Source organism: Caulobacter endophyticus, assembly GCF_003116815.1.
GTDB lineage: Bacteria > Pseudomonadota > Alphaproteobacteria > Caulobacterales > Caulobacteraceae > Caulobacter > Caulobacter endophyticus.
Window position 1 is genome coordinate 1 of sequence record NZ_QDKQ01000003.1, and the last position, 47,583, is coordinate 47,583.

Annotated in this window: 45 protein-coding genes and 1 riboswitch; of the genes, 23 read left to right on the forward strand and 22 right to left on the reverse strand. The window is 69.4% G+C overall.

Translation table 11 applies throughout. The features are described 5' to 3' along the window. Positions 1-106: hypothetical protein (locus tag DDF67_RS25850; protein ID WP_233247488.1), on the reverse strand; the 106-nt coding region annotated here is incomplete at its 3' end. A gap of 139 nt (positions 107-245) precedes the next feature. Beyond that, positions 246-452 carry a hypothetical protein gene (locus DDF67_RS00015; protein WP_058346819.1) on the reverse strand — a complete coding sequence of 69 codons (207 nt, stop codon included), beginning with the start codon at positions 450-452 and terminating at the stop codon, positions 246-248. A gap of 226 nt (positions 453-678) precedes the next feature. On the opposite strand from DDF67_RS00015, the gene DDF67_RS00020 reads away from it, so the two are divergent. Then, complete coding sequence (locus DDF67_RS00020) at positions 679-3,678, forward strand: TonB-dependent receptor domain-containing protein (RefSeq protein WP_109098935.1); 3,000 nt, start codon at positions 679-681, stop codon at positions 3,676-3,678. 124 nt (positions 3,679-3,802) lie between these two features. Here DDF67_RS00020 and DDF67_RS00025 read toward each other — a convergent pair whose 3' ends face one another. Beyond that, positions 3,803-4,069 carry a FecR/PupR family sigma factor regulator gene (locus tag DDF67_RS00025; protein WP_158277959.1) on the reverse strand — a complete coding sequence of 89 codons (267 nt, stop codon included), beginning with the start codon at positions 4,067-4,069 and terminating at the stop codon, positions 3,803-3,805. Positions 4,070-4,277: 208 nt separating this feature from the next. On the opposite strand from DDF67_RS00025, the gene DDF67_RS25400 reads away from it, so the two are divergent. Beyond that, positions 4,278-4,640 carry a CZB domain-containing protein gene (locus tag DDF67_RS25400; protein ID WP_158277960.1) on the forward strand — a complete coding sequence of 121 codons (363 nt, stop codon included), beginning with the start codon at positions 4,278-4,280 and terminating at the stop codon, positions 4,638-4,640. A gap of 3 nt (positions 4,641-4,643) precedes the next feature. Here DDF67_RS25400 and DDF67_RS00035 read toward each other — a convergent pair whose 3' ends face one another. The 8 genes from DDF67_RS00035 to DDF67_RS26205 form a co-directional block, all read right to left on the reverse strand. Then, positions 4,644-6,077 carry an efflux transporter outer membrane subunit gene (locus tag DDF67_RS00035; protein WP_109098938.1) on the reverse strand — a complete coding sequence of 478 codons (1,434 nt, stop codon included), beginning with the start codon at positions 6,075-6,077 and terminating at the stop codon, positions 4,644-4,646. Continuing rightward, positions 6,074-9,274, reverse strand: a complete 3,201-nt coding sequence (locus tag DDF67_RS00040; RefSeq protein ID WP_109098939.1) for an efflux RND transporter permease subunit — start codon at positions 9,272-9,274, stop codon at positions 6,074-6,076. The genes DDF67_RS00035 and DDF67_RS00040 overlap by 4 nt, the downstream gene beginning before the upstream one ends. Beyond that, positions 9,271-12,399, reverse strand: coding sequence for a multidrug efflux RND transporter permease subunit (locus DDF67_RS00045; protein WP_109098940.1), 3,129 nt, complete (start codon positions 12,397-12,399; stop codon positions 9,271-9,273). Before DDF67_RS00045 ends, DDF67_RS00040 begins: the two co-directional genes overlap by 4 nt. Before the next feature lie 15 nt (positions 12,400-12,414). Continuing rightward, on the reverse strand, positions 12,415-13,719 hold the full coding sequence (locus DDF67_RS00050; RefSeq protein ID WP_109098941.1) for an efflux RND transporter periplasmic adaptor subunit: 1,305 nt from the start codon (positions 13,717-13,719) through the stop codon (positions 12,415-12,417). Between the two features lie 139 nt (positions 13,720-13,858). Continuing rightward, a complete protein-coding gene (locus DDF67_RS00055; RefSeq protein ID WP_109098942.1) occupies positions 13,859-14,095 on the reverse strand; it encodes a BA14K family protein in 237 nt (78 codons plus the stop codon). 231 nt (positions 14,096-14,326) lie between these two features. Beyond that, complete coding sequence (locus DDF67_RS00060) at positions 14,327-15,088, reverse strand: pseudouridine synthase (RefSeq protein WP_109098943.1); 762 nt, start codon at positions 15,086-15,088, stop codon at positions 14,327-14,329. A gap of 4 nt (positions 15,089-15,092) precedes the next feature. After that, positions 15,093-16,136: a lysine-2,3-aminomutase-like protein gene (locus DDF67_RS00065; RefSeq protein ID WP_408608557.1), complete on the reverse strand. Its 1,044-nt coding sequence runs from the start codon at positions 16,134-16,136 to the stop codon at positions 15,093-15,095. Positions 16,137-16,196: 60 nt separating this feature from the next. Further along, positions 16,197-16,322 (reverse strand): hypothetical protein, encoded by a 126-nt coding sequence (locus DDF67_RS26205; RefSeq protein ID WP_269845422.1) that lies wholly within the window; start codon positions 16,320-16,322, stop codon positions 16,197-16,199. A 128-nt stretch (positions 16,323-16,450) separates the two neighbouring features. Between DDF67_RS26205 and DDF67_RS00070 the strand changes: the two genes are divergently transcribed. Beyond that, positions 16,451-17,329: a LysR substrate-binding domain-containing protein gene (locus DDF67_RS00070; RefSeq protein ID WP_109098944.1), complete on the forward strand. Its 879-nt coding sequence runs from the start codon at positions 16,451-16,453 to the stop codon at positions 17,327-17,329. Between the two features lie 4 nt (positions 17,330-17,333). Here DDF67_RS00070 and DDF67_RS00075 read toward each other — a convergent pair whose 3' ends face one another. Both DDF67_RS00075 and epmA read right to left on the reverse strand, forming a co-directional pair. After that, positions 17,334-17,777 (reverse strand): VOC family protein, encoded by a 444-nt coding sequence (locus tag DDF67_RS00075; protein ID WP_109098945.1) that lies wholly within the window; start codon positions 17,775-17,777, stop codon positions 17,334-17,336. Between the two features lie 89 nt (positions 17,778-17,866). Further along, a complete protein-coding gene (gene epmA, locus DDF67_RS00080) occupies positions 17,867-18,961 on the reverse strand; it encodes an EF-P lysine aminoacylase EpmA (RefSeq protein WP_109098946.1) in 1,095 nt (364 codons plus the stop codon). A 94-nt stretch (positions 18,962-19,055) separates the two neighbouring features. On the opposite strand from epmA, the gene efp reads away from it, so the two are divergent. Next, entirely contained in the window at positions 19,056-19,622 is a 567-nt protein-coding gene (gene efp / locus DDF67_RS00085) for an elongation factor P (protein ID WP_109098947.1), read from the forward strand. A gap of 69 nt (positions 19,623-19,691) precedes the next feature. Here the strand turns inward: efp and DDF67_RS00090 are convergent, their stop codons facing one another. Next, a complete protein-coding gene (locus DDF67_RS00090) occupies positions 19,692-21,155 on the reverse strand; it encodes a catalase (protein ID WP_109098948.1) in 1,464 nt (487 codons plus the stop codon). A 197-nt stretch (positions 21,156-21,352) separates the two neighbouring features. Between DDF67_RS00090 and DDF67_RS00095 the strand changes: the two genes are divergently transcribed. Together DDF67_RS00095 and DDF67_RS00100 are read left to right on the forward strand one after the other, a co-directional pair. Further along, positions 21,353-21,760 (forward strand): MerC domain-containing protein, encoded by a 408-nt coding sequence (locus tag DDF67_RS00095; RefSeq protein WP_109098949.1) that lies wholly within the window; start codon positions 21,353-21,355, stop codon positions 21,758-21,760. Between the two features lie 66 nt (positions 21,761-21,826). Continuing rightward, complete coding sequence (locus DDF67_RS00100; RefSeq protein WP_109098950.1) at positions 21,827-22,255, forward strand: DUF6491 family protein; 429 nt, start codon at positions 21,827-21,829, stop codon at positions 22,253-22,255. A 15-nt stretch (positions 22,256-22,270) separates the two neighbouring features. Here DDF67_RS00100 and DDF67_RS00105 read toward each other — a convergent pair whose 3' ends face one another. Both DDF67_RS00105 and DDF67_RS00110 read right to left on the reverse strand, forming a co-directional pair. Next, the gene (locus DDF67_RS00105; RefSeq protein ID WP_233247486.1) at positions 22,271-24,109 is read right to left on the reverse strand and encodes a glycoside hydrolase family 9 protein; all 1,839 of its coding nucleotides are present in this window, start codon (positions 24,107-24,109) and stop codon (positions 22,271-22,273) included. A 136-nt stretch (positions 24,110-24,245) separates the two neighbouring features. Continuing rightward, positions 24,246-24,824: a hypothetical protein gene (locus DDF67_RS00110; protein ID WP_109098952.1), complete on the reverse strand. Its 579-nt coding sequence runs from the start codon at positions 24,822-24,824 to the stop codon at positions 24,246-24,248. A 449-nt stretch (positions 24,825-25,273) separates the two neighbouring features. Between DDF67_RS00110 and DDF67_RS00115 the strand changes: the two genes are divergently transcribed. Continuing rightward, positions 25,274-26,773 carry a DUF885 domain-containing protein gene (locus tag DDF67_RS00115; RefSeq protein ID WP_109098953.1) on the forward strand — a complete coding sequence of 500 codons (1,500 nt, stop codon included), beginning with the start codon at positions 25,274-25,276 and terminating at the stop codon, positions 26,771-26,773. A gap of 135 nt (positions 26,774-26,908) precedes the next feature. Here DDF67_RS00115 and DDF67_RS00120 read toward each other — a convergent pair whose 3' ends face one another. Beyond that, complete coding sequence (locus DDF67_RS00120) at positions 26,909-28,546, reverse strand: pectate lyase (RefSeq protein WP_109098954.1); 1,638 nt, start codon at positions 28,544-28,546, stop codon at positions 26,909-26,911. 501 nt (positions 28,547-29,047) lie between these two features. Here DDF67_RS00120 and DDF67_RS00125 point away from each other — a divergent pair. The 3 genes from DDF67_RS00125 (at position 29,048) to DDF67_RS00130 (ending at position 31,441) form a co-directional block, all read left to right on the forward strand. Next, positions 29,048-29,227 (forward strand): hypothetical protein, encoded by a 180-nt coding sequence (locus DDF67_RS00125; protein ID WP_058349518.1) that lies wholly within the window; start codon positions 29,048-29,050, stop codon positions 29,225-29,227. A 53-nt stretch (positions 29,228-29,280) separates the two neighbouring features. Continuing rightward, positions 29,281-29,433, forward strand: a complete 153-nt coding sequence (locus tag DDF67_RS25405) for a hypothetical protein (RefSeq protein WP_158277961.1) — start codon at positions 29,281-29,283, stop codon at positions 29,431-29,433. Between the two features lie 61 nt (positions 29,434-29,494). Further along, the gene (locus tag DDF67_RS00130) at positions 29,495-31,441 is read left to right on the forward strand and encodes a transglycosylase domain-containing protein (RefSeq protein ID WP_233247487.1); all 1,947 of its coding nucleotides are present in this window, start codon (positions 29,495-29,497) and stop codon (positions 31,439-31,441) included. Between the two features lie 261 nt (positions 31,442-31,702). Here the strand turns inward: DDF67_RS00130 and cuyB are convergent, their stop codons facing one another. Both cuyB and cuyA read right to left on the reverse strand, forming a co-directional pair. Continuing rightward, positions 31,703-32,365 (reverse strand): cysteate racemase, encoded by a 663-nt coding sequence (cuyB, locus tag DDF67_RS00135; RefSeq protein WP_109098955.1) that lies wholly within the window; start codon positions 32,363-32,365, stop codon positions 31,703-31,705. Between the two features lie 47 nt (positions 32,366-32,412). Next, positions 32,413-33,414 carry a D-cysteate sulfo-lyase gene (gene cuyA, locus DDF67_RS00140; protein ID WP_109098956.1) on the reverse strand — a complete coding sequence of 334 codons (1,002 nt, stop codon included), beginning with the start codon at positions 33,412-33,414 and terminating at the stop codon, positions 32,413-32,415. Positions 33,415-33,630: 216 nt separating this feature from the next. On the opposite strand from cuyA, the gene DDF67_RS00145 reads away from it, so the two are divergent. The 10 genes from DDF67_RS00145 to DDF67_RS00185 all read left to right on the forward strand — a co-directional run bounded on the left by DDF67_RS00145 (position 33,631) and on the right by DDF67_RS00185 (position 41,099). After that, positions 33,631-34,248 carry a tetratricopeptide repeat protein gene (locus DDF67_RS00145; RefSeq protein WP_332888307.1) on the forward strand — a complete coding sequence of 206 codons (618 nt, stop codon included), beginning with the start codon at positions 33,631-33,633 and terminating at the stop codon, positions 34,246-34,248. A 43-nt stretch (positions 34,249-34,291) separates the two neighbouring features. Beyond that, a complete protein-coding gene (locus DDF67_RS00150; RefSeq protein WP_109098957.1) occupies positions 34,292-34,681 on the forward strand; it encodes a hypothetical protein in 390 nt (129 codons plus the stop codon). 14 nt (positions 34,682-34,695) lie between these two features. Continuing rightward, entirely contained in the window at positions 34,696-35,544 is an 849-nt protein-coding gene (gene ypfJ, locus DDF67_RS00155; protein ID WP_109098958.1) for a KPN_02809 family neutral zinc metallopeptidase, read from the forward strand. A 47-nt stretch (positions 35,545-35,591) separates the two neighbouring features. Then, positions 35,592-35,697, forward strand: a riboswitch (TPP riboswitch). 74 nt (positions 35,698-35,771) lie between these two features. Next, positions 35,772-37,610, forward strand: a complete 1,839-nt coding sequence (gene thiC / locus DDF67_RS00160; RefSeq protein ID WP_109098959.1) for a phosphomethylpyrimidine synthase ThiC — start codon at positions 35,772-35,774, stop codon at positions 37,608-37,610. 83 nt (positions 37,611-37,693) lie between these two features. After that, positions 37,694-38,206: an AAA family ATPase gene (locus DDF67_RS00165; RefSeq protein ID WP_158277962.1), complete on the forward strand. Its 513-nt coding sequence runs from the start codon at positions 37,694-37,696 to the stop codon at positions 38,204-38,206. Further along, complete coding sequence (locus DDF67_RS25410; protein ID WP_154112548.1) at positions 38,203-38,364, forward strand: hypothetical protein; 162 nt, start codon at positions 38,203-38,205, stop codon at positions 38,362-38,364. Before DDF67_RS00165 ends, DDF67_RS25410 begins: the two co-directional genes overlap by 4 nt. 20 nt (positions 38,365-38,384) lie before the next feature. After that, the gene (locus DDF67_RS00170; RefSeq protein WP_109098961.1) at positions 38,385-39,758 is read left to right on the forward strand and encodes a S41 family peptidase; all 1,374 of its coding nucleotides are present in this window, start codon (positions 38,385-38,387) and stop codon (positions 39,756-39,758) included. 80 nt (positions 39,759-39,838) lie between these two features. Then, positions 39,839-40,192, forward strand: coding sequence for a DUF1428 domain-containing protein (locus DDF67_RS00175; RefSeq protein ID WP_109098962.1), 354 nt, complete (start codon positions 39,839-39,841; stop codon positions 40,190-40,192). A gap of 46 nt (positions 40,193-40,238) precedes the next feature. After that, on the forward strand, positions 40,239-40,640 hold the full coding sequence (locus tag DDF67_RS00180) for a hypothetical protein (RefSeq protein WP_109098963.1): 402 nt from the start codon (positions 40,239-40,241) through the stop codon (positions 40,638-40,640). A gap of 69 nt (positions 40,641-40,709) precedes the next feature. Further along, a complete protein-coding gene (locus tag DDF67_RS00185; RefSeq protein WP_109098964.1) occupies positions 40,710-41,099 on the forward strand; it encodes a hypothetical protein in 390 nt (129 codons plus the stop codon). A 291-nt stretch (positions 41,100-41,390) separates the two neighbouring features. Here DDF67_RS00185 and msrB read toward each other — a convergent pair whose 3' ends face one another. After that, positions 41,391-41,870 (reverse strand): peptide-methionine (R)-S-oxide reductase MsrB, encoded by a 480-nt coding sequence (msrB, locus tag DDF67_RS00190; RefSeq protein ID WP_109098965.1) that lies wholly within the window; start codon positions 41,868-41,870, stop codon positions 41,391-41,393. Positions 41,871-41,936: 66 nt separating this feature from the next. Here msrB and DDF67_RS00195 point away from each other — a divergent pair, with 66 nt between their 5' ends. Together DDF67_RS00195 and DDF67_RS00200 are read left to right on the forward strand one after the other, a co-directional pair. After that, positions 41,937-42,257, forward strand: a complete 321-nt coding sequence (locus DDF67_RS00195; protein ID WP_058349561.1) for a heavy metal-binding domain-containing protein — start codon at positions 41,937-41,939, stop codon at positions 42,255-42,257. Further along, positions 42,257-42,835, forward strand: a complete 579-nt coding sequence (locus DDF67_RS00200) for a type 1 glutamine amidotransferase family protein (RefSeq protein WP_109098966.1) — start codon at positions 42,257-42,259, stop codon at positions 42,833-42,835. The genes DDF67_RS00195 and DDF67_RS00200 overlap by 1 nt, the downstream gene beginning before the upstream one ends. 18 nt (positions 42,836-42,853) lie before the next feature. On the opposite strand, the gene DDF67_RS00205 is transcribed toward DDF67_RS00200, so the two are convergent. Together DDF67_RS00205 and DDF67_RS00210 are read right to left on the reverse strand one after the other, a co-directional pair. Beyond that, complete coding sequence (locus DDF67_RS00205) at positions 42,854-43,327, reverse strand: GlcG/HbpS family heme-binding protein (protein WP_109098967.1); 474 nt, start codon at positions 43,325-43,327, stop codon at positions 42,854-42,856. Then, positions 43,324-47,127 carry a LamG-like jellyroll fold domain-containing protein gene (locus DDF67_RS00210; protein WP_109098968.1) on the reverse strand — a complete coding sequence of 1,268 codons (3,804 nt, stop codon included), beginning with the start codon at positions 47,125-47,127 and terminating at the stop codon, positions 43,324-43,326. The genes DDF67_RS00205 and DDF67_RS00210 overlap by 4 nt, the downstream gene beginning before the upstream one ends. Before the next feature lie 288 nt (positions 47,128-47,415). On the opposite strand from DDF67_RS00210, the gene DDF67_RS00215 reads away from it, so the two are divergent. After that, on the forward strand, positions 47,416-47,583 hold a 168-nt coding region (locus tag DDF67_RS00215; protein ID WP_146197916.1), incomplete at its 3' end, for a biotin carboxylase N-terminal domain-containing protein.

Genomic DNA, 47,583 nt, shown 5'->3' on the forward strand with positions numbered 1-47,583 from the left:
CGGCCGACTTGGCCCCTTCGGCGTCCAGGAACTGGTTGCATCCCCAGCCGACGAGGATCCCCAGCACCATCGCGCCGATGATCAGATAGGCGAAGCGTTTGTTCATCGAGCAGCCTTTGCGCACGCGGCGAACGCGGCGGACGCCGCCTGGGCGTCCGTGGAGCGCGTGGATTTTGGGGAAAGGTAAAGACAGCAGGCGCGGCGAGGCCGGCCCGTCGGTGTCGGATGCGCTTGGGAGCGCTAGGTCAGGACGCGGCGGCCTTCTGCAGGCGCTCGTAACGGCTCAGGAGGCGCTCCCAGGTGACGCGCTTGATCGGCTCGCCGCGGCGCAGCTTGGTCCAGGTGGTCTCGCTGATGCCGTAGACGTTGTTGAGGTGCTCGCGGGTGATGGCGGGCAGGCGGCTCTTCAATCGCTCGAAATGTTCGGCGGGAATCTGGATCACGTCCGGCATGGCGGTCCCGTAGCTCTGTTCAGGAGGCCGACATGAGCGGCCCGCATCTATCAAGACGCAGGCCGTCGGCGTTTCCTCACGTCCGAAAGCAAAAATTTTTCTCCTTACCAATCCGTGACTTGGGTCTACGGCAAAAAGTTGTCTGGAAGGTGTGGGTTCGGAAACAGGCTGCGTCTTGAGGATCGGAAGCGCGAGGGGCGCGACCCAATCCAAAGGGGATGCAAGCATGCGATCGAGGACCTTGAAGCGGATGATGGCCGGCGGCTGCGCGTATGGCGCGCTGATGCTCGGCGTCGCCCACGCCCAGGAGGCCGCCGCTCCCGAAGAGCCGCAGGCCGTAGAGGCCGTCGTCGTCACCGGCTCGCGCATCGCCCGCCAGGACTATGTGGCCAACAGCCCGATCCAGACCGTCGGGGCCGCCGCCATCGAGGCCACCGGCCAGGTGACGGTCGAAAAGGCCCTGTCGCAGATGCCGCAGTTCACCGGCTCGTTCGGCCAGGGCAACACCGGCTCGACCAGCACGGGCCTCAACGGCGGCCAGTCCTACGCCAGCCTTCGCGGCCTTGGCGCCAAGCGCACCCTGATCCTGCTGGACGGCCGCCGCCTGCAGCCGTCCAACCCCGACGGTTCGGTCGACCTCAACATCATCCCCGAAGCCCTGATCGAGAACGTCGAAGTCATCACCGGCGGCGCCTCCACCGCCTACGGCTCGGACGCCACCGCCGGCGTCGTCAACTTCAAGCTCAAGCGCAGCTTCAACGGCCTGACCGCCGACGCCCAGTACGGCATCTCGGAAAAGGGCGACGCGGAGTCGTTCCGCTTCTCGATCACCGGCGGCTCGGACTTCGCCGAGGGCCGCGGCCGGGCGGTGCTGTCGTTCGACTACACCAACCGCGACCGCGCCCTGCAGAGCGCCCGCGACTACTACATCTTCCGCACCTCGGCGCCGGGCCTGTCGACCATCCCGCAGGGCACGGTGCTGTTCGGCGCCAACCTGCCGACCCTGGCCTCGATCAACACGCTGTTCCAGGGCAGCTATGGCACCGCGGCCCTGAGCGGCAACAGCGCCGGCCGCTACACCGGCCAGATCGGCTTCAACACCGACCAGACCCTGTTCTCGACCTCGGGCGTGCCGGTCCTGAACTTCCGCGACCCGCAGACCGACAACGCCTACATCGTCAACGCCAACGCCGCGGGCACCTCCCAGCAGGTCAACTTCGGCTACAACGGCAGCTCGATGCAGGCCGATCTCGACCGCTACGCGGTGTTCGCCAAGGTCGATTACGACCTGACCGACAATCTGAAGTTCTTCTCGCAGTTCACCTTCACCGACTACGTCTCGGTGGGCGTCTCCAACCCGACCCTGGCCTCGAACGTCTATGGCCTGACCGTTCCGGTCTCCAATCCGTTCGTCCCGTCCGACTTCCGTCCGATCCTGGCCTCGCGCCCGACCCCGAACGCCGCCTTCACCTTCTACAAGGCGCTGGATATCCTGGGTCCGCGCATCCAGAAGTACAGCTACGACGTCTTCCAGTTCACCAATGGCCTGTCGGGCGAAACGGGCTTCAAGGACTGGACCTGGGACGGCTATGTCTCGTTCAGCCGCGCCAAGTTCGACAACGAGCAGACCGGCGGCGCCAGCGCCAGCGCCATCTCGCGCCTGCTCAACAGCCCGACCGGCGGCACGGAATACTGCGCCGGCGGCTGGAATCCCTTCGGCAACCTGACCCCGTCGGCCGAGTGCGTGCGCTACATGTCGCGCCGCACCCTGAACCAGAACACCCTCGAGCAGCGCATGGTCGAGGTGAACATGTCCGGTTCGCTGTTCGACCTGCCGGCCGGCACGGTGAAGTTCGCCGCCGGTACGGACTACCGCTCCAACGAATACACCTTCAAGCCCGACGCCCAGCTGAACCAGCCCGACGGCACCAGCGACATCCTCGGCTACAGCGTGCTGCGCGACGCCGCCGGCTCGGTCGACACCTACGAGGTCTACGGCGAACTGCTGGTGCCGGTCCTGAAGGACCTGCCGTTCATCGAGGAGTTCAACCTCGACCTGGGCTATCGCTATTCCGACTACAGCTCGGTGGGCGGGGTGCAGACCTACAAGGCCGACTTCGACTGGAAGATCGTCGAGCCGGTCCGCCTGCGCGGCGGCTACAACCGCGCTATCCGCGCCCCCAGCGTCGGCGAGCTCTACGCGCCGGTCTCGACGGGTTCGGTGGCCATCGGCACGGCGTCGTCGACGACCACCAACGGCGATCCCTGCGACGTGCGCTCGTCCTGGCGGACCGGCGCCAACGCCGCGGCGGTGCGCAGCCTCTGCCTGGCGCAGGGCGTGCCGACCGCGATCATCGACAGCTACCAGCTGGGCACGGCCCAGGTGTTCGCCCTGACTGGCGGCAACCCCGACCTGCAGGAAGAAACTGCCGACACCTACTCGTTCGGCGCCGTCCTGCGCTCGCCGTTCGAGCACCCGCTGCTCAGCCGCCTGACGGCCTCGGTCGACTGGTACGACATCAAGGTGAAGGACGCGATCGGCAGCCTGTCGATCGTCAACGCCTTCCAGTTCTGCTTCAACTCGGGCGGCTCCAACCCGACCTACGACCCCAGCAACTACTACTGCTCGCTGCTGACCCGCAACTCGGCCAGCGGCGTGCCGACCAACCCGGTGCAGCCGCTGCTGAATCTCGGCCAGTTCCAGACCACGGGCGTGGACGTGCAGGTCGACTGGAGCTTCGACTTCGCCGACAGCGCCCTGGACATGATCCCGGGCTCCTTCGCCCTGAACGTGGCCCTGGGCTACACCGACAAGTTCAAGATTCAGAACCTGCCGGGGGCGCCGGTCTACGACTATGTCGGTACGATCGGCACGGGTGTGGAAAGCACCGCCGGCACCGCTCACCCGAAGTGGAAGTCGGTCACCTCGGGCACGTATACCTGGGGTCCGGCGAGCCTGGGCCTGCGCTGGCGCTGGATCGAGGCCATGGAGAACTCGGCCAAGGTCGTCTCCCCCAGCAGTACCTCGCGGGGCGTGAAGGCCTACAACGCCTTCGACCTCAACGGCCGCGTCGAACTGCCCTGGGACACCGCCCTGCGCTTCGGCGTCAACAACCTGTTCGACAAGGCGCCGCCGCAGGTGGGCGACACCGAGGGCAACTACGACCCGCAGAACTACGACGTGCTCGGCCGCTCCTACTATGTGGGCATCCGCAAGCGCTTCTAGTCGAAGCCTGAAGCTAACCCGGGCGCGCTTCTCCCCCTTTGCGCGCCCGGCGCTCGCCGCCCAGTCAGCCCCGGCGGCGGCGAGGAAGGGCGCCGGTCTTGGCGGACCGGCGCCCTTTTCGCGTTCAGTGGATCAGCAGTCCGGCCGCCGCCGCCAGCCCGCCGGCCCCCAGGGCAAGGGCGCCCAGGATCGGCCAGGGCGAGACGGGCGCGGGCGGATCCCAGCTGGTGATCTCGGCGTCGACGGCCCTGAGCGCCTCGAAGGCGTCGCGGCGGCGCGGATGGGCCACCCAGGTCTCGAACTCCTCCCGGTCGCCTTGGCCGGCCTCGGGCGAGCGCAGGCGCTCCAGCCAGGCGGCGGCTTCGCGGACGTCGTCTTCGGTTCGGGTCATGGGCTGCTCCTTGCCCGCGATCATGCCGCCGGTTGTTGCGCCGGTGTTTCGGGGCGGGACGCGTCGCGATATCGACCTGTGTCCCCGACCCTCCGTTCCTAAACAGATGCGCGAGCGGTTTCTTCAAACCGCAACCTTGCCGCAACACTGGCGAAATCGAGAGCCGCCATGCCCCGGCTTCAGCTGGCTAAGCGCGTGGGGCGTGCTCATGGACTTCCTGGAACAGACCCAGTTTCACAACCGCATCTGCGAGGATCTGGAAGCCGCCATGGCGGAGGGGCGCGCCGTCGACGCCGCCGCCGTACGGGCCGAGCGGACCTGCGCCGCCGGCCAGTGGCTGCACGGCGAGGGCCACAAGCGCATGCCCGGCAGCCACCTGCACCTGCACTGCCTGGAGGCCCATCGCGACTTCCACCGCATCGCCGGCCAGGTGGCCGAGCAGATCAACCGCGGCGCGGCGGCCGACGCCCGCCGGGCGATCCGCAACGGCGGGGCGCTGGCCAGCGCCAAGGGTGAATTGGCCGCCGCCTTGCGCAAGCTGCGCGTGGTGATGGAAGCATCGGCGGGGTAGGGGCTACTTGCCCTCCAGCCCCGTCCAGCCGCCGCCGATCGCCTGCACCAGCGCCACGGCCGCCGTCTGGCGCGAGACGCGGGCGGAGGCCAGGTCGCGACGCGCCGACAGGGCCGAGGCCTGGGCGGTGACGACGTCGGTATAGGCCACCTGGCCGGCGCGGTACTGGTTCAGCAGCATCTGCTCGGTCTGGTCGGCGGCTTTGGAGGCGGTCTCCAGCAGGGCGTACTGGCGCTCAAGCACCCGCACCGCCGTCAGCTGGTTCTCGACGTCCTGGAAGGCGGTAAGGGCGGTCTGGCGATAGTTGGCGGCGGCCGCGTCGTAGGCGGCGCGGGACTGGGCGACCTGGGCCTTGCGGGCGCCGGCGTCGAACAGGGTCTGGGCCGCGGCCAGGCCCAGCGACCAGGTGTTGGCCGAGGCCGAGAACAGGTCGCCAAGCACGCTGGCGGTCGAGTTGCCCGAACCGCTGAGCGTGAAGGTCGGGAAGTAGGCGGCGCGGGCCACGCCGATCTGGGCGTTGGCGGCGGCCACGCGGCGCTCGGCGGCGGCGACGTCGGGACGGCGCTCCAGCAGGGTCGAGGGCAGGCCGGTCGGGATCTCCGGCACGCTCGCCGTCCAGTTCGGATCGGCGGCGATGCGGAAGCCGCTGGCCGGCTGGCCGACCAGCACGGCGATGGCGTTCTCGTACGTCGCGCGGGTCTGGGTCAGGCCCTCCAGGCTGGACTGGGCGTTGGCCAGGGTGGTCTGGGCCTGCAGCACGTCCGAGCGCGGGGCGACGCCGGCGTCGTAGCGGTTCTGGGTGATCTTCAGCGCGCGCTGGTAGCCCTCGACGGTGGCCTGGACCAGGGCGATCTCGATGTCGCTCTGGCGCAGGCCCAGGTAGTTGGTCGCCAGTTCACCCTGGGCCGACAGCTGGGCGGCCGCCAGGTCGGCGGCGCTGGCCTGGGCGCTGGCGTTCGCATTGCCGATCGAGGCGCGGATGCGGCCCCAGACGTCGGGCTCCCAGCTGGCGCCGATGCTGGCCGAATAGCGCTTGGTGTCGCCCGAGCTGGTGGCCCCGCCGGCGCCGGGGGCGCTGCTGGTGCCGCCGCCGCCCGAGCGCGTGCCCGAGGCCGACAGGTCGATGCTGGGGAACAGCGAGGCGCGCTGTTCGCGCACCAGGGCCCGGGCCTGACGATAGGCGGCCTCGGCGGCGGCGATGGTCTGGTTGTCCACCTTCACCCGCTCGGCCAGGGCGTTCAGCTGGGGATCGCCCAACAAGGTCCACCAGTCGCCGCGATCCAGGTGATCGGACGGCGTGGCCGTCTTCCAGCCGTCCATGGCCTTCCAGGTCGAAGGCGCGGGCGAGGCCAGCTTTGGCGTCTCGTAGGCCGGCGTCGTCGAGCAGGCGGTCACGAGGGCGACGAGGGGCAGGGCGGTCAGCAGGCGGGCGGTCATCGGGCGAGTTCCGGGGCGGAGGGCATGTGGGTCAGGTCGCGCTCGTCGCGCCGCTTGCCGCGCAGGCGGTCGAGATAGACGTAGACCACGGGGGTGGTGATGAGGGTCAAAAGCTGGCTGGCGATCAGGCCGCCGATGATGGTGACGCCCAGCGGCCGGCGCAGCTCGGCGCCTTCGCCGAAGCCGATGGCCAGGGGCAGGGCGCCCAGGGCCGCGGCCAGGGTGGTCATCAGGATGGGGCGGAAGCGCAGGAGGCTGGCCTCCCGCACGGCCTCGATCGCGCTCAGACCCCGGCCGCGCTGGGCCTCCAGGGCGAAGTCGATGATCAGGATGGCGTTCTTCTTGACGATGCCCAGCAGCAGGAACACCCCGATCAGGGCGATGATCGAGAACTCCATGCCGAACAGCAGCAGGGCCAGCACCGCCCCGACGCCGGCGGCCGGCAGGGTCGACAGCACCGTCACCGGGTGGACATAGCTCTCGTAGAGAATGCCCAGCACGATGTAGATCGCGATGATGGCCGCCGCGATCAGGTAGGGCTGCTGCTTCATCTGCTCGTTGTAGCTGCGGGCGCTGCCCTGGAAGCTGCCGCGCACATTGGTCGGCAGGCCGATGTCGGCCTCGGCCTGGGCGATGGCGGCCTGGGCCTGGGACAGCGACACGCCGTCGGGCAGGTTGAACGACACCGTCGTGGCCAGCTCGCCGTTCTGGTGGTTGACCGAGGTGGGGGTGGCGCTCTGGGCGACGCTGGCGATCGCGGTCAGCGGGGTCATCGGCGTGGCCGTGGTGTTCAGGGCCGAGCCCGTGGAGGCGTCGCGCAGCGACGGGTTCACCGCCGCCCCGCTGGTGCTGGAGGTGGTGGTCGAAGTGCTGCTGGTGGTCGGCACGTAGACGTCGTTCAGCGCCTCGGGGCCCTGGGCGAACTGTTGCTGCCACTCCATGATCACCGAGTACTGGTTGACGTCCTCGTAGATCGTCGCGACCTGGCGCTGGCCGAAGGCGTTGTAGAGCGCGTTGTCCACGGCCCGGGGCGTGACGCCCATGCGCGAGGCGCTGTCGCGGTCGATGGTGACGAAGGTCTCGACGCCGTTCTCCGACTGGTCGCTGTCGACGTCGGTCATGACGTCGGAATGCGCCTTCATCGCCTCGGCCAGCTTGGGCGCCCATTCCTTGAGGGCGTCGCTGGAGTCGCTGGTCAGGGTGTACTGGTAGGTCGAGTTGCTCGACCGCCCGCCCATGCGCAGGTCCTGCACCGGGTTGAGGAAGATCGACACGCCGGTCACCTTCTGCAGCTGCGGCCGCAGCCGGGCGATCACGGCGCTGCCCTTCTCCTTGCGCTCGCTGGCGGGCTTGAGATTGACGAACATGAAGCCGCCGCCGGCCCGGGCGCCGCCGGTGAAGCCTACCACGGTGTCGACGGCGGGGTCCTTGCGGATGATCTCGACCACGGCCCGCAGCTTCTGCTCCATGGTCTGGAACGAGACGCTCTGGTCGGCGCGGATGCCGGCCATCAGCTGGCCGTTGTCCTGCTGGGGGAAGAAGCCCTTGGGCACGGCGATGTAGAGCCACACCGTCATGCCGATGACGGCGACCAGCAGCAGCATGACCAGCGGCTTGGCGTGCAGCGCCCAGTCCAGCGAGCGGGCGTAGATCGCCTGGACCTTGTCGAACATCTTCTCGAAGAAGCGGGCGATGCGGCCTTCCTTGTGGCCCTCGGGGCGGGGCTTGAGCAGGTAGGCGCACATCATCGGCGTGGTCGTCAGGCTGATGACCAGCGAGATCAGCACCGCCGCCGACAGGGTGACGGCGAACTCGCGGAACAGGCGCCCGACCTGGCCGCCCATGAACAGCAGCGGGATGAACACCGCCACCAGCGAGACGCTGATCGACAGCACGGTGAAGCCGACCTCGCGCGCGCCCAGGGTGGCGGCCTTGAAGCGCTCCATGCCCGCCTCGATGTGGCGCTGGGTGTTCTCCAGCACGACGATGGCGTCATCGACGACGAATCCCGTCGCCACCGTGATGGCCATGAGGCTGAGATTGTTGAGCGAGAAGCCCAGCAGGTACATGACGCCAAAGGTGCCCAGCAGCGAGACGATGGTCGCCGCCGCCGGAATGAAGGTCGCCCGGCCGCTGCGCAGGAAGGCGCTGACCACCAGCACCACCAGCACGATCGAGATCAGCAGGGTGACTTCGATCTCGTGCAGCGAGGCGCGGATCGAGTTGGTGCTGTCGCTGGCCACCTGCACGTTGATGTCGCCGGGCAGCTGTTCGCGCAGTTCGGGCAGGGCGGCGCGCACGCTGTCGACGGTCTCGATGATGTTGGCGCCGGGCTGGCGGGTGATCAGGACGATGATCGCCGGCTTGCCGTTGAACAGGCCGATGGTGCGGGTGTCGGCGACGCTGTCGGTGACGCTGGCCACGTCCGACAGCTTGACCCCCGCCTCGCCGCGCCAGGCGACCAGCAGCCCGGCATAGTCGGCCGCCTTTCGACCGCTGCTGGAGGTGTAGATCTGGAAGCGCTTGCCGTCGCCTTCGACCGCGCCCTTGGGGCGATTGGCGTTGGCCGACTGGATGGCCGCGCGCACGTCTTCCAGGCTGACGCCGTACTTGTTGAGCAGGAACGGATTCACCGAGATCCGCACGGCCGGCAGCGAGCCGCCGCCGATCTCGACGTCGCCCACGCCCTTCACCTGCGAGATGCGCTGGGCCACGACATTGGAGACCGCGTCGTAGATCTGGCCGGGCGTCTTAGTGTCGGAGGTCAGGGCCAGGATGATCACCGGCGCGTCCGACGGGTTCATCTTGCGGTAGGTCGGGTTGCTGCGCAGCGTGGCGGGCAGGTCGGCGCGGGCGGCGTTGATGGCCGCCTGCACCTCGCGCGCGGCGCCGTCGATCTTGCGGTTGAGGTCGAACTGCAGCGTCACCCGCGTCGAGCCCGACGAGCTTTGCGAGGTCATCTCGTTGACGCCGGAGATCACGCCCAGGCGCCGTTCCAGCGGGGTTGCGACGCTGGAGGCCATGGTCTCGGGGCTGGCCCCCGACAGGCTGGCCGACACCGAGATGGTCGGATAGTCCACCTGCGGCAGCGGCGAGACCGGCAGCACCAGGAAGGCGAAGACGCCGGCCAGGGCCAGGCCGATGGTCAGCAGGACCGTCGCCACCGGCCGGCGGATGAAGGGCGCCGACAGGTTCATGACGGCAGCCCCGGCAGCGGCTGGTCGACGCGGTCTTCGTCGTTCCGATCCTCGTCCCGGCGCTTCTTGCCCGATGGGGCGATGCGGTCGAAGGCCAGATAGACCACCGGCGTCGTGAACATGGTCAGCAGCTGGCTGACCAGCAGGCCGCCGAAGATGGCGATGCCCAGCGGGCGGCGCAGCTCGGCGCCTTCGCCAAAGCCCAGCATCAGCGGCACGGCGGCGAACAGGGCCGCCAGCGTGGTCATCAGGATCGGGCGGAAGCGCAGTATGGCGGCCTGGAAGATCGCCTCCTCGGGCGACTTGCCCTCGTTGCGCTCGGCCTCGATGGCGAAGTCGATCATCATGATCGCGTTCTTCTTGACGATGCCGATCAGGAGGATGATGCCGATGATCCCGATCACGCCCAGGTCATGGCCGGTCAGCCACAGGGCCAGCAGGGCCCCGACGCCGGCCGAGGGCAGGGTCGACAGGATGGTGAGCGGGTGGATGTAGCTCTCGTAGAGCACGCCCAGCACGATGTAGACGCAGACCACGGCCGCCAGGATCAGCCACAGCTGGTTGCTGAGCGAGTTCTCGTAGGCCCCGGCCGCGCCCAGGAAGGTGTGGGTCACCGACGTGGGCATGTCGATGTCCTTCATCGCCGCGCGGATCTCGTCGACCGCATGGCCCAGCGAGACGCCCGGCGCGGTGTCGAAGCCGATCGTGGTGGCCGGGAACTGGGCCACGTGGGTCACCTGCAGCGGCGACTGCTGCTCCTTGATGGTCGAGAACGCCGCCAGCGGGGCGGGCGAGCCGCCGCCGGTGCGCAGGTTCAGGTTCCCCAGCGAGGCCGGGTCGGTCAGCAGGCCGGGCTTGGCCTCCAGGATCACGCGGTACTGGTTGGTTTCGGTGAAGATCGTCGAGACGATCCGCTGGCCAAAGGCGCTGTAGAGGGCGTCGTCGACGTCCGAGGCGGTGATCGAAAGCCGGGCGGCGGTGTCGCGATCGATGTCGATATAGGCCGCGGCGCCGGTGGCCGAGGCGTCGCTGTAGATGTTGCGCACGGCCTTCACGCTGGCCAGCTTTTCCGACAGCTTGCCGGCCCACTCCTTGACCGTGGCGGTGTCGGCGCCTTCCAGCGACAGGCGGTACTGGGTCGGACCGCTTTCGGCGTCGATGGTCAGGTCCTGGGTCGGCTGGAGATAGAGGGTGACGCCGGGCACGCCGGCCACGCGCTCGCGCAGCCGCTGCATGATCTTCTCCTGCGAGCCCTTGCGGTCGCCCTTCAGGTTGATCTGCATCTGGCCGGTGTGGAGCATGCTGTTGTTGGCCCCGTCGACGCCGATGAACGAGGCCACGCTGGCCACGGCCGGGTCCTCGAGGATGGTCGCGGCCGCCTGCTGCTGCAGGCCGGCCATGCGCTCGTACGACACCGACTGCTCGACCTCGGTGCGGGCCTGCAGCTGGCCGGTGTCCTGGGTCGGGAACAGGCCCTTGGGAATGACCATGTAGAGCACGCCGGTCAGCACCAGGGTGGCGACGGCGACGACCAAGGTGGCGGTCTGGCGGGCCACGACCCAGGCCAGGGCCGTCTCATAGCGGGCCTCGACCTTCTCGAAGAAGGCCTGGGCCTTCTGGCCGATACGGCCTGGCTTGTCCTCCTCGTGGCTCTTCAGCCAGCGGGCCGACAGCATGGGCGTCAGGGTCAGCGAAACCACGGCCGAGATCAGAATGGTGATGGCCAGGCTGACGGCGAACTCGCGGAACAGGCGTCCGACCACGTCGCCCATGAACAGCAGCGGGATCAGCACCGCGATCAGAGAGATGGTCAGCGAGATGATGGTGAAGCCGATCTCGCGCGCGCCCTTCAGCGCCGCCTGCATCGGCTTTTCGCCCTTCTCCATGTGGCGGATGATGTTCTCGATCATCACGATGGCGTCGTCGACGACGAAGCCGGTCGCGATGGTCAGGGCCATCAGGGAGAGGTTGTTGAGCGAGTAGCCCAGCAGGTACATCACCCCGCACGAGCCGATCAGCGAGATCGGCACGGCCAGGCTGGCGATGATCGTCGCCCGCATGGAGTGCAGGAAGAAGAAGATCACCAGCACGACCATCACCACGGCCAGGATCAGCTCCAGCTCCACGTGGTGCACCGAGGCGCGGATGCCGGTGGTGCGGTCGGCCAGCACCTCGACCTTCAGCGTCGCCGGCAGGCCGGCCTGCAGCTCGGGCAGCTTGGCCTTGATGGCGTCTACAGTCTTGATGACATTGGCGCCGGGCTGGCGCTGGACGTTGACGATGATCGCCGGGGTCTTGCCGGCCCATGCGCCCAGGCGGGTGTTCTCGGCGCTCTGCACCACGCTGGCCACGTCGCGGATACGGATCGGGGCCTCGTTCTTGTAGGTGACGATCAGGTTCAGATAGTCGTCGACCGTCAGCAGCTGGTCGTTGGCGTTGATCGTGTAGGTGCGGGTGGGGCCGTCGAAGCTGCCCTTGGCGCTGTTGGCGTTGGAGCTGTCGATGGCGCTCTGCAGCTCGGCCAGCGTCAGGCCGTAAGAGGCCATGGCCTGGGTGTCGGCCTGGATGCGGATGGCCGGCTTCTGGCCGCCGCTGAGGGAGACGAGGCCCACGCCCGAGACCTGGCTGATCTTCTGCGCCAGGCGGGTGTTGACGAGGTTCTGCACCTCGGTCAGCGGCAGGGTGTCGGAGGTTATGGCGAGCGTCAGCACCGGCGCGTCGGCCGGATTGACCTTGGCGTAGACCGGCGGGGCGGGCAGGTCGGCCGGCAGCAGCGAGTTGGCCGCGTTCATCGCCGCCTGCACTTCCTGCTCGGCGACGTCGAGGGTTTCCCCCAGGTTGAACTGCAGGGTGATGACGCTGGCGCCGGCCGTGCTGACCGAGCTCATGCGCGCAAGGCCCGACATCTCTCCCAACTGGCGCTCCAGCGGAGCGGTGACGGTCTGGCTCATCACCTCGGGGCTGGCGCCCGGATAGAGGGTCTGCACCTGGATGGTGGGATAGTCGACCTGCGGCAGGGCCGACAGCGGCAGCAGCCGGAAGCCGACCAGGCCGGCCAGCACGATGGCCGCCATGAACAGGGCCGTGGCGACCGGCCGCTGGATGAAGGGGCGCGAGGGGTTCATCGACCGTACGCCGGCTTACTCGGGACGCCGACGGCGCTCGCCGCCTTCACCGCCTTCGGGACGCTTTCCGCGCTCGCCGCGCTGACCGCCCTGGCGCTGGGCCGCCTGGCCCGGCAGCTGCACCTTGCCGCCCTCGGTCAGGCGGTCGCCGCCTTCCGTGATGACCTTGTCGCCGACGGCGAGGCCCTCCGTGATCGCCACCTGGGTGGTGGTCGACTGGCCGGTCTTGACCTTGGTCTTGGTTACGGTCTGATCGCTCTTCAGCTTCCAGACGAAGGCGCCGTCCGAGCCCTGGCGCACGGCGGTGGCCGGCACGACCACGGCGTCCTTGAGGGTGTCGAGCTGGATGCGGACGTTGACGAACTGGCTGGGGAACAGCTTGCCGCCGGTGTTGGGGAAGCGGGCCTTGCCCTTCACCGTGCCGGTGCCGGTGTCCACGAGGTTGTCCAGCGTCGAGAACGTGCCCTGGTCCAGGGTGTTGGTGCGGGTGCGGTCCAGCACGGTGACCGGCAGGGTCGCGCCGCCGAACACCCGCTGCGAGATGCGCGGCACGTCGTCCTGCGGGACGGTGAATTCCACGTCGATCGGCGACAGGGTGGTGATCACCGCCACCCCGCTGGCGTCGCCCGAGGCGATGTAGTTGCCGACGTCGACGACGCGCAGGCCCACGCGCCCGCTGACCGGGGCTGTGATGCGCGAGAAGCCGACATTCAGGCGGGCCGTGCCGACCGCGGCGCGGTCGCTCATCACCGTGCCTTCCAGCTGCTTGACGGTGGCGGCCTGGGTGTCGACCTCCTGGCGGGCGATGGAGTCCTGCTCCAGCAGGGTCTGGTAGCGCTTGAGGGTCAGGCGGGCGACGGCCAGCTGGGCCTCGTCGCGGGTCAGGTTCCCTTGCGCCTCCATCAGCGCCATCTGGAACGCCCGCTGGTCGATCTGCACCAGGGTCTGGCCGGCCTGGACCATCTGGCCCTCGCGGAACAGCACCTGGGTGATGACGCCCGAGACCTGCGGCTTGACGGTGACGGTCGCGGCCGGGGTCACCGTGCCCAGGGCTTCGATCACCACCGGCAGGTCGGCCTTGGCCGCCGTGGCCACCGCCACGGTGCTGGCCGGACCGCGACGACCGCCGCCGCCGCCCGGGCCGCCAGGACCGCCAGGGCCTCCCGGCCCGCCCATGTCGCCGCCACCGCCGCCGCCGTTCAGCAGGGTCCAGGCCAGGACGCCCACGCCCGCCAGGGCGGCCAGGGCGACGGCGCCGCCGATGATCCGCGCCCGGCGGCTGGGCTTGCGGACGGCGAGGGACGGGCGGGGTTCGGTCATGGACGGCCTCTGGGCGCGGACGGACGGCGGCGAAGATGGTCGAAAAAGCCGTCGTCCCTGGGGGAGCCGGCGGGAAGCTTAGGCGATGCAAGAAAAGTCGGGTCGCCGACCCTGGCGACCCGACGCTCAAGCTAAACTGCTAGAGACGGCATTTGATCCATCGGCCGCCCTGGCCGCGGTACGCGTCGCGCTTGACGTCGTAGGAGCGGTACTTGGCCTTGCAGGCGCGCACGTGGCGGACTTGCTTGCTTTCCTTGCCCGGCTTGGCCTGCTCGTGGCGCGGGGCGGGCGCCTCGTGGCGGTCGTGGCCCTGGGCGAGCACAGGGGTGGACAGGGCGAGGGCGCCGAGGGCGAGCGCGGTGACGACGACTTTCATGTCGATCTCCAGTGTATTGGGATCGACTGGCTAACAACGCTACGTCGCGATGATGTTGCCGCTTTGAAACGGCTTTCGGCGAAGCTGCAACACGTCGTGGCGGGAGTTGGGCAAAGGCCCTGCGTCCTTCGAGGATTCCCTTTGGGTCGCACCTCAGGCTGAGGATCTCGCCGCACTGACTTCCTTATGCTGAGGCGCTCGCGCAGCGGGCCTCGAAGGACGCAACGCGTTCTAGCCCCGGATCAGCGCCTCGCGCTCGGCGGGCGTCAGGGGGCGCCAGCGGCCTTCGGGCAGGTCGCCCAGTTCGATCGGGCCGACGCGATGGCGGAAGAGGTCGATGACGTCCAGTTCGACCAAGTCGCACATCCGGCGGATCTGGCGGTTGCGGCCTTCGGTCAGCACGAAGCGCAGGGTCTCCTGGCCCAGGCGGTCGACGACGGCGCGCTTGAGCTTGCGGCCGTCGAGTTCGAGGCCATGCCGCAGCCAGTCGATCTTCTCGCGGGTCAGTTCGCCGCGAACCCGGACGCGGTACTCCTTCTCCAGCGTCGACTCCGGGCCGATCACCGCCTTGGCCACCACGCCGTCCTCCGAGAGGATCAAGAGGCCGCGGGAGTCCATGTCCAGCCGCCCCACCGGCGCCAGCTTGCTGTCGCGGCCGGGCACGGGGCCGGGCTGGCCGAACTGGGCGGCCTTGGTCAGCAGGCGCACGGCCGGGATCTGCTCGCCCTCGGGCTGGGACGAGACGATGCCGACCGGCTTGTGGATCATCACCGTCATCGCCGCGCCGAGCTGCCTGGTCGCGCCGTCGTTCAGCACCAGGGTCTGGCCGGGCTGGATCTTGCGGCCGGCGTCTTCCACCACCTCGCCGTCGATGGTCACCAGGCCCTGGCCGATCAGGGCCTCGGCCTCGCGCCGCGAGCAGACCCCGCTCTGGGCCAGCCACTTGTTGACGCGCTGAGGCTCGGCCTCGTCGTAGGTGCGGGTCCAGGCCATGGGGTCAGTCGACTTTCGGGGGATAGGCGTGGGTCTGGCCGCGTGGGTCTTCGACCGCGCCGGCGTCCAGGTAGGTGGGGCCGATCGGCACCTTGCCGTGGCCGTCGGGGATGTCGAGCACGTAGGTCGGCTGGCACAGGCCCGAATAGCGGCCACGGATGGCCTTCATCAGCGCCTGGCCTTCCTCGACCGAGGTGCGCAGGTGGCTGGTGCCGGGGGCGAGATCGCCCTGGTGCAGGTAGTAGGGCTTGATCCGCGTCTCGACGAGCGCCCGCATCAGCGCGCCCAGGCTTTCGGGGTCGTCGTTGACGCCCTTTAGCAGCACGGTCTGGCCGATCATCGGCACGCCCGCATCGACCAGTCGCGCGCAGGCGGCGCGGACGGCGGGGGTCAGCTCGCGGGCGTGGTTGGCGTGCAGGGCCACATAGACCGCCTTGGAGCCCCGCTTCAGCGCCGCCACCAGCTCCGGCGTCACCGCCTCGGGATCGACGGACGGGATGCGTGTGTGGAAGCGCACGACCTTGACGTGCTCGATCGCTTCGAGCCGGTCCATCAGGTCGGCGATGCGGCGCGCCGACAGCACGAAGGGATCGCCGCCGGTGACGATCACCTCCCAGATCTGCGGGCGGGCGGCGACATAGGCGAAGGCCGCGTCCAGCTCGTCCGGCGACAGGGTCTTCAGGCCCTCGGGCCCCACCATCTCGCGCCGGAAGCAGAACCGGCAATAGACGGCGCAGGTGTGGGTCGGCTTGAGCAGCACGCGATCGGGATAGCGGTGGACGATCCCTTCGACCGGGCTGTGGGCGAAGTCGCCGATCGGGTCTTCGGACTCGGCGGGCAGGGTGGTCAGCTCGGCGTCGGTGGGCACGAACTGGCGGGCGATCGGGTCGAACGGGTCGGCCTCGTCGATCAGCTGGGTCATGTCGGGCGTGATGGCCACCGCGTACTGGGCGGCCACGCGCTCCAGCGCCGGCAGGCGGTCGGCGGCGACGAGTCCGGCGTCGGCCAGCGCGCTGGCGCTGCGAAGGGTCTTCTTGGCGGCGATCATGATCGCTGCGGGATATGCGCCGAACGGGCGTGGTTGGCAAATGCGGCGGGTGGGCGCGGTTCACCGCGGGCTGTGGATCGGCACGCTGCCGGGCCAGGGCTCGGGGTTGACGGGCGAGGTGGGCGCGCGGTCGAGCGCGGTCATCAGGGCGAGCGCCAGGGCGCCGCCGGCGAGCAGCAGTTTCATCGTCTTGGTCCTGTTAGATGCGGTCGAATGGGAGGGCGGCCGCAGGAAGACGATCCCAAATCCCGGCGTGCTTTACGAACGATGGCTTCTGCGTCAGCTTGTGAGTCTGGCTAACAAGTGAGGCGCCCGTGCGGCTTCCGCCCTTTGGCTCCCTGGTCGCCCTGGAGGCGGCCTATCGTCATCGCGGCTACAGCCGCGCCGCCGACGAACTGAACGTCACCCACGGCGCGGTCAGCCAGCAGATCCGCAAGCTGGAAGAGGAGCTGGGCGCGGTGCTGTTCCGGCGCGAGGGCAACGACATGGTCCCCACGCCCACCGCCCGGCGGCTGGCCGAGCACGTGGCCGAGGCGCTGGCGACCCTGCGGGCGGGCGTGGAGAGCGCCCGCCAGACCCAGGCCGGGCCCCTGGTGGTCAGCGCCACCTCGGCCTTCGCCAGCCGCTGGCTGGTCACGCGCCTGGCCCGCCTGGCGGCCGACACCGGCGAGGCCGACCTTCAGCTGCGCATCGAGGATCGCAAGGCCGACCTGCGCACCGACGGCGTCGACATCGCCCTGCGCTTCGGGCGCGGACCCTGGGAAGGGCTGGAGTCGATCCCGCTGCTGGGCGAGCGGCTGTTCCCGGTCTGCTCGCCAGGCTTTCTCGAGAAGCACCCGATGAGCGGTCCGGCCGATCTCCTGACCGTGCCGCTGCTGCGCCACACCGGCGTGCACTGGGCCGTGTGGTTCCGGGGCATGGGGCTGGAGCCGCCGCAGATGATCACCGGCATCGCCTTCGACGACACCTCGGTGATGCTCGACGCCGCCGCGCAGGGGATCGGCGTCGCTCTGGCCCGCGAAGGTCTGTCCGAACGCGACCTGCGCGACGGCCGGCTGGTGCGGCCCTTCGCCGGCGAGGTCGAGGTCGAGACCGGCCACCACGTCGTCTGGCGCGCCGACGCGCCCCGCCTGTCGCGGATCCTCAAAGTGCGCGACTGGTTGCTGGCCGAGGTGGGCCGCGAGGCGGGGTAGGGGGCTACGCCCCGCCCGGCTTCCAGTCCGCGCCCGGGATCGTGTTGACCATCCACGGAATGCCGAACTGGTCGGTCAGGCTGCCGTAGCCGGGCGACCAGAAGGTGGCCGCGAACGGCATGCCCACCTTGCCGCCTTCGGACAGGGCGTCGAACACCCGCTTGGCCTCGGCCGCGTCTTCGGTATGGAAGGTGACGTCGAAGCCGTTCTTGGGCTTGTCGATGTTGGGGGCGAACTCGGGCGGCATGTCGGCGCCCATCAGCGACTGGTCGCCGACATCGAGCCAGGCGTGCATCAGCCAGTCCTTGTATTTCGGATCGACCGGCATGTCGGCGGGGCCTTCGCCGAACGGAAAGGCCGAGGTGACCTTGCCGCCCAGCACCTTGGCGTAGAACTCGAAGGCCTGGCGGCATTCGCCCTGGAAGCTCAGGCTGGTGACGATCTTCATGGCGGATCTCCCATGTTCCGCGGCTGATATTCGGACCATAGGACGTACGAGCCCGGCCGGAACCGACAATCGGCCGAGAAAAAGATCGCTCAGACCTCAGCCACCGGGACCCACAGCACCTCATCGATGCGCCGAGCGCCCGTGGCCAGAAGCGCCAGCCGGTCGAAGCCCAGCGCCGAGCCCGACGCCGGCGGCATGTGCTCCAGCGCCGCCAGGAAGTCCTCGTCGATGGGATAGCGCTCGCCGTAGACGCGCTGCTTCTCGTCCATCTCGGCCACGAACCGGCGGCGCTGTTCGGCCGCGTCGGTCAGTTCGCCGAAGGCGTTGGCCAGCTCCACCCCGCAGGCATAGAGCTCGAAGCGCTCGGCCACGCGCGGGTCGCCCGGCTTGGGCCGGGCCAGGGCCGCCTCGGCCGTGGGGTACTCGCACAGCACCGTGGCCCGTCCGATCCCGAGGTTGGGCTCGACCTTCTCGACGATCACCCGGCTGAAGACATCGGCCCAGGTGTCGTCGGCCGAGACCCGGATCCCCGTCGCGCTCGCCGAGGCCGCCAGGGCGTCGCGGTCGGTCGCTCCGCCTTCGCCCAGGCTCGCCAGCAGGTCGACGCCGGCGTGGCGCATGAAGGCGTCGGCCACCGTCAGCCGCTCGGGCGCGGCGAAGGGATCGCAGTTCAGGCCCCGGAACGAGAACAGCCTTGTCCCCGCCGTTTCCGCCGCCAGGGCCAGCAGGGCCGCGCAGTCGCCCATCAGGGTCTCGTAGGGCTCGCCGACCCGGTACCACTCCAGCATGGTGAACTCCGGATGGTGCAGCGGCCCGCGCTCCCTGTTCCGCCAGACCTTGCCCAGGCTGAAGATCCGCTGCTCGCCGGCCGCGAGCAGCTTCTTGCAGGCGAATTCAGGCGAGGTGTGCAGGTGCATCTCGGCGCGCTCGCCCGACAGGCCGATCGCCTGGGTCGAGAAGGCGTGCAGGTGCGCCTCGTTGCCGGGCGAGACCTGGAGGCAGGCCGCGTCGATCTCCAGGAAGTCACGGGCCGCGAACCAGCCCCGCACCGCCGCGGTGATCCGGTTGCGGGCCAGCAGGAACGGGCGGCGGTCCTGGTGCTTGCCGCGGCTCCACCAGGGAGAAGGAGAGGGGGACGACACGGGCGGCCTCGATAGGGACGAAACGACGGAAGGGCTGGCGATCTAGCCCCGTTCGCTATAGAGGGGCACACGGATTCATCTGCAATATACGCGCGCGCGGTCTACGCGCCGTCGCCCGATCTTCGAGGACTCTCACGTGAAGGTAGCCGCCAGCTCGCTCCGCAAGGGCGCCGTCGTCGATATGGAAGGCAAGCTCTATGTCGTCCTGACCGTCGATAACATCCACCCGGGCAAGGGCACCCCGGTGACCCAGCTCAACATGCGCCGCATCAGCGACGGCGTTAAGGTGTCGGAACGCTACCGCACCACCGAGCAGGTCGAGCGCGCCTTCGTCGACCAGCGCAACCACACCTTCCTGTATCAGGACGGCGAAGGCTTCCACTTCATGAACCCGGAAACCTACGACCAGCTCGTGGCCACCGAGGAAGTGATCGGCGACGCCGCGCCCTACCTGCAGGAAAACATGACGGTCCAGCTGTCGACCCACAACGACGTGCCGATCGCCATCGAGCTGCCGCGCACCGTGGTCCTCGAGATCGTCGAGACCGAACCGTCAGTGAAGGGTCAGACCGCTTCGTCGTCGTACAAGCCGGCCGTGCTCAGCAACGGCGTCAAGACCACGGTCCCGCCGTACATCACCGTGGGCACCCGCGTGATCATCCTGACGGAAGACAACAGCTATCAGGAACGCGCCAAGGACTGATCGTCCTCGACAGCTTCCGAAAACAGATGATCCCGGCGGCCGCGAGGCCGCCGGGATTTTTCTTGGGCGCTACTCGGCGGCCGCCACCTGCGGCGGGGCCAGGCGCGCCAGGGCCTCGGCCACGCCCGCGCCATAGGCCGGGTCGGCCTTGGTGCAGTTGGCGATGTGGCGCTGCTGGATGTCGAGGCTGGCGCCGCCAAGCGAGCGGGCGGTGTTGTCGAACAGGGCCTGCCTCTGATCGGCGTCCATCAGCCGGAACAGGTCGCCCGGCTGCTGGTAGTGATCGTCGTCGACGCGGTGGTCCCAGTGGGCGGCCGCGCCGTCGAGGGCCAGCGGCGGCTCGGCCATGTGCGGGTGGTCGATCCACTCGCCTCGGCTGTTGGGCCAGTAGGTCGGCGTGGCGCCGAGATTGCCGTCGACCCGCATCGCCCCGTCGCGATGGTAGCTGTGATAGGGGCACTTGGGCGCGTTCACCGGGATGTGGACGTGGTTCACCCCCAGGCGATAGCGCTGGGCGTCGCCGTACGAAAAGAGGCGCGCCTGCAGCATCTTGTCGGGCGAGAAGCCGATGCCCGGCACGATGTTGGCCGGCGTGAAGGCCGCCTGCTCGACCTCGGCGAAAACGTTTTGGGGGTTGCGGTTCAGCTCCAGCACGCCCGCCTCGATCAGCGGGAACTCGCCCTTGGGCCAGACCTTGGTCAGGTCGAAGGGATTGAAGCGGAAGGCCTTGGCTTCCGCGTCGGTCATGATCTGCACATAGAGGGTCCAGCGCGGGAACTCGCCGCGCTCGATGGCCTCGTAGAGGTCGCGCTGGCTGCTCTCGCGGTCCTTGCCGACCAGCACCTCGGCCTCGCGATCCGTCAGGTTCTCGATCGGCTGCTGGCTGCGGAAGTGGAACTTCACCCATACCCGCTCATTGGCCGCGTCGATGAAGCTGAAGGTGTGGCTGCCGAAGCCGTGCATGTGGCGATAGCCGCGCGGCAGGCCCCGCTCGCTCATCACGATCGTCACCTGGTGCAGGGCCTCGGGCAGCAGGGTCCAGAAGTCCCAGTTGTTCTGGGCGCTGCGCATGCCCGTGCGCGGGTCGCGCTTGACCGCGTGGTTGAGGTCGGGGAAGCGCAGCGGGTCGCGGAAGAAGAACACCGGGGTGTTGTTGCCCACCAGGTCCCAGTTGCCTTCCTCGGTGTAGAACTTCACCGCGAAGCCGCGGATGTCGCGCTCGGCGTCCGCCGCCCCGCGCTCGCCGGCCACGGTCGAGAAGCGCAGGAACACCGGCGTTTCCTTGCCGACCTCCGAAAACAGCCTGGCCTTGGTGAAGCGGGTGATGTCGCCGGTGACGGTGAAGGTCCCGTAGGCGCCCGAGCCCTTGGCGTGCATGCGCCGCTCGGGGATCACCTCGCGGTCGAAATGGGCCAGCTTCTCCAGCAGCCAGATGTCCTGCAGCAGGGCCGGACCGCGCGGGCCGGCGGTCTCGATATTGACGTTGTCATGGACGGGCGCGCCGTTGGCGCGGGTGAAACGGGCGTCCGACATGGCGGTCTCCGGCGGTGTTGCGTGGCGGGAGTCTCGCCGATGGCGCCGGTTTCGGGCTTGAACGATCGCGTCGTTCAGAAGGTGCAAGCGGGAGGCGGCGTAACGCCGCTACCGACAAAATTCGCCGACCCGCCCTTGACCTGGTGTTATGTAATAACATTTAAGTCGCCTCGACCGTTCGCATCCGGAGTACCTTCATGGCCCGCCACAACCACCTGCAACGGGGTCTAGACGGCGCTGCGATCGGCCTTTCGGGCCTTTGCCTGGTGCACTGCCTGGCCCTGCCGGCCATGGCCGCCCTGCTGCCGCTGGCCGCCAACCTGTCGCACGCCGAGTGGCTGCACCCGCTGTTCCTGGCCATGGCCGCGCCGATCTCGGTCTTCGCCCTGGCGCGCTCGGGCAACTGGAAGCGCCCTGGCATGGTGGCTCTGGCGGCGGTCGGCCTTTCGCTGATGGCGGCCGGCGCCTTCGTGCCGATGAACGACTGGGCCGAAGCCGCCCTGACCAGCCTGGGCGGCCTGGCCCTGGCCGGCGTCCATCTGCTCAACGCCCGCATCTGCTCGTGCGCCGAACAGTCGAAACTGGAGCCGGCCCCGCAGGCTTGAACACCCTTTCGGGACGGTCGTGGCTGAGCTATCGTCTCAACCGACAAGACAGCGCGAGGTCCGCCCATGAAGTCCGCGTCTCTCATCGCTTTGGCCGCACTGGCGCTCGGCGCCGCGCCCGCCTTGGCCGACAACGGCCAGGTCTTCGACTACGCCGCCCAACAGCGCGCCTATTCCAGCGTGCTGCCGCGCGACAACGCCCGTCAGTGCTTCAATGGCGCGTTCATCGCCGGCGCCGACCGCTCGGGCGACAAGACGGTCTACGTACAGTCCGCCCAGGGCATCTACCGGTTGCGCCTGGCCAGCGATTGCGAAGGCCTGAACGCCGCCGAGAAGATCAATGTCCGCTCGAGCGGCAGCGACATCGTCTGCCCGGGCGAGGTCGCCGACGTCGTCGCCAAGACGGCTGCAGGCCCGCAGCATTGCCGCGTGGCCGAGGTGCGTCGTCTGAGCGCCGACGAAGTCACCGCCCTGTCGACGGCGAGCCGGCGCTAGTACGCCGCCCGATCCCTAGGTCCCCTCGTCGAGGAACGCCGCCACCCAGAAGAACGGTGCGTTCCAGTTGATGGCGACCTCGTTCTGGGTGAAGGCGTCGATGCTGTCGGTCCAGCAGGTCTGGGCCGCGCACTTGCCTTCCATCGCCTTGGCCACTTCGTCGCTGAAGGCGGTGTTGTTGGGCCCGCCCGAGATCACGCCGGGCGGCGGGGCAGGGTACTTGCCCTTGCCCACCCAGAAGCGGTGGTGCGGATGCTTCATCGGCCGCGCGCCCCAGCCGGTGACGTAGGACTGGTCCAGGGGATTGCGGCCCAGCACGTAGTCCATGGCGTCGGCCGCAGCCTGACGATAGGCGGGCTGGCCGGTAAAGTCGTAGGCCAGGCCCAGCACCATGGCGCGGTTCATGATCACGCCGTTCGAGCCCCAGACATAGCGCGTCCCCGCATCCGGCAGGCGATAGCCGGCCTGCAGGTCCTCGGCGGCGTAGCGGTCGGCGGCGGCGGCCAGACCGGCGCGGGCGGCGTCGCGCACCTGCGCCGGAACCTTGTCCGACAGCGCCAGCGAGATCACCCCCAGGGTCGAGGTCGAGCCCCAGCCGGGCGCGTCGGCCGGCTTGCCGGCGGCGGGCATGTAGGGCGAGGCCTGTACGACCTCGCCGTAAGACCCCTCGCCGGTGGTCGCCCACAGTTCGGCCGCCGCCCAGAACAGCTCGTCGCCCAGTTCGCCGTCGCCGTAGCCGCCCCCGCCGTTGAACTGGCTGTGGGCGTAGATTTCCGGATTGCGCCGCGCCGCGTCGAAGGCGCTGCGGGCGACCTTCAGGCAGCGCGCCGAGAAAGCCGGGTCGATGTCCTTCCACACACGCGCGCATTGGGCGGCGACGGCGGCCAGGTTGAGGGTCGCGCCGGTGGTCGGATGGAAGAGGTAGCGCGGCGCGGGATCCTCGTGCGGGGCGGTCGGCACGCCGGTCCAATAGGCGTCGGTCAGCTTCTGATGGGCCATGCCCGAGGCGTCGACCTCGGTCAGCGCCAGTTGCTCCTTGCCCTGCCTGCCGATCGGCAGGGCCATGCTTGTCCCCGGCGGCGCCTGCATGCGCAGCATGAACTCCAGCTCCCATCGGGCCTCGTCCAAGAGGTCGGAGACGCCGTTGCCGGCCTCGGGGATGCGCTGGCTGCCGTCGGCGAAGTCGGCCTTCTTGCCCTGGGCGGCCAGGCGCTCGTGATAGTTCACCAGCGTCCATACCGAGATGCCGCCGTTGACGACGTACTTGCCGTGGTCGCCGGCGTCGTACCAGCCCTTGCTGGCGTTCAGTTCGTAGCCGCAGCCGGCCCAGACCTGGCCGCGCTGGTCCTGGCCGTTGAAACAGGTGGCCCGGTCGGGCGCGTGGGCGGCCGGGCGCGCCAGCTTCGGATCGTCGCCGAACCGTGCCTCGATCGCGGCGCCGCTGCGGTTCTGGTAGAAGAAGGCCAGGGCGTCGCGCTTGAGCCGCGCATAGGGATGGGCGTCGATGGCGAACGGCCGGCTGGCCCGCTGGCCGACCTTCAGCCGATAGCCATAGCCGGCCGGGGCCGTCGAGAAGTCGATCTGGTGCAGGCTTTCGCCCGAGGCCGCGTCGGGACCGACCACCCTGGTCCAGCCCTTGGTGACCACCCGGCCGTCCTTGTCCTCCAGGACCCAGGGCAGGGGCGTCGTCGAGGTCTCCGGCAACACCGCCAGCTTTCCCGCGCGCTCCAGCACCCCGACCTGGTTCAGCCGGATCGGGGCGAGCGGTTCGGCCGCGAGGCTGGGCGAGGCGAGGGCGGCCAGGGTGGTCAGCGCGGTCGCCGCCAGCAGGACGGGCATCGAACGGTGCGGCAAGGGCTTCCTCCGGGACGCGAAACAGATGGACGTCTTTTCGCGCCCCGGCGAGACCCTAGGCGATATCTGACAGCGTTGTCACGTCTCGATGCGGTTGCGGCCCGCCGCCCGGGCGGAGGGCGCGCGTCGGCCGGTCCTAGTAGCCCACGAACGGCAGCGAGGAGTGGTGGACGATAATGCGCAGGACGCCGCGATCGTCCTTCTTGAACACCCAGGTCTTGTCGACCACCGTCACATTGTCGTCCTTGTCGCGCAGTTCCAGCGTGCCCATGGTGTTGGCGACCGCGCCGTTGATCTGGATGCCGACCGGCTTGTAGGTCACGCTGCGCCACGGCAGCAGGGCGAAGCCGTCGTCATAGGGATAGGCTTTGTCGTGGCCAACGAAATAGGCCAGGGCGCCGACCTTGGTCTTGCGGAAGGTCTGCGGCTTGCGGGTCAGGGTCGGCTTGAACAGCACCGGCCCCAGGTCATAGCCGTAGGCCTTTTCGATGAAGGCGCTGGCCTGGGCCCTGGCCTTGTCGATATTGGCCTCGTTCTCGTCATAGACCAGGGAGATCGACACCAGGCCCTTGCCCCAGGCTTCGGCCGCGGCGGTGACCTCGGCCTCGGAAATCCGGGGCGGGATGACCTGGGCGGCGGCGGGCGAGGCCGTGGCGGCGACGGCGGCCAGGGCGAAGGCCGAGGCGATCAGGGAGCGGCGGGTGTTCGAAGTCATCTTGTCGTACCTCCACGGATAGGCGGCGGCCGACGTGGCCGCGCGCAGTTGGCTGGATGCGGACGCTGACTGGTCACTGGGGCGTTCGGATCGGTCCCCCGAGGGACGTCGTCGAAGACGCGCGGGGCTTGATCGGGAGGGAGTGCGCGGTGTCAGGCCTGACGCCCGGCGGCCCCCCAAAGCCCCCCCCCCGCCACCTTTGGGATGGTTCTGCAGTTATTGCAATCTATGAATGTATTGCCGGTGTCTGCGTGGCGTGACGCTAGCCCAAGGGGGCTGCTCATCCGCAGCCAGCGTAAGTCGAGTTCGCCGCCCAGCTGCGCCGCGACGAGATCGAGACCCGATTCCCGGGCCTGCTGGCCCTGGTCGCCGCCGAGGACCAGTCCCTCTAGACACCGGTGTCTTTCCCGCTACGACAGGGGGTAACGAGAGAATAGGGAGGCGGCCGGATGATCGATCGTCGCGTGATGATGCTGCTGGCCGGCGCCGGCCTGGCCGCGGGTCCCGCCTGGGCTCAGGATGGCGACGCGGCGCTGAAGACCCTGCTGGACGGCTTCGCCAGGGGCGCAACCGCCGCCGACAAGCTGAAGGCCCTGGCGGGCCTTGACCTCCAGACCCTGTCGCCCAAGGCCCGCCTCGACTACGACGCCGTCCGCATCGCGACTCAGGCCGAGGCCGAGCTGGTCCGTCGTTTCCCGTTCGGCGGCGGGATCGCCGGCCCCTACGTCGTCACAACCCGGTCCGGCGCCTGGCAGAAGGCGTCGGAGGCCTGGGGCGACGCCGCGCCGGCGATGGTCGCGCGTATCCAGGCCGAGACCGACCGGATCCTGAAGGACGCCGCCGCCGGCGTCATCCCGCCCGCCTTCCTGATCGATCGCCTGGACAAGGCCCTGGTCGAGGCGCGGTCGAAGTCCTCGCCGTCGGTGGGGGGCGCGCTGAACGGCCAGCGCAAGGCCCTCCTGGCCCTGAAGCCCCGCGCCGGGGCCGGCGCCGGAGTCGGCTTCAAGGATCGCGAGGCCTACTATGCCGCCGTTCTGAAGACCCAGCTGGGCGCGCCCCTGGCCCCGGCGCAGGCCCGCCGCCGGCTGGACGACGCCATCAGGAGCCTGCACGCCCGCGCTGACGTCCTGCTGAAGGCCCAGGGCCTGACCCAGGGCGGGGTGGGCCAGCGCCTGCGGGCGCTGATGGCCGACGAGCGGTATCTCTATTCCGACGACGACGCGGGCCGCGACCGCGCCGTCGCCGACATGGCGCCCTGGCTGGCCAAGGCCCGCGCCCGCTTGCCCCTGGCCTTTGGAAACCTGCCGGGCGCGGTCGACGCGGTGTCGGTGCGCCGCATGTCGCCCGCCGACGAGGCGATAGGGCGTCGAGGCTATCGCGACTTGCCCTCCGCCGACGGGGCGAAGCCTGGCGCCTACTATGTCGACCTCAAGCGCATCGGCGACCGGCCCAGCTGGAGCCTGCCGGCCGTGGTGCATCACGAGGTGCTGCCCGGCCACATGCTGCAGATCCCCAAGGAAGAGATGTCGGGCGCCCATCCCTACCGCTCGCGCGTGGCCTGTCCCGCGGCCATGGAGGGCTGGGCCGTCTATGCCGAGCACCTGGCCTGGGAGATGGGCGCCTTCGACGGCGAGCCCCTGGCCGAGATCGGCGGCCTCTATTGGATCCTGTTCCGCGCCGCTCGCGCCCGCATGGATATCGGCATCCACCTGGAAGGCTGGACGGCCGAGCAGGCCATGGCCTTCCTGGCGAAGGTGCAGGGCGCGCCGGTGATCTTCGCGCCGTTCGCCCAGGAGGTCGAACGCGCCGCCATCGCCCCGGGCGCGGCGGCGGGGCAGGGGATGTACTGGCTGGAGCTCTCTCGCCTGCGTCGCGCCTGGGGCGGAACCCTGCGCGAGTTCCACGGCCGCGTTCTGGATCGCGGGACGCTGCCGCTGGCGATGATCTGATCCTCCCCCCGAAGGGGGAGGTGGCCCGGAGGGCCGGAGGGGGAAGTCTCCGCCGACGTGGGGGGCGCTGTTGGCTCACAAGACACATCCCCCTCCGTCGCTTCGCGACACCTCCCCCCTTCAGGGGGAGGATTTCTACGCCGCCCCGACGTACTTCAGCAGCGTGACCATGTTCTCGATATAGCTGCCGGTCGAAATGCCGATCTTCGGCTTGTCGGTCACATAGGGCGAGGTGTCGGACGCATCGCCCACGTGGGTGCGGCTGAAATCGCCGGGAGCCGGCGTCTTCGAGCCGTCGCCGATATAGGGATTGCTGGTCGCCTTCAGTTCGGTCGGCCACCAGCCGGCCTCGTTGAGCGCGGCGATCAGGCCGGCGGCCTTGTCCGGCGCGCCCGCCGTCGCGTCGCCCTTCACGGCGCCGACGTTCAGGTCGGATACCGAGACGTCCTTCAGCGTGTAGTATTTCGGCAGCGCCTGGCGACCGCCCTTCAGCGGCGAGTTCTTGCTGGCGACGTCCGGCGGGGTGGCCTTCAGGGTCTCCAGCCGCTTGCGCAGGGCCGGGATGTTGACGCTCCGGAACGAGGAATAGTGCGCCACCGTGTTCTCGGGGTTTCCGTCGACATAGTAGCGGCCGTTGACGACGTTGCTGCCGGTGCGGTGCACGAACAAGGGCTTGTTGCTGCCGATCTCGACGAAGGTCGGGAACTGGCGGCCCTTCTGGTGTTCGACGGGAAGTCTGGTGGTCTCCAGCCAGTCCAGCGCCTCGCCAAGGCGCGCCAGGTACTTCGGATCGCCCGTCAGCTCGTAGAAGCCCATGCAGGCGGTGATGTTGGCGGCCGTGGTGTGGGTGGCGAAGGCCTCGGGCTCGTAGGTGCGCGCGCCCGACGGCTTGAGGTCGGAGACCTTGTGCTGCAGGCCCCAGCCGGCCTGGGGCAGGGGCTGCTGGCAGGCGACGAAGCAGTCCATCGCCTTCCTCACCGCCGGCAGCACGCGCGGGTCGCCCAACGCCTGCCAGACCATGAGCAGGAACTCGATGTTCTCGCCGGCCACGTCGTCGTTGAAGGTGATGTAGCCGGTGTAGTCGGGACGGCCGTGGTGGTGGAACTCGTCCTTCAGCGGGAAGCGCTGGGGCCAGCCGCCGACCGGGTACTGGCTGTCGAGGACGAAGGCGATGGCCTTGTCCAGGGCGGGCTTGAACGCCGGGTCCTTCTTCTCGACATAGAGCCGCAGCAGGAACTGCGAGCTTTCGGCCGTGCCGGCGTCGTCGAAGGTGGCGTTGCCGTAGTAGTGCTGGAATTCCTCGAGCCGCCAGCCGTTCTTGCCGATGGTGTCGTACCACTTTCTGATCGACGGCTCGCCGGCGAGGTCGCCCAGATAGTTCCAGCCGCCGGCCGGGTGCTGGATACTGATCAGGGCGCCGGCCACCTGCTTGGCGGCCTCGTAGTAATATTCGTCGCCGGTGGCGTGATAGGCGTCGAGGAACAGATGCCCCATGGTCGCCGTGCCGGGCGGCTGCACCCAGATCATCGTCGGATAGGCTTCCATCTCGCCCCAGCGGCGCGAAAAGTCGGGCAGGTAGCTCCAGACGTAGCCGCCCTGGTAGGCGACCTTCTCGACCATAAAGGTGGTGGCCCGCTTCATCGTCGCCAGCGCCGCTTCCCTACTCGGGGCCTCGGCCGCCAGGGCCTTGAAGGGCGCCAGGCCCGCCGAGGCGGCGAGGGCGGCCGCGGTGGTCGCCAGCAGGCGGCGGCGGGAAAGGGGGCTGAGCGGCATCGACGCGATAACTCCAGAGCGGGCGGGCGCGACGCGGGGACGCAGGCGGCAGGGTCCGGAGGCTGGTCGCGCGCCTGTTCCCAAGCTGCGCCTTGGTTTCCTTCCCCGTCGAGGCCGAGAGGCCTCGAATCCTTGCCGCCGTTGGCCCAGCGCGTGTTTGAACGACACAATGTCCACCGGTGTCATGCTTGGCAAGCGTCCCCTTGGCGAACCGCGTCGAAAATTCCCGTGACGCGTGTGCGACAGGCCGCCGCGTTGTCTCGGAAGGCGAAATCCAACAAATGGCGATCATCGGTTCATGAGGCGACGCCGCCGCGCCGGATGGCAGCGGGCGACGCCGTCCTGTTGGGGAACAGGACGACACCCCCGGGTCCACAGGACCCGGGGGTGTTTTCATATGTGCCACTGCACGTAACCGGCTGAGAGCGTTAACAAATCCCTTCTACCTGCGTCGCGCGGTCGCATGGAGAACGACGTTCATTCGCAGTAAAGAATCAAACCATGCCGAGCCAAAACGATCATCTCAGGGAAGCCGAACGGCTGGAGCGTCAGGCCGAGATCGCCGACAGCGCCCACGCCCGCGAAGCCCTTCGCCGCATGGCCCAGACCTCGCGGATCACCGCGGCCATGGTCGGGCTTATGGAGGCATGCGCCGAGGACGCCCCCGCCGGCTCCTGCTGAGGCGGCGCCGCCCAGGCGTTCCTGAAGGCCGTCGCGGCCTCGCGCAGGACCTCATGGACGATGGCGTTCTGGCGAGCGCCGGCGCCCACTTCCTTAGCGTGCTGGAAGCCAGCCAGGACTGCATCCGCGCCCTGGCCAGCGAACTGGAGGGCGAGGTTTTCGCCCCGGCGCCGGCGCTTGCGTCGGCAACCTCCGCCCTGCTGTGACGCTTTCCTGCCGCAAGTCCTTGCCATTCAGGGGCGGGCTGAAACGGGAAACGGGGGCCACTTGGCCGATTTTGACTGGCGAGCCTGGACAGTGAAGGCCCGGCATGCGGCGCTGGCCGCAGCCGCCTTCGTCGCTGCGAGGGCGCGTGGAACCGTCGCCTTCGTCCGCCGCCATCCGCGCTGGATGGGCTTTTTCGGCCTCGTGTTCGCCGCCCTGCTGGCCGCCTTCGTCTGGATCGGCGTCAGCCTGCCGCTGTCGCGCTCGCTGGAGCCGCTGGACAGCCCGGCTGTCGTGCTGCTGGACGCCCAGGGCAAGCCCTTCGCCCGGCGCGGGGCCTACAAGGAGGCGCCCGTCGTGGTCGCCGACCTGCCGGCCTATGTGCCCAACGCCTTCATCGCCGTCGAGGACCGGCGCTTCCGCCGCCACTTCGGCCTGGATCTCTGGGGCATGGGCCGGGCGGCGGCGGTGAACATCAAGGCCGGCAAGGCCCGCGAGGGCGCCAGCACCATCACCCAGCAGCTGGCCAAGAACGCCTTCCTCAGCAACGAGCGCACCCTTCGCCGCAAGGCTCAGGAGGCGGTGATCGCCGTGTGGCTGGAACTGCGGCTGTCGAAGGACGAGATCCTCGCCCGCTATCTCTCCAGCATCTATTTCGGCGACGGGGTCTATGGCCTGGGCGCGGCCTCGCGGCACTATTTCGGCCGCCCGCCCGAGAAGCTGACCCTGGGCCAGGCGGCGATCCTGGCCGGCATGGTCAACGCCCCCAGCCGCCTGGACCCGGTCGACAACCCCAAGGCTACGCAGGCTCGCGCCAACCAGGTGCTGGCGGACATGGTCGAGGTCAAGTTCATCACCCCCGAGCAGGCCCAGAACGCCCGCGGCGCCCGCGCCCGGGCCACGCGCGCCAGCCTGCCGGTCGGCGGCTACTTCGCCGACTGGGTCTCGCCCCAGATCGCCGACGCCTTCGAGACCGCCCGCTACGGCGAGGTGCGCGTGCCCACCACCCTGGACGGCCGCCTGCAGCGCCGCGCCGAACAGGCGGTCAACAGCGCCTTGGCCAAGTCGGGAGCCCGGCTGAAGGCGGGGCAGGCGGCCCTGGTCGCCATGCGTCCCGACGGCAAGGTGGTGGCGATGGTCGGGGGGCGCTCCTACGCCAAGAGCCAGTTCAACCGCGCCGTCCAGGCCAAGCGCCAGCCGGGCAGCGCCTTCAAGCTGTTCGTCTACCTGGCCGCCCTGCGCGACGGGGCGCGGCCCGACATGCGGGTGGTCGGCGATCCCGTCACCATCAACGGCTGGACGCCCAAGAACTACGAGGGCGGGGCGGGGACGGACCTGACCCTGCGGGACGCCTTCGCCCAGTCCAACAACGTGATCGCCGCCCGCATCTGGCAGACGGCGGGCGGCGAGGCGGTGGTGCAGGCCGCCCGTGATCTGGGGATCGTCTCGCCGCTGAAGGCCACGGACGCCAGCCTGTCTCTGGGCGCGGCCGAGACCACCCTGCTGGAGCTGACCTCCGCCTACGCCGCCGTCGCCTCGGGCCACATGCCGGTCGCGCCCTACGGGCGTCCGCGCAAGGACGGCGAGGCTGCTGCGCCCAGCCGCCAGCTCGACACCGCCCAGCGCGCCGCCCTGTACGAACTGCTTGGCGCGGTGGTCGAGGAGGGCACGGGCCGCGCGGCCCGCACCGGCCAGCTCACCTACGGCAAGACCGGCACCACCCAGGAGCACCGCGACGCCGTCTTCGTCGGCTTCACCGGCGACCTGGTGGTGGGCGTGTGGGTCGGCAACGACGACCATTCGCCGATGAACGGCGTCACCGGCGGCGGCCTGCCCGCCCAGATCTGGCGCGACTTTGTCGGCCAGGGGCTGAAAGCCGGCCTGATCGCCCGCGACCGCGCCCCGGTTCCCCGCGTGCAGCCGCCGTCCGAGGAAGAGGGACTGGAGCGCGAGCTGGAACAGGACCTTGGCGGCATTCCGCGCTGGCTGCGGCGGATCTTCGGGGGGTGATGAAGCGGTGGACGCGAGGTTGTCCCACATCCCGTAAAATCCCCGCGAAAGCGGGGACCCAGGCTTTTTCTGCTCCCCAAGGCGCTCGACGATAAAACACCTGGGTCCCCGCTTTCGCGGGGATTTTACGGAGTTGCGGTGCGCTCTTCCAGACCCTCCCCCCGAAGGGGGAAGTGTCCGCTGACGTCGAGGCGGGCGCCGGCTCACAAGCTGCTTCCCCCTCAGTCGCTCCGCGACAGCTCCCCCTTCAGGGGGAGCATCTCAGCGACAAACCTCCACGCACTTCCGCGCCAGCGCCTGCGTCGCATCCACGAACGGCACGGTCAGGTCCGCCTGGCCCATCACCAGCGGCACCTCGGTGCAGCCCGCCACCACCGCCTGCGCGCCCAGCCCGATCAGCCGGTGCGCCAGGGCCGCCATGGTCTCGCGCGAGGCCGCCGACAGGTCGCCGCGCTTGATGCGGTAGAGCAGGGCCATGAACTCGACCTGCTCGTGGTCGCCCAGGGTGATGGCCTCGAGCCCCAGGTGGGCGAGCCGGTCGCGATAGATAGCAAGCCCGCCGGCCGTGCCCAGCACGCCGATGCGCGTCGCACCGTCGATACGGGCGGCCTCGACCGCCGCCTGCGGAAGGTCGATCAGCGGCAGGCCGCTGGACTTCACCTCGCCGGCGAAGGCGTGGGCGGTGTTGCAGGCGATGGCCAGCACCTGGGCCCCTGCATCGCGCAGCCCGGCGGCCATGGCCGCCAGCACCGGGCCGGCCGCGTCGCCCTCGGTGTTGCGGTCGGGAATCTTGGGATTGATGTCGACCAGCACCCGGATGTGGTCCTGCTCGCGCACCACGGGCGTGGCGGCCTGCAGCTTGGCCAGGAAGTCGAGGGTGGCGGCCGGACCCATGCCGCCCAGCACGCCGAGAACCTTGCTCATCGGGTATCTCCTGGCCAGCGCCTTGCGTGGTCCACGTCTTCGGTTCCTCAGCCCAGGGCCGGCTCCAGCACCGACTGGTAGCCGAACAGACCCTGCGCGCCGCCGGTATGCAGGAACACCACCCGCTGATTCTTGAACGTTCCCTTGCGGGCCTGGTCGATCAGGCCCTTCATCGCCTTGCCCGAATAGACCGGATCCAGCAGCAGGCCCTCGGTGCGGGCCGCCAGCGCCAGGGCGTCGATCACGCCCTGGTCGACCAGGCCGTAGCCTTCGCCCACATAGTCGCAGTCGGCCACGACGGCCTCACGCCTGACCCGGCCCGCGGCGCCGATCGTCTCGGCGGTGGCGACGGCGAGGTTGAAGACGTTCTCCTCCTGCCTGGCCCTGGGCGCGCGCACGCCGAAGCCGAGGATCGGCACGTCCACCGACAGGGCCGCGAAGCCGGCCACGAGGCCCGCATGGGTGCCGGCGCTGCCGGTGGCGGTGACCAGGCGGTCGATCTTCAGGTCCAGGCTGTCGGCCTGCACCATCAGCTCGCGGGCGCAGTCGACATACCCCAGGGCGCCCACCGTGTTGGAGCCGCCGCCGGGGATCACATAGGGCTTGCCGCCGCGACGGCGGACGATCTCGGCGCTGGCTTCCAGCTCTTGGTTCATGTCGGTCCCGGCGGGCGTGAAGCGGATCGACGCCCCCATCAGCCGGTCGAGCAGCACATTGCCGTTACCCATGTAGTCGCTGGCCTTGGAGCCGGTGCGCTCTTCCAGGATCACTTCGGTCGCAAGGCCGTAGCGTGCGCCCGCCGCGATCGTCTGGCGCACGTGGTTGGACTGCACCGCGCCTTGGGTCACCAGCGTGTCGGCGCCCAGCGCCAGGGCCTCGCCGAGCAGGAATTCCAGCTTGCGGGTCTTGTTGCCGCCGCCAGCCAGGCCCGTGCAGTCGTCGCGCTTGACCCAGAGATCGATCCCCAGCTCAGCGCCTAGCCTGGGCAACGGCTCCAGCGGCGTCGGCAGGTGAGCGAAGCGGGCGCGGGGAAAGCGGGCCAGGTGCATGCGGGTACTCCGATCCGGACGTCTGGAGATAGGCCGCCCCGCGCGGGCTGGCAAAGCGTTTCGGCGAGGCTTTCAGCGCTGAGGGTGCTATGCTGGCGCTCGCTGGCGGCCTCGACGTCGCCTGGCGCTGAAAGCCTGTCCCCGCGTACCCGCGGCTTGGTTTCCCCATTCCCCGCGGGCCTGTCGGAAGGCCGGGCGGACGTTGGGAGAAAACGCATGAAAGCCAAGACCCTGAAGTCTCGGCCGCTGTCCCGCATCGGTCTTTCCGGCGCGCGGTCGTTTCGCGGTCGGATGCTCTGCGTGGCCGTGCTGGCGATGCTGTCGCCGCTCGGCGGCGCATCGGCCTCGACGCTGATCATCGGCGGCGGCATGGCCAAGGACTGTTCCGAGGCGGTGATCCGCGGACGCAACGACGACGACACCATGCGCCTGTGCACCGCGGCGCTGCAGGTCGAGACCCTGTCGTACGGCGACCGGGCCCGCACCCTGGTCAATCGCGGCGTGATCCAGCTGCGCCGCCAGGCCTATGCCGAGGCGCGGGCCGATTTCGACGCGGCCGGGCGCATCGATCCCAAACTGGGCGAGGTCTATGTCAACAGGGGCGCGGCCCTGGTGGCCGAAGACCGTTTCGCCGAAGGCCTGCGCGAGATCGACCAGGGCCTGGCCCTGGGCGTCAGCCAGCCCGAGCGCGCCTACTACAACCGCGCCCTGGCCCACGAGAACCTGGGCGACGTCAAGGCGGCCTATCACGACTTCCAGCGCGCGGCCGAGCTCGATCCGAAATGGACGGCGCCGAAGGAAGAGCTGGCGCGTTTCTCGTTCAAGAGCCGCTGAGGCCGCGCTTTTCCGGCGCGCGGGGCGGCGACGGAGGCGTGGCATGAGGCGGATCCTGGCGACGACGACGGCGACCTGCCTGGCGCTGGCGGCGAGCGCGGCCAGCGCCCAGACCGACGCGCTCCAGGCCCAGGAGCGGGCGGCCTCCCGGATGGAGGTCGAGGCCCTGCGCCAACAGCAGATGGCGGCCGCCCGTGAGGCGCAGGCCGCCCGCGACCGTGCGGCGACGGCGCAGACCCTGCGTGCGCTGCAGGGGCAGGGCGCTTCGGCCGGCCAGCCCTATCGGCCGCCGCCGGCGATGGTCCTGCCCGAGCGCGGCGACCCCACGGCGGGCCTGTCGCCGGGACTGGGCGAACTGGACCGCTTGACCGACGCCCGCCTGGCGCGGAGCAATGAGGTGCTTCGGGCCATCAAGCCCGCTTCGGAACGCTAGAGGTCTTTCGGCTCATGGAATGGGAAGGCGGCCGGCAGTCCGGCAACATCGAGGACCGGCGCGGCCTGGGACCCGTCGCGGCGGCCGGCGGCGGCATCGGCGCGCTGGTGCTGGCGGCGGTGGGCTATTTCGTGTTCGGCGTCGATCCGCAGGCCACGCTGAACGCCGTGGAGGGCGCGCAGGGCCCTGCGGCCCAGCAGCAGGAAGGCCGGCGCGGCTCGGTGCAGGACCAGGGCGGCCGCTTCGTCGACGTCATCGAGACCTCCAACACCGACGTCTGGGGGCCGATCTTCGCCCGCTCCGGTGGAAAGTACGTCCCGCCGACCTCCGTGGTGCTCTACGACGACCAGACCGGCACCGGCTGCGGCCTGGGCCAGTCGGCGATGGGGCCGTTCTATTGCCCGGCCGATCGCAAGGTCTATCTCGACCTCAGCTTCTGGAACGAGCTGGAGAGCCGCTTCGGGGCCAGGGGCGAGTTCGCCCGCGCCTATGTCATCAGCCACGAGATCGGCCACCACATCCAGAACCAGCTGGGGGCCACCCGCCAGGCCCAGCGCCTGGGACGCCAGGGCGCGGAGAGCGGCTCGGTGAGGCTTGAGCTGCAGGCCGACTGCTACGCCGGCGTCTGGGCCCGCCACGCGCCCGAGGTCTCCAGCATCCGCATCACCCGCGCCGACATCGAGGACGGCCTGGGCGCGGCGGCCGCCGTCGGCGACGACGCCATCCAGTCGAGGGCGCAGGGGCGGGTGATGCCCGACAGCTTCACCCACGGCACCAGCGAGCAGCGCATGCGCTGGTTCGGCAAGGGCTATGACGCCGGCAAGCCGGCCGCCTGCGACACCTTCGCCACGGACGAGCTCTGACGATCGCCGTTCCGTCTTGACCCGCGCGTCAATCCTCCTAGTGTCCGCCCTGTTCACCGGGGGGTCGCTGTCGCGGCTGAGATTGGGCTTGAGCCCTGACCCGTCGAACCTGATCCGGGTCATGCCGGCGAAGGGAGGGAACGCGGTCCGGGTGCGTACAGTCCAGGCCGTAAAACCGACTTAGCTCGACACGTCCGGGTCTCTTCAGTGCTTGAGGAGCCCGCAACATGAACGCTCAAACCCCCATCGTTCCAGCGACCGGCGACGTCGCCACCGGCCCCGTGCCGGGATCGCGCAAGGTCTACCAGGCCGGCGAGATCTTCCCCGACATTCGCGTGCCGTTCCGCGAGGTGGCTGTCCACCCGTCGGCCAATGAGCCGCCGGTGACGATCTACGACCCGTCCGGCCCGTATACCGACCCGAACGCGATCATCGACATCGCCAAGGGCCTGGACCGCGCCCGCGACGCCTGGGTGGTCGCCCGCGGCGACGTCGAGGTCGTGGCCAACCCGCGCGAGGTCAAGCCCGAGGACAACGGCTTCGCCCAGGGCAAGCACCTGGCCCCGCAGTTTCCCGACAATGGCCGCAAGATCTTCCGCGGCACGCAAGGCAAGCTGGTCACCCAGCTGGAATACGCCCGCGCCGGGATCGTCACCGCCGAGATGGAATATGTCGCCATCCGCGAGAACCTGCGCCGCGAACAGACCCGTCCGTGCGTGCGCGACGGCGAGGACTTCGGCGCCAGCATCCCCGACTTCGTGACGCCCGAGTTCGTGCGCCAGGAAGTGGCCCGCGGTCGCGCCATCATCCCGGCCAACATCAACCACGGCGAACTGGAGCCGATGGCCATCGGCCGCAACTTCCTGGTCAAGATCAACGCCAACATCGGCAACTCGGCCGTGCTCGGCACCGTCGCCGAGGAAGTCGACAAGATGGTCTGGGCCACCCGCTGGGGCGCCGACACGGTCATGGACCTGTCGACGGGCCGCAACATCCACAACATCCGCGACTGGATCATCCGCAACAGCGCCGTGCCGATCGGCACCGTGCCGATCTACCAGGCGCTCGAGAAGGTCGGCGGGGTCGCCGAGGACCTGAACTGGGAAGTCTTCCGCGACACCCTGATCGAGCAGGCCGAGCAGGGCGTCGACTACTTCACGATCCACGCCGGCGTGCGCCTGCCGTTCGTTCCGATGACCGCCAAGCGGGTGACCGGCATCGTGTCGCGCGGCGGCTCGATCATGGCCAAGTGGTGTCTGGCCCACCACAAGGAGAACTTCCTCTACGAGCGCTTCGACGAGATCTGCGAGATCATGCGCGCCTACGACGTGTCGTTCAGCCTCGGCGACGGCCTGCGTCCGGGCTCGACCGCCGACGCCAACGACGAGGCCCAGTTCAGCGAGCTGCGCACCCTGGGCGAGCTGACCAAGGTGGCCTGGAGCCACGGCGTGCAGGTGATGATCGAGGGGCCGGGCCACGTGGCCATGCACAAGATCAAGGCCAACATGGAAGAGCAGCTCAAGCACTGCCACGAGGCCCCCTTCTACACCCTCGGCCCGTTGACCACCGATATCGCCCCTGGCTACGACCACATCACCTCGGCGATCGGCGCGGCCATGATCGGCTGGTTCGGCACGGCGATGCTCTGCTACGTCACGCCCAAGGAGCACCTGGGCCTGCCCGACCGCAACGACGTCAAGGTGGGCGTGGTCACCTACAAGCTGGCCGCCCACGCCGCCGACCTGGCCAAGGGCCATCCCGGCGCCTCGATGCGCGACGACGCCATCAGCCGGGCGCGCTTCGAGTTCCGCTGGGAGGACCAGTTCAACCTCGGCCTCGACCCCGAGACCGCCCAGGCCTTCCACGACGAGACCCTGCCCAAGGAGGCGCACAAGACCGCGCACTTCTGCTCGATGTGCGGCCCGAAGTTCTGCTCGATGAAGATCAGCCAGGAAGTCCGCGACTTCGCTGCCGCCCAGGCGCCGAACACGGCCGAGCTTGGGATGGCCGAAATGAGCGAGAAGTTCCGCGAGCAGGGGTCTGAGATCTATCTGAAGACGGAGTAGGCGCGGCTTTCCAAAAGTCGTTCTTGCGATGAAGCTGACGGGGCCCGGTTCTCAGGAGCCGGGTCCTTGTCATGTGGAGGCTCATGCCGACCGTCCTGATCATCGCCGGGCCGAACGGGGCGGGCAAAACGACTTTCGCCAACGCCCTGCTGGCGCGTCGCGTCGAGCCCTTCGAGTTCGTCAACGCCGACGAGATCGCTCGCCGGATGCATCTGCCATCCCTGGATGCGGGGACGGACATGCTGGCGGGACGGCAGATGCTGAGTCTGCTCGACACGCTGACGGCGGAAAGACGAGACATAGCGCTGGAGACGACGTTAGCCAGCCGTTCGTATGCGCGCCGGATCGGGCGCTGGCGAAGCGATGGCTATCGTGTGGAACTGGTTTATCTGCGGCTGCCCACCGTTGAGGACTCGCTAGCCCGCGTGCGACGGCGGGTCGAGATGGGCGGCCATGACATTCCGGAGCACGATATCCGGCGTCGATTTCCAAGAAGCCTTGTGTATCTCGAAGAGATCTACAAGCCGCTCGTCGACGCTTGGCAGGTGTGGCTGAGTGGCGAGGAGGGGTTGGAACTGCTAGATTCATCGACATGACCCAGCGCACCGACATCAAGCTTGTCGAGGAGGCCTTGAAGGAGGCCGCCTGGAAGGCGCGTCACGGCACGCGCGAGGAGCGGGCGGGCAAGTTCCTAGGCAGGCAGGCGGCGGTCGAAAAGGCGGTCGCGGTGCTCCAGAAGAAGTCCGGCGACTAGGTTCGGACCTGACGGGCGGCATGAAGATCCTGGCCGGCGCAGCCCTGATCGCGGGATTGCTCGTCGCCGCGCCCGTCGCGGCCGCTCAGGCCGATTTCCATCCCGTCGTTGAAGCCGGCTCCGTCCCCAAGCCCCTGCAAGGTGTCTGGAAGTCTCGGGGCTACGGCTGGGTCGTGCTGTTCGAGGCCGGCGGGCCGAGCCTGTATCACCTCGCCGGCGACGACTGCTGGCGCGACCCCCGGCCCGAAGCGGACCCGGACGGGGTCCTGAAACTGTGGCGGCCCGGCGGCGCCGCCATCGAGACGGCGGGCGAGCCCGACGGCACGGTCTATCGCTTCGATCGGTTGAAGGCCTTGCCGGCGGCCTGTTCCAACACGCGGCCCTGGACGCCTCAGCGCAGGCTGGCCGTCGTCGCCGACACCTTCGCCGCCTACTACCCGCTGTCCGATGAACGGGGCCTCGACTGGACCGCCCGGCGGCGCGAGGCTTTCGTGGCCCTGGGGCCGGCGCCCGACGACGCGGCGCTGTGGAAGGCGCTGGGCGTGCTGCTGCGCGGGATCGACGACGCCCACGTGGCGCTCGACGGAGTGATCGGCGGCCAGCCGCGCACCCGGCGCTTCGGCGAGGCGGCGGCGGTGATGCGCGCCAAGGCCGCGCCTGGCGGCGAGGCGGCCTGGGGGCGGGCCTGGCGGGCGCAGGTGCTTGCCGCGCCGCTCCTGGGGTCTTCAGGGGGCCGCGAGGCGGCCGGCGGCCGGATCCTGTGGGGCCGCAAGGGCGAGGTCGGCTATCTGGCCGTCACCGCCATGGGCGGCTTCGATCCCAGGGCTGGCGACGACGACACGGCGCTGCTCGACGCCACGCTGGACGAGGCCATGGCCGCCTTCGCCGGCGCCGAGGCGGTGATCCTCGACGTCAGCGACAATCGCGGCGGCTACGACGTCATCGCCCGCCGGATCGCCGCCCGCTTCGCCGACCGGCGGCGCGTGATCGGCTCCAAGGTCGCGGTCGGCGGCGACGGCGCGGCCCAGCCGCTGTTCGTCGCGCCGTCGGAACGTGCGCGCTATCTGGGCCCCGTCTGGCTGCTGACCAGCCAGGTCACGGTCAGCGCCGGCGAGACCTTTAGCCTGTCGATGCGGGCCTTGCCCAATGTCCGCCACGCGGGCGAGGCGACACGCGGGGCGCTGTCGGACCAGCTGCAGAAGCCGTTGCCGGACGGCTGGCGCTTCGCCCTGCCGGCCGAGGTGCATCGCGAGGCCGGCGGGGCGGTGGTCGAGGGCCGGGGGATCGCGCCGCAGGTTCCGATACCGGTCTTTCCGCTGGGCGACCCGCCCATTGACCCGCAAGGCCACGCCAGGGCCCTGGGCCGCCTGCTGGAGTTGATCGGCGGGCGCTGAATTTTTTCAGAGCGTCCCTGTCGGGCCTCTCCGCGTTGAAACGTCCTAGGGGGCCAACAACGATCCAAGGGAGGATCCCCATGACCTATGTCGACGGTTTCGTGGTCGCCGTGCCCAAGGCCAATGTCGAGCGCTACAAGGAGATGGCCACGCTGGCCGGCACGATCTGGATGGAGCTGGGCGCGCTGTCCTATGTCGAGGCCCTGGCCGACGACGTGCCCTATGGCGAGCTGACCTCGTTCCCCCGCGCCGTCCAGCTGAAGGACGACGAGGTGACGGTGTTTTCGTGGATCACCTACGAGAGCAAGGCCAAGCGCGACGAGGTGATGGCCAAGGTGATGGAGGACGAGCGCCTCAAGCCGTACATGGACAACATGCCGTTCGACGGCAAACGCATGATCTTCGGCGGCTTCGAGACCATCGTCGAGCGCTGAACCCCCTGCCGTGGAACGCCGGCGACCCGGCCGGCATTCCACGGTCATGCTCGAACTGATCCTCGACCTCTGCAACCTCGTCGGCGGCTTTCTGCTGGCGATCGGTCTCCTGGCCTTGCTGCCCCGGGCGGGCGACGACCTGGGGCGCTTCGCTGGGCGGCTGGCGCCGTTCGGCTGGATCGTCGGTATCGCCGCCCTGGTCTGCGGCGGCTACTTCCTGATTGTGCATCTGGTCTCGGGGCCGCACGTCTTCCATTTCGAGATCGTCGGCCTCGCGGTCGGCGTCCTGTTGCTGTGGGACCGCTTGAGAGCGGGCGCGGTGGCGCGGCGCCTGGGCGGGTCCGGCGAACTGCCGGCCAGCGGCTCGCGGGGCGCCGGGCTGGTCTTGGCGATCTTCGGGATCATCGCCATGATCGTCGGGTTGCAGGGACTCCTGACGCCCGATTGACGGGTAACGACCGCTTAAGGGGCGAGGCGCAGACTCCGGGGCCAGAGCGATGCGGTCAGGGAGGCCGTCATGTCGTCTACCGTCACGTCCAGCACGCGTCGCTTCAGCGACCATTTCGAGCCGCAGGACATCGATCCCCAGGAGCAGCGCCGCCTGCGCGGCCACCTCGAGCAGATCGACTACACGGCCTTTCTCTCCAATCGCGAGATCATGGCCCAGACCCTGGGTCGGCTCGACGCCGGCCATTTCCAAAAGCTGGCCGTAACCACGGCCCAGGCCCGAGCGCGCTGGGCGGCCATGGCGCTGGCCATCGGCCAGTCGGGCCGCGCGCCGGACGCCGCCGAGGTCGAGAAACTGGCCGCCCTGCGCCTGGCCTATGACGAACTGTCGGCCGCCTACGAGGCGCTGCGCCGGATGGTCGAGCGCGGCTACGTCGCCTACGGCCCCGCGGCGTCCTGAGCGGTCGGTTTCTGGGAAAACGGGTTCGCGTCGGGAGAAGACTGGGGGGAAGGAGCCTTCTCCCGACGCGTCCGCCATGGAGCGCTGCAACCCTGCCGGAGGTTGTGCGCGGGCGGTTCGGGCCGTCGCCTAGGGAGCGCCGTCCGAGCGAGTCGCCGCACCTGCGGCCTCGGATCGACCATGCTCTTTATAGTTGTGCCGGGCAATCCATTTTTTCCACCGGGGGTCGAAGTTCCGCAGAGGAAAGCTTTGCCTTGTATCTGGGCGCCCCGACGAGAGGCGCCCCGCCGTCTAGGGCAGATGGTCGCCGCGATGCAGCGGGTCGGGCAGGGGATCGCCGGTCTTCACGAACTGCAGCGACACCGAGTTGATGCAGTAGCGCAGCTGAGTCGGCGCCGGGCCGTCCGGGAAGACGTGGCCCTGGTGGCTATCGCAGCGGGCGCAGCGGGTCTCGATGCGCACCATGCCGTAGGAGGTGTCGCGCACGGCCTTGACGTGGTCCTCGTCGAACGGGGCGTAGAAGCTGGGCCAGCCGGTGCCGCTCTCGAACTTGGTCTCGTGCTTGAACAGCGGCAGGCCGCACAGCCGGCAGCCGTAGACGCCGGGGCTCTTCTCGCCCAGCAGGCCGCCGCAGAACGGGGCTTCGGTGCCGTGGTGCAGCAGGACGCGCGCCTCCTCGGCGGTCAGGTCGGCCTCCAGGCGCTCGCGCTCGGGCTCGGTAGGCGGGGTCAGGTCGAAACCTGTGGAAGAGAGGGTGGCGGCTTGGGTCATGCGTGCCAATCTAGGGGCTCGCACGGCCCGCCGGTAGGGCAGGCCGCATCAAGGGACGGGAACCGCATGATCACCTCGACCACTCCGTACGTCGCCGAACGCGAGACCGTGGCCACCCTGGGCGTCGTCTCGGGCGAGGCGATCATCGGCGCGCACATCTTCCGCGACCTGTTCGCCGGCATCACCAACATCATCGGCGGCCGCGCCGGCGGCTACGAGAAGGCCCTGCGCGAGGCCCGCGACATCGCCCTGCAGGAAATGATCGACGAGGCCCGCCGCCAGGGCGCCGACGCCGTGGTGGGTGTTGATCTCGACTACGAGGCCCTGGGCGCCGACAACGGCATGCTGATGGTCACCGCCGCCGGCACCGCCGTGAAGCTGCGCTGATGACGATCGCCGTCGCCTTCCTCCAGCCCGGCTGGGCCGACTGGGAAGCCGGTCCCGTGCTGGCCTCCCTGCGCGAATATTTCGGCGTCCAGATCGAGATCGCCACCCCCACGGGCGATCCGGAAACCTCGATCGGCGGCATACTGGCCGCCGCCGACTACCGGTTCGACGATCCGGTGCTGTCGGACGCCGACGCCTATCTGCTGATCGGCTCTGACGCCTGGCAGGGCTACGAGAACGACGCGGTGTTCAGCCTGCTGCGCCAGGCCCACGCCGACGGCAAGATCGTCGCCGGCATCTGCGGGGCGACGATCGCCCTGGCCAAGGCCGGCCTCTTGGCCGGCAAGGCCCACACCTCCAACGGCAAGGACTGGCTGGCCGAGCAGGCCCCGGGCTACGCGGGCGCCGAAGGCTATGTCGAAAGCCCTCGCGCGGTGGTCGACGGCCGGATCGTCACCGCCGCCGGCTCGGCCCCGGTGACCTTCTCGGCCGAGGTCACGCGCCTGATCGCGCCAGAAGCCTCCGAGCGCCTCGACGGCTACGTGGCGATGTTCGCCCGGGAGTTCGGGGAGGGCTGAGGCTTTCTGAGGCGGTTCCTACTTCACCGCCGCCGCGCCCGCCCGGGCCAGGACGCCGTCCTGCTCGGGCGTGGCCCCGGCCACGCCGACCGCTCCGACGATCCGGCCCTCGACCAGCAGCAGCTCGCCGCCCTCGATGGCCAGGGCGCCGTTGGAGATGGCGTTGAGGTTGCCGCCCTTGACCGCGTCCTGGAACGCCTTGGTCGGGCGGCGATAGGCGGTGGCGGTCTCGGCCTTGCGGCGCGAGACCTCGGGGGCCGAGTACGAGGCCCCGTCCATCTTCCACACCAGCACCGGCTGCCCGTTCGGCTCGACCACCGTGATGGTCACGGCCACGCCGCTCTTCAGGGCCTCGGCCTCGGCGGCGGCGGCCACGGCCTTGGCCTCCTTCAGCGTGACATTGCGGCCGTAGGGTTCGGCCGCCCAGGCGGTGGAGGCCGCCAGCAGGCCGGCGGCGATCAGTGCGGAAGCACTCAGGATGGGGCGGATCATGGCAGCTTCACCTCGTCGTTGAGGGCGGTGATCTGCGGCTGGTCGCTGACGATGCGCAGGCGCAGTTCCGACGGCCTGGCGCCGGCCGGGATCTTCAGGCGGGCGGCGTGCACCTTCGGCAGAAGGTCCTTGGGCGCGGCCAGGGCAGGGACGGCGACACTGGCCAGCACCTTGCCCGCGGCATCGACCAGCTCCAGCTTCGAAGCCTTGGCGTCCTGGGCGCCCAGGCTGTGGACCTTGGCCGTGATCATCGAGCCCTTCACGCTCACGTCGCCGCGGCCGATGCCGAGGTCGGCGCGCCGGGCGGGATCGTCGCCGGGCGTGGCCAGCGCCATGTCGATGATCGTCGTCTGGCCCGGCGCCAGCACGACGGTGACGGCCTTGGTGCGCTCGAAGGCGACCTGCCGCGTCTCGCCCGCACCGTCGATCACGTCGTCGCCCGTGGTGTCGACGCCCTGCGTCAGGGTCCACTGGCCCGGCGCGACCATCCAGCCGGTCATCGTCGCCGTCACCGGCTTGTCCGACAGGTTGTAGGCCACGACCTTGAAGCCCTTGGCCGCGCCGTCCCTGACCAGGATCGCCACGTCCTCACCTTTCGCGCCGTCTTCGAAGCGCCAGCTGACCAGGTGCCCCGGGTTCATCTGGCCGCGCTTGTTGGCGATGCCGCCCAGGCGCGAACGCTGCAGCACGTCGGACGGGATCTCCACCCGGTCCGACCACCAGTGGCCCTCGGTGTGCATGTACATGTGCTGGTCGGCCCACTGGATCTCGTCGGCATAGGCCTTTTCGAGCCAGGTCTTGTCGCCGGTCAGGCTCCAGGCGGCGAAGCGCTCCATGGCCCCGCCCCTGGCGGCCGACTTGACGATCGCGTCCTTGTTGGCCTCGCCCAGGTTCAGCATCGACAGGGCGTTGTCGTTGAGGTCGTTGAGCGACTTGATCCCGTTCTTGCCCATCCGCCACTGGATCGGCGCCAGGTACTTGGCCTCGCCAGTCCAGCGCCAGGCCTGCCAGAAGATCTGGAACGGCCCGCTGGCCCCCGAGCCCTGCAGCACCGTGCCGCCGCGCTCGGCGTCGGTGCGCCAGTTGATCTCGTTGGGATAGGAGCCGTCGGGCTTGACGTGCGCCAGATAGCCGTCGGCCAGGCCCAGCACGATGTCGCGGGCGGTCTGGTCGCGGTTGTAGTCGCCGATCAGGATCGCCGGGTGCGCCACGCCGAACGAATAGGGCTTCTGCCACTCCCACGGGCCTTCGCGGTACGAGATCGAGCCGCTGTACCAGTTGGTGTTGAAGTGGACGTGGCCGGCCGGATTGCGATCGATGATCCTGGGCAGGGCCTTCACCGTCGTGAACAGCCGCTCGACGGCCAGGGGATCGCCGTAGTCGAGATACATCGCCTCGCTGTTGGAGTTGATGCCTTCCTCGTAGGCGTGCAACTCGTCCGTGGCGATGGTCGACAGGCCATTGGTGAACATGCCGTTGCGGTAGACCGCGTCGGTCAGCAGGTTCAGCGAGCCCCTCACCTTGTCGGGATCGACGCCCATCAAGGCCAGGCCCGGCCACTGTTGCAGGAGGTCGGTGTCGTCCGACAGGCCGCCGCCGAAGTCGCCGTAGGGAACCTGGCGCTCGTCGATCCACCAGTTGATGAACTTGGCCACCCGCTTGAGGTCTTCCGTCTGGCGGAAGGCCCACAGCGGAACCCCCGCCGGCGCCTTGGGCTGCTCGAAGGCCGGCCAGCCCTGGCTGCCATAGGTGATGTCGCCCCAGTACTCGCGGCCTTCCTTGTGGTCGGGCTCGACGCGCAGCAGGTCGGAGATGTCGGCATAGAGGCGGCGATAGAGGCCCTGGCGCTTGGAGGTGGTGTGCTCCTCCACCAGGAAGGCCCAGTTGTCCTTCACCTGGTTGAAGCGGTCGGCCACGTGCTCGGCCCTGGCCTCCTCGCGGGCCTTGAACACCAGCCGCACCTTGGCGCCGTCCAGGGCCTTGGGGCCGAACTCGGCGCTGTCGGCGGCGATGGTCAGGTACAGGCTGTCTGCCGTGAGAATCCGGTCGCGCAGGTCCAGCCACAGGGTGCGGGCCTCGCCCGCCTTCACCGAGACCGAAACGTCGATCATGTTGCGGCCCGGCCAGATCGGGTCCTTGACCTGGATGTTCAGCGGGATCGTGGTTCCCGCAGCGCCGGGCAGGGCGGGGATGTCCAGCGCGACGCCGTCCAGGCCGTCGCGGGCGTTCTCCCAGCCATAGGCCCAGTTGCGGGCCAGGGCTTGCGCGGCCGGGGCGTCGCCGAAGCCCGACGGGATCATCACGTGGACGATCGGCAGGCCTTTGGCGGTGAGGTCGGCGGCCGGGCGCTTGCGCTGCGGGGCCGCATCGGGGATGGCCACCACCGTCGCCCGCTCGCCGGCCGGGAAGCGCCCGGCGACATAGGCGTTGAGGTCGGAGAGGTTCAGATAGTCCGGCGCCACCTCGGCGCGGACCGTGTAGCTCATCTTGAAGACGCCCGCGGGCTCCTTGCCGGCGCTGACGTCATAGGCCCAGATCTCCTGGATCGGGGTTTCCTGGTCGGTGTTGGTGAAGGTCAGCACGCCGCCCTTCAGCGGCTGGGCCAGGGTGGTCACCGAGCGGTAGAGGCCCTTGGGCCGCACGCCGACCTTTTGGCCCTTCTCACCGGCTCTCGCCGCCCAGGTCAGGTCGCCATAGGCCGGGCCCTGGATCTCCAGGCGGCTGATCGGCTCGTCGGGCAGGGCCAGGGTCAGGGCCTTGCCGCCCTCGACATAGGTGTTCCAGTCCGGCAGCGGGAAATAGTCGTCGCGGCCTTCAAGGCGCGAGCGGTTGTAGACGCCAGGCCAGGTGGTCTCGGGGATGCCGTCGTTGGCCCGCCACATCCATTCCTTGATGTCCTTGGCGTCGGCGAACTCGACCTTGCGGATGCGGGTGGCCGGATCGGTCAGCAGGGGCGGGGCCTCGCCGGTCCAGCCATGGCGCAGACGCCAGGCCGCGCGCGTGGCCGGATCCTCCAGCGTCGGAACCGGGGCGGCCGCGGCGGGCGCCGCGTTGCGGGCGAGAGCCGCGATGCCGGCCCCGTCCAGCGCGCGGTCGTAGACGCGGATTTCGTCCAGGTCGCCGCCGCGCAGGAAGTTGTAGCGGCTCTGCACCTGGTGCGGGGCGATCACCCGGCCGGCGATGCCGAACTGATCCAGGCCCGCGTCATAGACCCGCCTGGCCTCCTTCCTGGCGACCGGCTTGCCGTCGATGAACAGCTGCACGCCGGTCTGCTCGTCCCAGGTGAAGGCCAGGTGCGTCCAAGCGTCAGCGGCGGGCGGCTTGTCCAGCTTGAACGAGACGCGGGTGCGGGCCAGGCCGTTGTCGGTGACGAAGGCGTCGAAGCCGGAGCCGTTCCAGTCGATACGCAGGAACGCCATGTCCCAGCTGGTGTGGTCGGCGTAGCCGACGCGGAAGATCACGAACGGCGCGACGCCCACGGGATATCCCGAGCGCCAGAAGAACGACAGGGTCCCGCGCTGGGCCTGGATGTTGCCCGGCGCGTTCCAGGCCAGGATCCCGTCGTCCTGGGCCGACAGCGCCGGTCCGGTCTTGCCGGTGGGGATCACCGCCACCTTGTCGGCGAAGTTGGGAACGGCGTCGCCGGCGGCGTAATCGGCCTTCAGGCCGTTGTCGCCCGAGACATGGAAGAGGAGGGCGGGCTCGGCCGCTGCCGCGTCGGCCGCCCCGGCCGCCCCGGCCGCCCCGGCCGCAACGAGAACCGAGAAGGCCGAGGCCACAAAAAGCGCCTGCTTTACCACGCGTCACTCCCTGGTCGTTCTTATTGGAAACCGGTGTCATGGCTCCTGCGACGCTTTTAGCGCGACCGGCCCGCGTTGCAAACCGGCCTTGGCCTGTTACGCCTTACGGGTGGGTGTGCCGAGCGAGATGCTCCCCCTAAGGGGGAGCTGTCGCGAAGCGACTGAGGGGGAAGTGGTCTGTGAACCAGCAGCCGCTTCGACCTCAGCAGATACTTCCCCCTCCGGCCCTCCGGGCCGCCTCCCCCTTCGAGGGGAGGATCTGCAAAGACCAACCGTCCGAGGCCGCCGATGTTCACGAAGATCCTGATCGCCAACCGGGGCGAGATCGCGGTGCGGGTGATCAAGACGTGCCGGCGGTTGGGGATAGCCACGGTGGTGGTCTATTCGGACGCCGACGCCGACAGCCTGGCGGTGGAGATGGCCGACGAGGCCGTGCACATCGGGGCCTCGCCGGCC

Bases quoted from the DNA above. Each gene is read 5' to 3' on its own strand.
- DDF67_RS00060 (WP_109098943.1), bottom strand. From the start codon at position 15,088: ATGGCCTGGACCCGCACCTACGACGAGGCCGAGCCTCAGCGCGTCAAC.
- cuyB (WP_109098955.1), bottom strand. From the start codon at position 32,365: ATGAGCAAGGTTCTCGGCGTGCTGGGCGGCATGGGTCCGGCCGCCACC.
- DDF67_RS00110 (WP_109098952.1), bottom strand. From the start codon at position 24,824: ATGACTTCGAACACCCGCCGCTCCCTGATCGCCTCGGCCTTCGCCCTG.
- msrB (WP_109098965.1), bottom strand. From the start codon at position 41,870: ATGACCCAAGCCGCCACCCTCTCTTCCACAGGTTTCGACCTGACCCCG.
- DDF67_RS00065 (WP_408608557.1), bottom strand. From the start codon at position 16,136: ATGATCGCCGCCAAGAAGACCCTTCGCAGCGCCAGCGCGCTGGCCGAC.
- cuyA (WP_109098956.1), bottom strand. From the start codon at position 33,414: ATGCACCTGGCCCGCTTTCCCCGCGCCCGCTTCGCTCACCTGCCGACG.
- DDF67_RS00165 (WP_158277962.1), top strand. From the start codon at position 37,694: ATGCCGACCGTCCTGATCATCGCCGGGCCGAACGGGGCGGGCAAAACG.
- DDF67_RS00170 (WP_109098961.1), top strand. From the start codon at position 38,385: ATGAAGATCCTGGCCGGCGCAGCCCTGATCGCGGGATTGCTCGTCGCC.
- ypfJ (WP_109098958.1), top strand. From the start codon at position 34,696: ATGGAATGGGAAGGCGGCCGGCAGTCCGGCAACATCGAGGACCGGCGC.
- DDF67_RS00150 (WP_109098957.1), top strand. From the start codon at position 34,292: ATGAGGCGGATCCTGGCGACGACGACGGCGACCTGCCTGGCGCTGGCG.
- DDF67_RS26205 (WP_269845422.1), bottom strand. From the start codon at position 16,322: ATGAAACTGCTGCTCGCCGGCGGCGCCCTGGCGCTCGCCCTGATGACC.
- DDF67_RS00075 (WP_109098945.1), bottom strand. From the start codon at position 17,777: ATGAAGATCGTCACCAGCCTGAGCTTCCAGGGCGAATGCCGCCAGGCC.
- DDF67_RS25410 (WP_154112548.1), top strand. From the start codon at position 38,203: ATGACCCAGCGCACCGACATCAAGCTTGTCGAGGAGGCCTTGAAGGAG.
- DDF67_RS25405 (WP_158277961.1), top strand. From the start codon at position 29,281: ATGGACGATGGCGTTCTGGCGAGCGCCGGCGCCCACTTCCTTAGCGTG.
- DDF67_RS00025 (WP_158277959.1), bottom strand. From the start codon at position 4,069: ATGACCCGAACCGAAGACGACGTCCGCGAAGCCGCCGCCTGGCTGGAG.
- DDF67_RS00035 (WP_109098938.1), bottom strand. From the start codon at position 6,077: ATGACCGCCCGCCTGCTGACCGCCCTGCCCCTCGTCGCCCTCGTGACC.
- DDF67_RS00095 (WP_109098949.1), top strand. From the start codon at position 21,353: ATGGCCCGCCACAACCACCTGCAACGGGGTCTAGACGGCGCTGCGATC.
- DDF67_RS25400 (WP_158277960.1), top strand. From the start codon at position 4,278: ATGGACTTCCTGGAACAGACCCAGTTTCACAACCGCATCTGCGAGGAT.
- DDF67_RS00020 (WP_109098935.1), top strand. From the start codon at position 679: ATGCGATCGAGGACCTTGAAGCGGATGATGGCCGGCGGCTGCGCGTAT.
- DDF67_RS00045 (WP_109098940.1), bottom strand. From the start codon at position 12,399: ATGAACCCCTCGCGCCCCTTCATCCAGCGGCCGGTCGCCACGGCCCTG.
- DDF67_RS00115 (WP_109098953.1), top strand. From the start codon at position 25,274: ATGATCGATCGTCGCGTGATGATGCTGCTGGCCGGCGCCGGCCTGGCC.
- DDF67_RS00100 (WP_109098950.1), top strand. From the start codon at position 21,827: ATGAAGTCCGCGTCTCTCATCGCTTTGGCCGCACTGGCGCTCGGCGCC.
- DDF67_RS00055 (WP_109098942.1), bottom strand. From the start codon at position 14,095: ATGAAAGTCGTCGTCACCGCGCTCGCCCTCGGCGCCCTCGCCCTGTCC.
- DDF67_RS00205 (WP_109098967.1), bottom strand. From the start codon at position 43,327: ATGATCCGCCCCATCCTGAGTGCTTCCGCACTGATCGCCGCCGGCCTG.
- DDF67_RS00125 (WP_058349518.1), top strand. From the start codon at position 29,048: ATGCCGAGCCAAAACGATCATCTCAGGGAAGCCGAACGGCTGGAGCGT.
- DDF67_RS00015 (WP_058346819.1), bottom strand. From the start codon at position 452: ATGCCGGACGTGATCCAGATTCCCGCCGAACATTTCGAGCGATTGAAG.
- DDF67_RS00050 (WP_109098941.1), bottom strand. From the start codon at position 13,719: ATGACCGAACCCCGCCCGTCCCTCGCCGTCCGCAAGCCCAGCCGCCGG.
- DDF67_RS00200 (WP_109098966.1), top strand. From the start codon at position 42,257: ATGACGATCGCCGTCGCCTTCCTCCAGCCCGGCTGGGCCGACTGGGAA.
- DDF67_RS00185 (WP_109098964.1), top strand. From the start codon at position 40,710: ATGTCGTCTACCGTCACGTCCAGCACGCGTCGCTTCAGCGACCATTTC.
- DDF67_RS00120 (WP_109098954.1), bottom strand. From the start codon at position 28,546: ATGCCGCTCAGCCCCCTTTCCCGCCGCCGCCTGCTGGCGACCACCGCG.
- DDF67_RS00180 (WP_109098963.1), top strand. From the start codon at position 40,239: ATGCTCGAACTGATCCTCGACCTCTGCAACCTCGTCGGCGGCTTTCTG.
- thiC (WP_109098959.1), top strand. From the start codon at position 35,772: ATGAACGCTCAAACCCCCATCGTTCCAGCGACCGGCGACGTCGCCACC.
- DDF67_RS00145 (WP_332888307.1), top strand. From the start codon at position 33,631: ATGAAAGCCAAGACCCTGAAGTCTCGGCCGCTGTCCCGCATCGGTCTT.
- DDF67_RS00175 (WP_109098962.1), top strand. From the start codon at position 39,839: ATGACCTATGTCGACGGTTTCGTGGTCGCCGTGCCCAAGGCCAATGTC.
- DDF67_RS00090 (WP_109098948.1), bottom strand. From the start codon at position 21,155: ATGTCGGACGCCCGTTTCACCCGCGCCAACGGCGCGCCCGTCCATGAC.
- DDF67_RS00040 (WP_109098939.1), bottom strand. From the start codon at position 9,274: ATGAACCTGTCGGCGCCCTTCATCCGCCGGCCGGTGGCGACGGTCCTG.
- DDF67_RS00195 (WP_058349561.1), top strand. From the start codon at position 41,937: ATGATCACCTCGACCACTCCGTACGTCGCCGAACGCGAGACCGTGGCC.